The following is a 57,671-nucleotide window of genomic DNA, read 5'->3' as shown; positions in this document are numbered from 1 at the left end:
AACGCCGCAAAAGAGCGCGGTTATCAACGGCGAATTCGCCCTGCGCCCAGCCCTGTATATGGTGTGACTTAACCACATCAATACCCGACAACAGTTCAACCGAGTGTGAAGACAAAGCTTGTAACTCTTCCATGCGAAGCTTCATCAATTCGCGCATCCGGCCAATAGCTCGATGAGAAATCATCAGGGTAATCACCACCGGCACCATGCAATACAGTGTCAGGCTCGGAGAAAGCTGCCACATTTTGTAGGGTGTGAGTGACAGAGCAAAACTGATATTAAAAACCTGCAATAACACCACCCCGGCAAGTGCGCGGATACCGTTGATGTCATTATTGACAATAGAGATTAGCTTGCCAGTCGGGTAACGTTCAAAAAAACCGCGCTGCAGGAACGTCAGCTTGGCAAACGCTTCATTCTTGAGATCGCGCTCAATGGCTCTCCCGGGGTTAAAAAACAACATACGGGAAATGGTGCGCGCGCCCATCATTAACAACGCCAGCAACGCTATCAGCAGGATATTGGTGTTGAGCGCGTCAAGGTTCAGCGCCAGCGATTCGTTCAGCAAATCAATAGAGGCGCCAATATAACCGGGAATATTAACCGCCAGCCAGTTCGTGATAAACAGCATCAACACACCAACCCCGTACGACCATTTATGCCGGGACAGGTAACGAAACAGAAAGCGGCTGTTGGATTCCTTTACAGGTTGGTTTAACAATTTAGTTCCAAAATTTATTTAGGCTCGCCCCTTCAAAACACAGCGGTTTTAGGCATACCGGGCTAAGGCGCAGCGACTGGATAGTACACTATGAATCTTCAAAAATTGATCGACAAGCAAGAACCCTATGATACCGCTCCTGTGCCGGACTTTAAAAGCCGCTTAAACGCCACTTTTCAAATGACTCTTTTCCAGATCAAGTCCCGCAAAATGTTTGCAGCACCACCTGATCTGGTCGTGGCGGGATAGCGAACTGTGATTTTTCTGGATTAAAGTCGTACGGATTAACCAATAAATCGACCATCGTGTGAAAAGGCGTTAAATCACCCGACTGCGTTGCAGCCACAATCACCTGCTCAATCAAATGATTTCTGGGTATAAACACCGGATTACTGGCATACATCAAAGCCTGCCCTGCCTTGTCTGCTTTAGGGTGTGTCTTCATCTCTGCATTCAGCAATGCCAGCCAACGCTCTACCCAATCGCTCATTTCAGCAGGTAACTGATACAAGTCAGCAACCGACTGCGGGTTTCCCGCGCCTGCTTGACCGGCGTAAGCAACATAGGCTGTATCTGCCAAAGCGCGAAAACCCAGTGTGAAATCCACCTTATGCTCAGTCATTAATGCCAGCAATTGCGGAATCAGCGCCTTAGTGTCGCCACTTATTTCCGCAAATCCAAGTTTGTTATGCACCACTTCATCGTAGGCAGCCTGATAAATAGCCACAAAACTGTCCACCGCCTGCTGCGCCAAATTCACCGAGTCTGTTTCATTGTCGGCCAATAACGGTAACAGCGATTGCGCCAATTGAGCGAGGTTCCACTGCGCGATATACGGCTGGTTTTTGTAGGCATAGCGGCCACCGTGATCAATAGAGCTGTATACGGTTTCAGCGCGATAGGTATCCATAAAGGCGCAGGGGCCATAATCAACCGTTTCGCCACAAACCAGCATGTTGTCGGTGTTCATCACGCCGTGAATAAAACCAACAGACATCCACTTGGCAATCAGCTTCGCCTGGCGCTCTATTACTCCGTTCAGCAATTCAGCGTAGGGGTTGTCGGCAGTTTTAGCCGCTGGGTAATGCCGGTCGATAACATGGTCGGCAAGCGCCGTTAATAATGCAATATCACCCTTCATGGCAAAGTATTGAAATGTCCCAACACGAATATGGCTACTCGCAACACGAGTGAGAATGGCACCGGGCAACATACCCTGCCGAAAAACCCCTTCGCCCGTTGTAACAGCCGCCAAACTTCGCGTTGTCGGCACCCCCATCGCCGCCATCGCTTCGCTCACAATATACTCCCGCAGCACAGGGCCTATCGGCGAGCGGCCGTCACCCATGCGCGAATAGGGGGTTGGGCCGGCACCTTTCAGTTGAATATCGTAACGGTGGTTATCTTTACCTATTACCTCGCCCAGTAAAATAGCCCGGCCATCACCCAACTGCGGGTTCCAGCCACCAAACTGATGCCCCGCGTAGGCAGTGGCGATAGGTTCTGCTCCCGAAGGAATCTGGTTGCCCGCCAACACCGCAACACCCTCCTCAGACATTAACTCCGAAGGGTTAATTAACAACGCCTCAGCCAATGGTTGATTCACCCGAATTAAACCGGGCTCTTTAACCGGCGTGGGTAATTGCGGCGAAAAAAGCGCATCCGCCACATGAAGATAACTGTTAGAAAAGGGAATATTAACCATAGTGTTTTTAGAAGAAGAGCTCATAGAATAATTGCAGTGCTGTTAGCGATGACAAAAACCACTTTAGCACTATGCGAAGAATAGCCCCAGATAATTCAACGGCAAACACCGCGGTATTTTGATAGTTGATTCAAACAAAGACAAAACCCAAGCAGTAGTGCAAACTGTTATCAACACGTTAACTCGCCAACACCCACAAATAACAAACCATGACAAATAACGACTGCCTTCGCAAAATACGCTACATATTTGATTATAGCGACAAGCAAATGATCGACATTTTTAGCCAAGCCGATCTGGCAGTAACACGCCAACAAATTAGCAGCTGGTTAAAAAGAGACGACGACCCGGATTACCATTCGTGCAGCGACACCACCCTTGCAACCTTTTTAAACGGTTTAATCAACCTCAAGCGTGGCAGACGAGATGGCGAGCAACCCAAGCCTGAAAAACACATTAACAACAACATTGTTTTTATGAAGCTAAAAATTGCCCTTAACCTTAAGGCCGAAGACATATTAGCCCTGCTAGAGCTCGCAGGCCTATCCATTAGCAAACACGAACTAAGTGCCTTTTTTCGCAAAGCCGGCCACAAACACTACCGCCAATGTAAAGACCAAATATTGCGCAATTTTCTATACGGCCTGCAACTTCAGAACCGAGGAGACAGTGAGGCTTTTGAAGATGAGAATGAGGCCGCAGACAAGAGGCAAACTTCAATTAACCCGTCAATATGGAAGCAAAGCTAATCCCTATATTTCGAGTAGTTACTCATAACGCAATGTGAATAGTTGGTGGTACATTAAAAGCCTAAAGGTAATATCTTCATGGAATCTGAAATATATGGAAATAAATCCTCTTTTACCTAGCCAAAGAAAACCCCGCATGTCGTTGGCTCTTTGTTTTGCAAGGGAAAAGGTATTCCATTGAGAATAATAAAAAGTGATATACAGGCCTCGGGGTTCGGTTTATCACACTGTTAGCATCACAAGGAAAGTTTGAACCATGAGCAGAGCACCTGTAATACTTGAAGAGTATGATTCTTCGTGGCCTACGAAATTCGAGAAAGAAAAAGAACACCTGATGGCTATTGCTGGCAAATGGTTTTATGGGAGCATTGAGCATGTAGGTAGTACAGCTATTCCTGGTATGGTCGCAAAACCAGTCATAGATGTTATGTTTGGTGTTAAATCGTTAAATGAATCCAAGCCTGCAATAAAAGCTCTTGTAGATGGCGGCTATGAATACTGGCCTTATAAAACCGAAGTAATGCATTGGTTTTGTAAACCATCCGATGCTTTCCGTACGCATCATCTTCACTTAATTCCGTATGAAAGTCCGCTATGGCAAGAACGCATTAAATTCCGTGAACTTTTGCGCTCAAATAACAAAGTGGCAAATGAATATGCAAATTTAAAACGGAAGCTGGCTTCGGAATACAAAGAAGATCGTGAAGCTTATACAGAACAAAAGTGGCCATTTATTCAACATGCTTTGCGAGGCACGCAATGCTAGCAAGGCCAAGCACAATCGCCCAATGCAAAATGCGGCGTTGAGGCTGTAGAAAAACCCTTCTTTAGGGATAAATTTTGTTAAAATTGGTTATCGCATAAGGAACCATGCACATGCCTAAGTTTATCCCTTACGATCACAACCAAACATCAATGGTGGTGATTAATTATCAGGATCAATTACAGCCGGGCACCTTCGAGCATGCGATTCATCACCTCATGATGAAGAAGTTGGATCTTTCGGTTTTTTACCCCCACTGCCAATATGATTTGGTTTAACAAAAATATAATTATATTTTCCTTTAGGGTCGGCCTCTATCGATGGAGAAGCAACTGATACGATGTTGGTGTAGTCAAATAGCCAATTAAGATGTGAGCGAAATTCCTTTTTATCGTTGCGAAATCGACTTTGATCGTACGTGGTAACCATCTCAACAATCTCAAGTGGATAACCATTCTGTTTGAGTGGTTTTGAAGCTTGTTTCCTATCTAGTTCTGAATTGTTACCACAGGCAGTAACGGTAGTTATTAATGGAAGAATAAGGAATAACTTTAAAAACCTTCTGTTCAGATTGCCTTGTTGTCTCTCACCATATTGTCCTTCAGAACTTCTTTCCCACTTCAAAAGTAGAAAAATTAATCCGAAAAGAAACAAATAAACAGTTGGCGCTACTGGTATTGGATTTGACCCGCCATCATCACCGCCATTACCACCTTCTTCAAAACCGAAGTCTGAACTCAAAAGAGAAGAGTCTTCTTGAAAACTAAGGATCTGATTGGAATCTGTATCGGTAATCCCCAATGTCAAGGCTCGTTTAATATAAAGGTCTTCTGGTACAGGTTCGTATCCCATAGAAAAACTTGCTGTCTCTCCAGCTGATAACTGGCCACCATCACGAATAGAACCTCTAAAATTGAGAGCCGTGGTAACTGCATAATTTAGGAGGCCGTCTAGGTTATCTGGGGCAGTCAAAGTAATATCAAAGCCATGATTTGTATCTGTAAACCACAATTCGAAGCTAAAATAATCACGTTCTTCATCAGGAAGGCTAAGGTCAACATACCGAATATCACCTACTACAGTGTATTCATTGGAAGGATCATAAACCCCAATGTACCCATTAGTCAGTTCGATAAGAGCTGAGTGTGCAGGTAAAGCAAAACAAAGCAACAACGAAAATACTGCAAATATCCGTTTCAAAGTACTAACCTCCTCTGGCTAATAGCCGTAGATTTTTAAAAATGCCCTGAAATAGAGCGAACTGATGTGAAGTGTCGAAAATAAAAGCTTTATGCAATAACTTGCGAACCAACTATCAATTCTATAAATACAACCATATCCCACCGCTAATAGAGTATGGTCAGTAGTTTCTTGTGTCCCCTTACTGAATTATTCTTCTTGGAGATCTTCATAGAGGGAAGCCTGATAGCTGAAAATGTGATTAACTGGATCAATAAATTAATGATTTTGAATCAAGCTTAAATGAAGCTACATTTGAACAATCTATTTCACCACCCAGAACACTTATAGATATCTCCGTAAAGTGTCAGTCGAGTTTGGTCGTAACCGCCGCGTCCTTTATCTAGTAAGCGATCAGCTATACGAAACCCATTAGCATTCTGTTTCAAAGCTTCAATTTTTAAATTTCTCATCGCTGTCTTTTCAGTTGCTTCCATGCCACCAAAAAAAGAAAGCTCGGCCATTGCGCTAACTTGATTGATGTATTTACACTTCTTTGTCTGCTCTGGTGAGATAGCTCTTACCGTATCGGCTTTAGCTGCTAAGCGTTCCTGCTCTTCCTTTTCCTGAGTATGTTTAGCGTTATATGCTTCAAGTTGCTCCATCGATATGCAGCCGGTTAGCAGGGTTAGTGTTAATAAGCTGGTGATGGTTAATGTAATACGCATTGCTGATCCCTTTCAGTTTTTGAAATTATTTTCGCTTAGTACACTATGGGCTGATGGAGTAGCCGAAAGAACTAACTGCGAACATAGAGCCACTTATTACCGAGCAGGCGTATTAACCTTTTGGTGTACTGGCGATGTAGTAGGTGTTGCTTCCATCTGATTGAATGTTTCAAAATATTTATCAGGGTAGAGAGCAGTAGCATCGGTTCATCCTTAACGACGTAGAACTATGGGGCGGTGTTTTTGGGGATAATGAATTATCCCCTCATGGCTTATCTTCCCAGCCACAGTTCATAACAGTACGACCAGTAACTACACCAACCTTGGCAACAGAGGTAGCTGACTTGAGCAAACCAAGCGAGTTTGTAATTTCTTTTTGTTTCTTCTGGTCGCGAAAAAACATTGCTACAAACAAGTCGTATTGATCATCCTCTAGTGAATCACTAGCTATGTCATAGACACAAACGGCTATATCTTCTTTTTCGTTGGGGTAAGCCTCTTTAAACTGAGCAATAAACTCAGCTTTTTTACCACTACAACCCGATAACAAGGCAAGAACGACAAAAGAAAACACTAAGTATTTCCATCTTGAGTGTTTCATTGTTAGTTACCTTGAGTTGTTGGTTGTGTTGTTAGGTCGGAAAGCTCTTTTGCGCCAAAGAAGGCTAAGGCCGCAGCAATTAGTACTGGCCCACCAAAAAAGGCACTGGCTCCGTTTAACCCCAAGGTTGCAAAAACCATGATCGCTGCAAAAAGAAATAAAGCAGCGGCAATAACAGGTTTTCGCATAGCTAGACCAGCTCCGACAAAAACGAGTATTGGTGTCAATACACTGCCAAGCATAGATAAGCTCTTATCACCCATACCGACCGCAGATGTGAGCTCTCCAGCGAAAAACACGTAAAGTGCATAGAACATTAAAAACAATCCCCAAATAATCCCTAAAACCATTGCTGTTACTCTCATGTACCGCTCCCTTTTATTGTTTAATGGTTATGCCATTCCTCTATATATAGATACTTAAAGACATCAAAGAAGATATTTATAACCCGTGGACTTAAAAACGTCAACAATGTTCTATAAATATGTAGTCATTACGTACGATTTTTTTGATGAAAGACCCTCTGAAAGAATTTGGAAAACGCCTGCGAGAGCTACGGAAATATCATCGCTATTCACAAGAATCCTTTGCTCTTGCTTGTGGGTTGGATAGAACTTATATCGGTGGCGTTGAGAGAGGGGAGCGGAATATTTCTCTCATTAATTTAACTAAAATAGCGATGGCTCTTAATACAAGCACATCAGAGTTACTTGACTACAATCGTCCTTTATCAAAGACAGGGCTTACCTACCGTGAGGAGGTAGAGAGAGCTGACCTAAAAGAAGCTCTTCAGAAAGAGCGTGAATTATTGGAATCTATCAAGGATCGTGACCCCTCTCTGCTAGAAAAGTTAAAAACAGCTCTTTGGGAAAAAAAGGAATATAAATGGGTTGGTTCGTCTGATTCAAAAGAGGAAAAACTACTTCTTGATGCCACTCTCGGCGTTCTTGATGATATTCATCTAGGAGATTCTGATGATGTGAACGTAGAAGTTCTCGATGAAGGAGAGAATTATAAGATCATAAAGCTAACCGGTAGTTAGTATCGTGTTAGAAATATTCCATCGATTAATCAATCCGTAACAATCAAACACCCTTACCAAACCCCAAAACCCTCGGTACACTAAATCGTCCAATAAGCTTATAAAAGGATTTAGCATGGACACGCCAACAAAACGAGTTGGTATCTGGATTAGAGTTTCCACTGAAGATCAAGCTAAGGGTGAGCTAAAAAGGGGAGCTAAAAAGGGGACGCATTTATTTCCCCCAAGTATCAGCTTCTAGCCAATGACAGATATACATTAAAACCCCCATTACAGATAAACTTTCAACCAACACGTTGCTATCGGAGAATGACCACCCATGACGCTTGAGAACTTGCTTAAAAAAATTAATGACGACGCTGCTGCCATTGAGTTTGATGAAACCATAGCGGCTATTGATGGAGCGTATAACTTTACCCCTTCGCAATTCGCTAATGGTTCGTTGGTAAACAAGGCGGGCGAAAATTCCGGCTCGTGCAAGATTTTTGCGTTTGCCAAGCAACATGGTTTGACTGAAGAGCAAACACTGCATTGTTTTGGCCGTTATTATCGAGAGGAAGTTTTAGAAAACCCTCAAGGTGATAACCACCAAAATATTCGCAACTTTCTGCAATCGGGTTGGGCTGGTATTACTTTTGAAGCCGAGCCGCTGTCGTTACGTTAGAACCGTAGATAAAGTCACCAAATTAACCCGCGCCCTAAACACCTAGCCGCCCCCAAACCACTAAAGGTTGTTATTTGGGGGCGTTTACGATAACCGCTGCTCACCGCTTTATTGAGCGATTCCCAACTTTGCGACCTGCTGTCTAGTAAAAATAGAATCTTTGTACTAGCCTGTAATTTCCCTAAAAATGGATCACCTGCTTACCCAAGCAGTTGGAGGCATAGATGCTTTACACCAACTTTCAACACCTCAAGTTTTTAGCTCTTTCACTATTCATAATTTTTTCTTATTCATTTTCTTTCCCTGCATCGTCCAGCGAGCTGTTTCAGGTTCTTGAGTTTCAGCCGGAAGCAAAACTAGCCGTTGGCTGGAATAGCATTGAAAATGATATCAGTACCGGGCGAGCTACCTGCCTGGACCCAAAAAGTTTTAGCTACAAAAAAAATCCGAGCGGACATAAAGACGGGCAATATGAGGGCAGCTTTCGCCTGGTTCATTCAAAAACTGATATTGAAGATGGTTTTGGTCTGAATGCCTCGGCGACTTACCGAGGGCTTCTCTACAAGGTGGAAGGCTCTGCAAAATATGCGCAAAGCAAAGAGGTCAGTGCTGAAAACACGAATGTAGCCGGTTATGTCGCCGTAGAGACTCGCGCCGACTCTATCTATGGAGCAACAAGTAAAAGCCTTGACGCGCAATTTATCCCTTCGGTCAAAATGATTTCCGCCAGTGAAATAGCCGCGCGCTTTACCGATATCAGGGTATTACCCGAATATATCGATTTACTGGCGAGCAATCCCAAAGAGTTTTTTCGTCGGTGTGGCGATGGTTTCGTGGCTGACATCTATTACGGTGGCCGCTTGAATGTTTTGGCGGCATTAGCCACCACATCGGAAGACAGTAAAAAGAAGCTGGAAGCTTCACTAAAAGGCTCCAGTTCGGCAGTTGATGTCAGCGTAGATGGATTTATCAGCAGTGTTAAGAAAAGTAGCGGCACCCAATTTACGGCGAGTTACAGGGCGGTAGGCGGTGATGGTAAAGAATTATCGGTGTCGAGCATTGATAACCTTAAACAGACTGTCGACAAGTTTTCTCACGAGGTTTTTAAAAATGACGCAGGTATAAGGATGCGTGTTGTCTCGTATGCATCCTTAATTCCTAATACAGATAGCTACCGTTTTGGCGTAGTGCAGGACGCTATTGATGCAGCAAGACGTTACCGAGACCTTAATTCGGTATGGGACGCATTGGGTCAAATGCGCGACGGCCCTTTGACCACAAAGTTAAAATGGAACAGAGCTGTCTCAAAGCAATGCCTTGCTGATAAACAGGATGAGATTCTGGATTATAACAAAACCATTTTTAGTTCTTTGGAAACATGCTCTAAACAAATGAACTCTAGTATGAGCAATCCTCCAAATTGCAGTAGCAAGGCTTTGTTGGCTGGCGCACGACTAAAAACCGGAAGTGCAACCTGCCCGGCAACCACAACGATTGTTGATGGTAAGTTGAGTCAATTTGACTACCGCCTGTTTTATCCGTTAGTCAGCGATTCAAAAATACTGGATATTTGCCAAAAACCTTCAGATTCTGTCTATCGCGCGATGATTAATAAGCTATGGCTAAAACCAACCATTGACGCGCAGTGTTCAGCCGACCCCAACCAACCACAGTGTTACAACCGGGTACGGGAGCAACTAACCAATAACATCCACATTTTGGACAACGGATTTACTCCCATAATGCCCACTGGTGGTTATACAAGAAGCTGCAAAAACTGTGAAACAGCGTGGCGCGGAGATGGCGGCAGCCATGTCCGGTGTGACTGCAAAAAAAATGGGAAATATGTGCCTACTAAATGGCGGAATATGGACCCTCAATGCCCACAAAAAACGGCGCTGCAAAATTGCTCCGCAACCTTGAAGTATGGCAACTGCTAACGCGGGAAAGCGCCAATTAGCAACCAAAAAGCCGACATCCCGAAAGAGACGTCGGCTTTTTAACACGGCAATTAAAATAATCGTAAAGACCTACCAATAGTTTTGGCGCTAAATATGTTGAACTGGAAACCAATCACCAAAACAAAGTGAAGCTGGAGTCATATTCAGCTTCTTTTCTCTTTCAAACAAGCTGGATAACAATGCACGGATACTATACCCTTCTAGAATCAGTGATTGCCCACACATGGAAGAAATATCGCAGGAAAAGGAAGTACTCTCATGCAAAAGCCCGCCCTTAATTTTGTCCTCGGCAGTCTATTTGGCAGCCTCATTGTCTTCACCCTTTACAACACCCTCCTGATTGAACATACAACCGTCACCTACCTGCCTGATGGTGGCAAATACACAGGCGAAAAGATGGGAGAGTTATTACACGGCACCGGGTATATAGAGTGGCCGGAAGGTTCATCTTACAAAGGCACCTTCCGAAACGGCACCATGGAGGGTAAGGGTGTGCTTCATACGTCAGATGGCTCTGTTTACGAAGGCGAATTCAAAGGCGGTATACCCAATGGCCACGGCACCTATAAATTCAACGGTTATACCTATACTGGCGAGTTTCAGCGCAATTTGTTTCATGGCCAGGGGGAGTACACCCTGGCCAATGATGATCGCTATGAGGGTGAGTTTAAAAATGGCGTTTACCATGGCAAAGGTGATTACCTTACCAAGGAAGAAGGAAGGTATACAGGCGAATTTGTAGACGGTGAATTTACTGGTCAAGGGATCTATGAATACCCTGACGGCTCGCTCTTTGAAGGCACTTTTAAAGATTGGGCTATAGCCGGTGATGGCGTGATGACACACAAAAACGGAGATAAGTACATTGGCAACTTTAGCGATGGTGTTTTAAACGGTGACGGTGAATACATCTCTGCCGAAGGCAAACACTACAAAGGTGGTTTTCAGTATGGCCTTTTTCATGGTAAGGGAGAATATACAGACGAGAATGGTAGCCATTACACAGGAAATTTTGAGCATGGTTACTACCATGGCGAAGGTACGCTGATATTCGACAATGGTGATCGCTACGTAGGTCAATTTGAGTATGGCAGATACCACGGTATGGGCACTTTAACCTATGGTGAACCTTTAGATGGCATGGCAACTGTTACCGGAAAGTGGAAGCATGGAAAGCTGTATAGCTGTGAAGGTGAATGCCATATAACGCCAGAAGACCAAATTGCCGAAGCAGTGCTCTACAACCAGAATGAATTGCTCAACACCCAACTTGGTGCACTGCGCCATAGCAACAGCAATAAAATCGATATGTACTTTCTGGGGGTGGCTGGATACGGTTCTCAAGCAGTGTTTCGACGTGAAGTGCTATTCGCAAAAAACTACTTCGACTCCAATCTGAACACCAAAGGAACCTCAGCTGTACTGATTAATGACCGCTCCACCATTCAAGAATACCCCCTGGCCACTGCAACCAGTGTGCAGCAGACCTTGCAGCGAATGGCTGAGAAAATGGACGCCAATGAAGATATTTTGTTTGTCTTTCTGTCCAGTCATGGCTCTAAAACCCATCAACTCAACATTGAGCAACCAGGCCTGGAACTCAGAGATATAAGTGCAGAGCAGCTCGCTGATATGGTGAAGAGCCTGCCTGTTAAATGGAAGGTTATCATTGTTTCTTCGTGCTATTCCGGAGGCTATATTCCGTACCTTCAAGACGACCATACCCTTGTGATTACCGCCGCTGCCCGCGACAAAAAATCCTTTGGCTGTAATGACAGCAACCAGTTCACCCACTTTGGAGAAGCTTTTTTTAAAGATGCGTTACCTCAATCAAACAGCTTCGTTGAAGCATTTGAGAAAGCCAAAGTGATCATTGCTGAGCGGGAAACAGAAAATGATTACACGCAATCAGAACCGCAGATTAATCAGCCAGAAAAAATATTGAAGCAGTTAAAAAGCTGGAGAACTGGCTTGGCAAAGGAGTAAGGTATTCCAACTGATCACCTGCAATAGCTATTATGGCTGTCAGGGGCAAACCTATTAGGCAATCGTGAACTGACTTTCGAACCTTATCCCAACTCACCCCGGCCATAATGGGTTTGAAGCACAGGCTTTGCCCAGCAGCTTGATGTGATAATGAATTTCTTCATTGCTGTAGGCTGCGTAACCCAGTATCAAGCCTGGTTTTTGTAAAACCTTACAAGAGTCCTTTGCGGGAGCGCTGTGCAAAAAATCGGAGCTGAACACGGATACGGGAGCAATCTCCAGACCGATACGGCTGGCTGCATCCAGTACATGACTTTCCTGCACCCCCTGCTCCAGCCAGCCAATCAGATGCAAGCCACTGTCCAGTGGCGGAACTGACATAATGCCATCCAGAAATGTCCCGGCGGCGTCTATCAATGCCTGCTGACGTTCTGCATACAGGGTTCTCATGCGCCGCAGGTGACGGGCAAAATAACCCTGATCAATAAAATCTGCCAGCACTGCCTGTTCCAGTGGCGGAGAGTGGCGATCTATCAGCCAGCGCATGGCGGCCAAAGGTCTTGTCTGTGCTTTGGGAACCACCAGATAGCCCAGCCGCAGAGAGGGAAACAACAACTTGCTGAAACTGCCTATATAAATCACCTGCCCGGGTGCCGCCATCGCATAGAGTGTTGGCAAAGGACGCCCCCGATATTGATACTCACCGTTATAGTCATCTTCCAGCACAACAGCACCGGCTTTAGCTGCCCATTGCAGCAGGGCTTTGCGCCGTGATTGGGAAAGGGTAACCCCCAAAGGGAAATGGTGCGATGGCGTGACATAAATAAATTTCGCTTTGGGCACGCTTTTATTTAGCACATCGACATTGATGCCCTCTTCATCAACGGGGATAGAAACAATATCTGCTCCCGCCATTTTAAAAGCAATGGCCGCAGGGGTATAACCCGGCTCTTCAAAGCAGACGGTGTCACCGGGATTAATGAATGCTTTTGCCAGCAGTTCGATGCCCTGCTGGGCACCTGCCGTGACGATGATCTGGTCAGTCTGAGCCTTCAACCCCCGCGACGCCCCCAGGTAACCGGAAATAGCCTCACGCAGGGGGCCATAACCCAGAGGTGAACTTTTCTCCAACCACTGTTGCGGTTGCTGGCGAAGTCGTCTGGCCATCAATTGCGCCCACTGCGCGTGCGGAAACTCTTTAAACGCGGGAAGGTGAGCCCTGAAAGGACGCGCTGACGGACCCTCTTCCAGTGGAACCATATCACCGACCATTGAGGCATATTGGTAACGTGAGGACAGCGTTAAGGGCATGGTTTCCCGTTCATAAGCCCCTTCTCTGCTGGACTCGGGCGGTCTTCTCGACGGCAAGTCTCGCATCACTCGCGTGCCGGAACCTGGCACAGCTTCAATAAAGCCTTCTACGATCAATTGCTCATAGGCATTGATCACAGTGTTGCGCGCCACCGACAGCTCTTTAGCCAGACGGCGAGTTGCAGGCAGTTTTTCGCCCGGAGCCAGCAACCCCTCCCATATTGCCTCGCGCAACTGGCTTTCCAGTTGACGGAAAATGGCTGTTGCACTGGTGTGATCGATCACTAGCATATCAAACGGAAATCGCTGCGGATGTGCTGGTGATTGCTTGATCAAAAGCGGTTCCTACAAAAATAAAAAAGTGGACCTTTTTAAGGGTCCGTATTTCAGTATGATTTATCCACACCTCCGTTTTCACTTCAAGGATAAATTGAACCTATGGAAGCCAGAATACAAATCAAACAAGTGGAACCCGATGCCTACACAGCCATGTTCGGTCTCGAAAAATACATTAACTCAGCAGCGCTTAACCCACGCCTGAAAGAACTTATAAAGATACGTGCCTCGCAGATCAACGGCTGCGCATACTGCATCCAGATGCATACCGAACAGGCCAGACAATCCGGCGAGACTGAGCAAAGAATCTACGCATTATCAGCCTGGAGGGAGTCCCCATTGTTTAATGAAACAGAAAGCGCAGTTCTGGCAGTGACAGAAGACATTACGCGGATTGCCGACAAGGGTTTGTCCAAGGCTGTTTACGACGAGGCTTTAGCACTTCTCGGCGAACAAGGTATAGCCCAGTGCATCATGCAGGTGGTCACCATTAATGCCTGGAATCGCATTGCTGCTGCAACAAAGATGAAGCACGCGCAATAAGCATGCTTCTGCCTGGGAAAACAACACTCAATTGCAAAAAAGGATTTCAAATTATGGTTAGAAATTTAATGGCTGCTATGCAGAAATCACAGTGGTACTTCATGGCTTGCCTGCTGTTAGTGGCAACCAGCCATGTCAATGCGGCTTCGTCAAAAATCGGCATTCTGGTTTTTGACGGCTTCCTCACCAGCGACGTCACCGCACCCATAGAAGTTTTTGGTGCGGCAAGCAAAAAGTCCTGGTTCTCGTCTTACGAGGTGATCGTTATATCGGCAACCGACAACAAAACAGTCACCTCAGAAGAGGGCCTTGTGATCGTGGCAGATAATACTATTTACGATGACCTGAAACTGGATGTATTGCTGGTACCCAGCGCTTATGAAATGGATGATTTTATCAGTGACGAGAATTTGATCAGCTTCATCAAACAACAAAGCCAATCAGCCTCATGGATGGCCAGTAACTGTTCCGGCGCTTTTCTGCTGGGCGAAGCTGGTGTTTTGAATGGCAAAAAAGCTACGACATGGGCTGGCGGAGAGAAAGGCCTTGCAAAAGCCTACCCGGAAATACAGGTACAGTATGACCAGAATGTCGTGATTGACGACAAGGTAATGACATCCAATGGCGGGCCGGTCAGTTATCAGGCGGCTTTTGAGCTGTTATCGAAGCTCAGTTCAGAAACGTTCTCGCAGGAGATCGCCGAATCTATTCAATTTAACCGACTGAATCGCGCCTTTGAATAGCAGGCCATCGGGTGCTGGCTGGAAATCATACTCCAGCCATTTAGCAGTTGGCATTCTTGATCACAAGCACGCCTTAATAGCCTGAACCTCTTTCAACAATTGTTCTAAACGTCAAGTTAACCCGCGGCTCGTGAACTGTTTTTGTGGGGGGCAAGCGATGTAACCAATTGGCCTGAGTGGTGCCTTTCATAACTAACAAACTGCCGTGCTGCAATGTTACAGAGACAACCTCTTTGGTGCGTTTATGCTTAAAACTGAATTTACGTTCAGCGCCAAAACTTAGGGACGCGATGGCTCCGTTTTTCTTTAAATCGGTTTCGCCATCGCTGTGCCAGGCCATACCTTCCGACCCGTCGTGATAGAGATTAAGCAGACAGGAATTAAACGTTTCGCCGGTTTTGAATTCGACTTGCTGCTTCAGGCTCAATAATTGTGGTGTCCACGGCAGCGCCGATTTGGTGGTCTTGGAGTAGGTATAGCTGTAAGGCTTGTCGCCATACCAGGCCACTTTGCGTTTAGTAATAATGCGTTTACCAAAAATAACGGCCTCATCGTTTTGCCAGTCTATGTCCTCGAGCAACTGTGTCAGGTGAATGTCCGCCTCTTGCCAGGGTATTAACGTACCGTAATAGCAGACATCACCATCCCGTGTGAGCAGGTTAATGGGTGTTTCTAGCGGTTCGTCGAACAGATCCACTGTCGGTACTCCGCTTTCATGCAGTGGCCGCAGGGGCGGTAGCCCACCTCGACGGCCTGTTGTTTTGACAGAAAAAACACCCGGTTTTCTCGCTTCATGCGCTTACCCGATGAACAGTCCAGTCGGCCGTAGATGCGTAACCGGCGGTTGCCGCCAAGACAGACTTTATTCTGCTCAATCAGCGATCTGAGTTCCCGGTCGCTCAGATCACGATGGTGCAAAATGCCTTTAGCTGATCGCATCATGGAAAATGACACCCAATGTATGTCGCTGACCGCTGCGCACTTCGCTGACACCGTGCTTTATGGTCGCCCGGTAATACCCCCTGGCGCCCTTCTCCGGTTTTAAACGGGTGGTGAAAATCAGCATGTCCCCCCGCTGCAGGTTGACCACAGTCGCTTTCGATTGCGCCCTGGGCACCTGTTGCGTCAACACAAACTCGCCGCCGCTGAAATCTGTGGTCGGATCGTTCAATAAAAAGGCGGCTTGCAGGGGAAAGTACACATCACCGTACAAATCCTGGTGCAGTGTATTAAAGCCGCCCCGCCCATATTTAAGAATTAACGGCGTTGGTTTCCGTTGCTGGCTGGCTTTGCACTCGGCCAGCAAGCCCTGAAGGGTCTCGGGGAACTGTTTATCGATAGTTAGCTGCTTCATCCACCGGTTGGCTGTCGGGACCAGCTTCGGGTACACAGCTTCCCGTATCCACTGGATCACGTCGGGTAGCGGATAGTCAAAGTATTTGTATTCCCCCCGCCCATAACGGTATCGCTCCATAACCACTGTTTTGCGATAACCCGCTGGATTGTCATATTGGTTGATAAAATGCTGGCATTGGGATCTGGAAAGCACCTCCGGCACTACTGCATAGCCTTGATGGTCGAGCGCTTCGCCAATCTTTTGCCAGCAAATGGACTCCAGTTTATTTTGCACTTCGCACATGGACTATTCGCCTGACATGGCTGTTTCCAGCCGGGCTGCCTCCCAGCCGATCAAGGCTGATTTGCGCGTGGTACCCCAACGGTAGCCGCCCAGCTGCCCGCTGGCCTGGATAACCCGATGACAGGGAATAAAAAACGCAACGGGATTACTGCCAATAGCGGTGCCAACGGCTCTGGACGCTTTTGGTTTGTTGATTTTTTCGGCCAGACTGCCGTAGGTGGTTAAGCCTCCTTCGGGAATAGTTAACAAACTTTCCCACACCTTTAACTGAAACGGCGTGCCATTAAGATGTAGTTTTATTTGCTTGAGCTGCTGCCAGTCTTTTTGAAAAATAAACAGCGCATTCTGCTGAAGCTGGTCGGCAATTTGATGATATGTCGCGCTGGGGAACCTCGCCTTCAGTTCTGCAAGGGCGCGTTTTTCATCTTCCTCAAACACCAGGTGGCAGATGCCCTTTGCCGTTGACGCCACAATCAACTTGCCGAAGGGGCTGTCGGCAAAGGAATAGTTGATATTCAACTGCTCGCCGCCGTTTTTAAATTCTCCCGGCGTCATTCCCTCAATCGACACAAACAGGTCGTGCAGGCGACCAGTACCAGATAAGCCGGTTGCGTAGGCGGTATCCAGCATTGTTGTACGATCATTACTGATCAACTGCTTGGCATACGTCAGGCTTAAATATTGGATGAATTTTTTAGGGCTGATGCCGGCCCAATCGGTAAACAACCGCTGAAAATGGAAGGGGCTCATATTCACTTCGGCGGCCACCTGATCTAACGACGGCTGCTCTTTAAAGTGCAGCTGGATATAGTCTATGGCTTTAGCTACCCGGTTATAGGCTGTGCTTTCTTGACGATCCATTCTTTCTCAGCTCCCATTGGGCCAAATAATATAGCGTTGCTCTCTCCACGTGTCGTCACGAATCATTATGAGCCGTCGCAAACAACATATGAGCATGAATAATAGAGCGCCACACCCTGCTTCTCGACCCAGTTCTTGCTGTTTTTAATTAATTTCAACGCCTACTTCAACGCTCGGTTTCAATACCAGCTTTTAATGCCTGCTTTCCGTACCTACGGCACCCGCAATTCAATTTATACTTGCTCTGACCAACTAATTTCGTTACAACTTGTAACATAACCCAGTCAATTGAGGACGACCGCCTTGGCCACCAATATCACACCATACAGTATCAATACTCCCGACTCAGAATTACAAGATTTAAAACAAAGACTAGCGTTAACCCGTTGGCCGGAAAAAGAATGTGTCGACGACTGGACTCAGGGCGCGCCTTTAAGCGCGGTAAAGGCTCTGTGCGATTATTGGCAAAACACCTATGACTGGCGGCGCTGTGAACGCCACCTGAATCAATACCCACAGTTCACCACCGAGATCGATGGACTGGATATTCATTTCTTCCATATCCGCTCCACCCATGAAAATGCCAAACCGCTGATTATGACCCACGGTTGGCCCGGATCGGTGATTGAGTTCATGGATGTGGTTGAGCCATTAACCCAGCCGGAAAAGTTTGGCGGAGACCCGGCTGACGCTTTCCATCTCGTGCTGCCCTCCCTGCCCGGTTTTGGCTTTTCAGGCAAACCTGCCGTTACCGGCTGGGGTATAGAAAAAACGGCTGCTGCCTGGAATACACTGATGGAAAGACTTGGTTATAACGCCTATCTCGCCCAAGGTGGCGATTGGGGCTCTGCCGTTACTACACAGATTGGGACGCAAAATCCACCGGGGTGCAAGGGCATTCATGTCAATCTGGTATTAATCCAGCCGGAAATCGGCCCCGATGACGAGCTGACACCCGAAGAGCAATCAGCATTGCAGGCGCTGCAATTTTATGCCGACTGGGACAGCGGCTACAGCAAAGAGCAATCTACCCGACCACAAACGATAGGTTACTCGCTGGTAGATTCTCCAGTGGGACTAGCCGCCTGGATCTACGAAAAATTCTATTTCTGGACAGATAACGAAGGCAGCCCTGAATCTGTTGCATCGTTAGACCATATTCTCGATAACATTATGATCTACTGGCTCAATCACGCGGGTGCTTCCGCTGCCAGAATTTATTGGGAAAGTTTTAACACCCTGAAACTTGATGAGATACCCGTACCTACCGGCATCAGCGTGTTTCCCAAAGAAATTTTCCGTGCCTCGCAGCGCTGGGCCGAAAAACACTACAAAAATATCGTTTACTGGAACGAAACACCAAAAGGTGGTCATTTCGCGGCCTTTGAACAGCCCGAAATTTTCGTCAACGAGTTACGTGACTGTTTCAGAAAAATGTCTCTCAAATAACTCGCCTTTCGCCTCACTATACCTTTTTGTTCTGTCTCTATTACCAAGCGGTGGTAGAGGCAGACTGTCCAAACGGTTAATATTACGCTCTTAACTTTTTGGCTTTTATCTACTGATTCTAACGAAGGGAAAATTTTTGCATGACCACAAGGGCTATTCATCTGGAAGGCGGCTTTAATGTACGAGACCTGGGCGGTTACCAAAGCCGTGACGGGCGCACGGTTAAATGGGGTAAACTTTTCAGATCAGGCCATCTGGCCCACTTGACTCCTGGTGATATCGATACGCTGGCGCAAAAGCAGATTAGTCAGATTCATGACTTTCGCGGCAAAAAAGAACAGTCAAAAATGCCCAGCAAACCGGTTCCGGCCCAACACTTTGATCAGTATCATATTTTGTCTGGCAGTATGCCCCTCTACCGCAAACTCATTGAGAGAGGCGAGTTGAACACCGATACCGCGCACCAGACTTTTGTGAATATTTACAAAAAATTCGCTCATGAAGTCGCAACCCCCTTCTGCAAGATGTTTCCTTTACTGATTAAAAATAGTGGTCAGGCCAGTCTGTTTCACTGCTCTGCGGGTAAAGATCGCACAGGCATTGCCGCAGCGCTGATACTCTCAGCACTGGATGTGCCCAGAGACACGATAATTGAAGATTACCTGCTAACAGCACAATATATGGATACTGAAAGTGCTCTGGATATGATTGAAGACTTCCTTGGCGTAAACAGTGAGAATACCGAGCAAGTCGAACGCGATTGGCTGGTGCCAATTGTGTCGGTACACGAAGATTTCATCGGCAGTTTTTTTACTTCTCTCGAAAATGATTACGGGAGTGTCGATAGCTACCTGAACAAAGCGCTTGCACTATCACCAGCTGACATCCAAACCATGCGGGACTTATTCCTGGAAAACTAAACTGTCATTCCTTTGGTATAATTAGCCCTGTTTTTAAACTAGAACTTCTTTATCAGGATTAACTTAATGAGCTCAAATGAAAAACAAGCTGTAGGCATAGCCTACGATGATGCATGGTTAGTCGATGGCTGCCGGACCGGTTTTGGTGCATTTAGCGGCACTTTGGCTGACATTTCAGCCACTGACCTGGGAATCGCTGTGACCAAAGCACTGTTTAATAAAGGTGCTGTGAGCAGCGTGGACATCGACAACGTATTTACCGCCAGCCTGGCACCTTCCGATTTCGATGCTTTTTACCTACCCAGGCACATTAGCCTGTACTCAGGTGTCGGCCAGCACGTACCGGTCATGCAACTGCAGCGGCTCTGCGGTTCCGGCTTTGAGCTTGTTACCCAGGCCTCAGACTTCTTGCAGTTGGGAAAAGCCCGCTGCGTTCTCGCCGTTGGGGCAGAGTCCATGTCTCGCAACCCGGTTGCCAATTTTACCAGCCGTGGCGGATTCAAACTGGGACAGGTGGATTTCCGCGACTACCTGATTGAATCACTGTATGACACAGGTGCCGGTATTCCTATGGGCATTACTGCTGAAAATCTGGCTGAACAGTACGGTATTAGCCGCGAAGATGTCGATGCCTTCGCTGCCATGAGTTTTGCACGCGCGCAGGAAGCCAAAAAGTCGGGCTACCTCTCAGATGAAATTGCTCCCTTAAGCAATGAGATATTTGAGCTTGAAGGCATGAAAGCCCGCCAGTTAAAACTGCCTCGCGGTGTTGAAAGCTTTTCCGATGATGAGCATGCTCGCGACACCAGCCTGGAAACATTATCCAAATTGCGAGCCACTTTTAAAAAGGATGGTGTACAAACGGCAGGAAACAGCTCCGGTATCGTTGACGGCGCAGCGGCCCTGGTTATTGCCAACAGCGATTATGTGGCAGCAAAACAGTCTAAGCCTCTGGCACGTGTTCTGGCGGCCTCTGCTGCTGGCGTCGATCCTCACTATATGGGTATCGGCCCGGTGCCCGCTATTCGCCACGTACTCGAATTAGCTGGTCTGAATATTGCCGATATCGACCGCTTTGAAATCAATGAAGCATTTGGCGCACAACTACTGGCGGTTGGCCGTGAGCTGAAGCTGGATCTCGATAAGGTCAACGTTAATGGCGGCGCTATCGCTTATGGTCACCCCCTGGCGGCTACAGGGGTTCGCTGCACACTGACACTGGCTCGTGAATTGAAGCGTTCGGGCCTGCGTTATGGTATTGCATCGGCATGTGTTGGCGGTGGTCAGGGCTCGGCAATCCTGATTGAGAACACCGAGATTTAACTAATCACCAACTAACAGCTTGCACCAACTCTGGTCAAAAACTTTTCTCGTGACCAGAGTTGGTGAGTTCTAACTGTCACATCACCAGCTCTGCACCAAACCACCGGAGCAACCGCCACAGAATTGTTTATCTGCCGCCCCTGTTTTTTCTTTTTAAACGCTTGCCATAATTTTTGGTGCACGCCACGCCACAAAAGACCCTTTATGGTGCATCAACCAGTAAACCACAATGGGGTATTTATTGACCGATCTTTTTCATAGACCTCTCTGACAGCCTGTTTCACTGTTCTTCAAGGCAGTTTCGATACAAGCAGCCGCATTGGTACAGTTATTGCTTTTAAGCGCGTCACAAGCATTAACTTTTAGGAGAACACCCGTGTCGTCGAGTATCAAGCTGTACGATTTGAAGGATCCCAAAATCCGCACGCTGCATCTAACGTGGTTTGCATTTTTTCTCAGTTTCGTCGTGTGGTTCAGCCACGCCCCCTTAAAACCATTGATCATGGAAACTTTTGATCTGACCATTGCCCAATGGAAAGCGCTGCTGACGTTGAACGTTGCACTGACGATACCGGCGCGCATCGTTATTGGCATACTGGTAGACCGGTTTGGCCCTCGCGTAATCTATTCCAGCTTGCTCATGATTTCGGGCGTACTCTGTGTCGGCTTTGCCTGCGCACAAACCTATGAACAGCTGGCGCTTATGCGTTTTCTGCTGGGTTTTGTGGGTGCCGGTTTTGTGATTGGTATTCGCATGGTGGGTGAATGGTTCCCGGCCAAATCTGTAGGTCTGGCACAAGGTATCTACGGCGGCTGGGGTAACTTTGGTTCATCCGCAGCGGCATTCACACTGCCCACCATCGCCGTCGCCGTTTTTGGCGGTGAAGATGGCTGGCGCTATGCCATCGCCTTGACCGGCGTGTTCGCTTTTTTCTACGGCATTGTCTACGCGCTGCGTGCTCGCAACACACCGCAGGGATCAACCTATTTCAAACCCAAGAGAACAGGCGGGCTTGAGGTAACCAGCGTAAAAGATTTCTGGTTATATGTGGCGATGAACATCCCTATGTACGCTATCTTGTCAGTACTGGTCTGGAAGCTTTCACCAAGCGGCACTGCGCTACTAACCGAAGGCACAGCTAACCTGCTTTATATAATGTTTGTGGTATTGTTTGTATTTCAGTTTTCCCAAATTTACAAAGTGAACCGGGAGATGCTTAAACACGGTGCACCAGAATCGGACAAATATGAATTTAAACAGGTGGCTGTACTGGATTGGGCTTACTTCGTGACATTCGGCTCTGAATTAGCCGTTGTATCCATGCTGCCCGGTTTTTTCCTCGACACGTTTGAAGGCCTTTCTCTCGCAGCCGCAGGAGCACTAGGCGCTGCGTTTGCATTTATGAACCTGGTGGCTCGCCCAAGTGGTGGATGGTTCAGTGACAAGTTTGGTCGCCGCAAGTCTCTTTCCTTATTAATAATTGGTCTGGCCGTTGGCTATCTTATCCTGTCACAAATTAATGGTAGCTGGCCAATTGCACTGGCAGTCATCGCCGTTATGTTTTGCTCCTTTTTCGTGCAGGCAGGTGAAGGTGCCGTATTTGCTATTGTACCTCTGATCAAGCGCCGCATGACCGGACAAATAGCAGGAATGGCTGGCGCCTTTGGTAATGTCGGAGCCGTTACCTACCTGACCATTTACACGTTTGTGGATGCATCAACTTTCTTTATGATTATTGCCGCATCATCCGTGCTGGTATTCGGCCTCTGTCAAATGCTGACTGAGCCCAAAGGCCATATCACCGAAACACTTCCGGATGGCAGTGTTGAGTTAATTGAAGTCGGCTAACGGATAACCATCGGCTATGCACCTTGATCATCTGAGCACCGGGTTGGACTTGCAGGTTGGCCAGTACTCCACAGCTGGCGTAAAGCCCTGTAATGAGGATGCCATTGGCATCCGCATTCCAGAAGACAGCTCGCTGGTGACCAAAGGAGCCGTGGCCGTGATCGCGGATGGCGTCAGTGCAGCAGAAGGCGGGAAAGAGGCCAGCGAAACAGCTGTCACCTCTTTTCTGTCCGATTATTATTCCACCCACCGCTCCTGGTCGGTACAGACTTCCGGACTAAAAATACTGATAGCCCTCAACCGTTGGCTCTACAGCCAGGGTCAAAAATACACCAGCGCCGAAAAAGGCTTTATCACCACGTTCAGCGCACTCATCCTCAAATCCGCCAGCGCCTATATTTTCCACGTTGGCGATAGCCGTATTTATCGCTTGCGGAGCGGGCAGTTGGAGCAACTGACCCGCGATCACGCCAGCCCTGCAGGAAATGGTCAGCGTTATCTGGGACGGGCTCTGGGTATAGATACTCGCCTGGATGTGGATTTTCAGCAGCTTCAGGTTGAAGCCGGTGATCGTTATCTGCTCACCACCGATGGCGTACATGACTGGCTCAACAGGCAGGAACTGGAAAAGCTGTTAGAGAGCGATCAAGGCTGTGAAACCGTTTGCAAGGCCATTACAGAGCAAGCTCTCGCTAGGGGCAGCAATGACAACCTCAGCGCCCAGCTGATTGTTGTCAACAGTCTCGGCCAGGAAGAGCGGCAGGATGTGCTCGGCAAACTAACGGAGCTTCCATTCCCTCCGCCACTCAGCACAAATCAGATAATTGATAACTGGCGCGTTATTCGGGAAATTCAGGCCACCAGCCGAAGTGAAATATACCTGGTTGAAAATCTGGAAGACAACACCAGAGCAATCATGAAAACACCGTCGACGAACTATGAAGATGATCCGGCTTATATCGAGCGGTTCATGCTGGAGGAGTGGATAGGCAGTCGTATCCATAGCGCGAATGTAGTGAAGGTAATCAACAGCACTTCTCAGCGGCGTTATCTGTATTATTTAACCGAGTATATTCCGGGCCCGACGTTGACCCAACTGGTTAAGGAAAGAACCCGATTACCGGTTACGGATGTGCGCAATATTATCACTCAAATCGCTTCCGGCCTGCGGGCTTTTCACCGCAAGGATACGCTTCACCAGGACATCAAGCCTGACAACATTATCTATACCGATGAAGCGGTAAAAATCATTGATTTCGGCTCTACTTTTATTGCTGGCATCAGCGAAATAGATACCTCCATTGAGCGGCAGGATATTCTCGGCACGCTGAATTATTGCGCCCCTGAATACAAGCTCCATGCACCCGTTTCTCAACGCAGTGACCAGTTTTCACTGGCTCTGCTGATGTATGAACTGCTCACCGGTAAACATCCTTTTGGCAATGCTTATCAGCGAGCCTCAACTGAACAGGACTTTTCACGACTTCAATATACCCCGAGCTATCAACACAACCCGCTGGTGCCTGTCTGGATGGACTGCGCCATCAGGAAAGCTCTCAGCTTTGACCCTCGACACCGCTACGATGCTCTCTCCGAATTCGTTCAGGATATCAAACAGCCAAACCCCGTTTACGCACATTCACAGGCGTTGCCCCTCGCGTACAGAAACCCTTTAAAATTCTGGAAGATACTGAGCGGCATACTGTTGATCGGAAACCTGATACTGGCTTATTTGTTATTCAGCAAATAACAAACCGCACAAATACAGCGCATTCTCACACTCCCGGCCAAATCAACGCACCAAATTGGCGCAAGCAAGGCGCTCGATGTCCGTTTCTCTCTGGTTTTATTGCTCACCCTGATTTTCAAAATCTTCATCTTCCCCTTAATAAAAAAGGAGTTTCCCAACCACTCGCTATCATTGGCATAGAACTTGCAAAATCCTTATCAGATAAGGTCAGGATGACGCAGAATTCATAGGGATACCAGGTAAGAAATGAGGTTTTAATTTTTATGTCGTTAACAAATATTGTTGTAGTCGGAAATGGAATGGTTGGTCACCACTATGTGGACCGCCTGTTACAAGCGTCACTTGACGTCAAAATCACTGTGATCGGCGAGGAACCTCGCCCTGCCTATGACCGGGTACACCTTTCAGAATATTTTGCCGGTAAAAAGCCTGAAGAGCTGGCGCTGACCAGCCGTGAGTTTTACAAGGAAAATGGTGTAGACGCCCACTTCGGCGATGCGGCAGTAAAAATAGACCGTGAGAAAAAAATAGTCCTCACCGACTCTGGCCGTTCCTTCTCCTACGACAAGCTGGTGCTTGCCACAGGATCTTACCCCTTTGTTCCACCGATCCCTGGTGCCAAAGATGAAGGCTGCCTGACATATCGCACTATTGATGACCTCGGCGAAATCAATGCTGCTGCAAAATCTTCCAAGGTTGGCGTTGTGGTTGGCGGCGGCTTGCTGGGACTGGAGTGTGCCAATGCGTTGCAAAATCTTGGCCTTGAGACCCACGTTGTCGAGTTTGCTCCGGGACTGATGGGTGTGCAGCTCGATGAAGGCGGCAGCAAAATGTTGCGCCGCAAGATTGATGGTATCGGCGTTCACGTACACACCAGTAAAGCTACTCAAACTATTAGCAAAGGTGAATCGTGCCGTTTCCGCATGAACTTTGCCGATGGCGAACACCTCGAAACTGACATGATCGTTTTTTCTGCCGGTATTCGCCCTTCAGATCAGCTTGCAAGGGAGGCAGGGCTGGAGATTGGCGAGCGCGGCGGTATCGTTATCGATTATCACTGTAAAACCAGTGACTCCGATATTTTCGCCATTGGCGAGTGCGCCTTACTGGGCAATCGTATTTTTGGCTTGGTAGCCCCCGGTTACCGGATGGCTGAAGCGGCCGTAACACAGCTCACCGAAGAGAAAGAGTCTTTCCGCGGTGCAGATATGAGCACCAAGCTGAAACTGCTGGGTATGGATGTGGGTTCTATCGGTGATTCCCATGGCAACACCGAGGGTTCCGTTGCCTACACGTTCAGCGATGAGAGCAAAGAAATTTACAAACGTATTATTGTCGATACCACCGGCCAGAAACTGCTCGGCGCCGTTCTTGTGGGCGACTGCTCGGAATATGACACCTTGCTGCAGTATTACCTGAACGCGATTGACCTGCCCGAACACCCGGAGTCAATGATCCTGCCTGATTCAGCCGGTGGAGTACCGGCTCTGGGCGCAGCGGCATTACCAATGACCGCTACTATCTGCTCATGCCTGAATGTCAGCAAAGGCGATATCGTTGAAGCCATTGAAGGCGGTTGTTGCTCTGTTGGTGATGTAAAGGGGGCAACTCAGGCCAGCACTGGCTGTGGCGGCTGTGCAGCCCTTTTGAAAAACGTGGTTGATGACGAAATGGCCGCCCGGGGAATGGAGGTGAACACCTCTATTTGCGAGCACTTTAACCACACCCGTCAGGAACTGTTCCATATCTGTAAAGTGGAAAAAATTCATACCTTTGGCGAGCTGATCAAAGGCCACGGTCAGGGCCGCGGCTGCGACATTTGCAAACCGGCAGTTGGTTCGATTCTGGCCTCACTATGGAACGACTACGTACTGGAAAAACCACATGTTGGCCTGCAGGATACCAATGATACGTTCCTTGCCAATATGCAAAAAGATGGCACTTACTCGGTAGTCCCGAGGATTCCGGGTGGCGAAATTACGCCAGACAAATTGATTGTCCTGGGCGAAGTCGCCAAAAAATACAATCTCTACACCAAGATTACCGGCGGACAACGCGTTGACCTCTTCGGCGCACGCATGAATGAATTGCCTGATATCTGGGCTGAACTGATTGCTGCTGGATTCGAAACAGGCCACGCCTACGGCAAGGCTTTAAGGACTGTGAAATCCTGTGTTGGCAGCACCTGGTGTCGCTACGGTGTGCAGGATAGTGTCAGTATGGCCCTACTGGTAGAAAACCGCTACAAGGGGTTGCGCTCACCTCACAAACTGAAGTCAGCCGTTTCCGGCTGTACCCGTGAGTGTGCAGAAGCACAATCAAAAGATTTTGGCGTCATTGCCACAGAAAATGGCTGGAACCTCTACGTGTGTGGCAATGGCGGCATGCGTCCACGCCACGCGGATCTGTTTGCAACTGACCTGGATGACGAAACCCTCATCAAGTACATCGACCGCTTCCTGATGTTCTATGTCAATACGGCTGACCGTCTGCAGCGCACCTCCGTCTGGCTGGACAATCTGGAAGGTGGTCTGGAATACCTGAAACAGGTGGTCATCGAGGACAGTCTTGGCATCGCAGCCGAGCTGGAAGCACAGATGGCCGCTGTTGTGGACACGTACCAATGCGAATGGAAAACCACCATTTCAGACGAAGAGAAACTCAAGCGCTTCCGCCAGTTTGTTAACGCGCCGGATGCCAAGGACGAGAATGTGATTTTTGTTGAAGAACGCGGCCAACCCCGCCCGGCCAACGAAGAAGATCGTCTTGAACTGATAGCAAAATCTGCGTGATTGCTTTCACCTGCCGACGAGCTGAGGCAGGGGAAAGCAGCAAAGGAGTAAAACATGTCCAATTTTGAAAAAGCCACCTGGCTACCGCTGTGTGGAAAGAATGATCTGGTTGAGGGCTCCGGTGTCTGCGCCCTTTTTGATGACACTCAAATTGCCATTTTCTATCTGCCGGAGGAAACCCCGCAGGTATACGGGCTGAGTAACTGGGATCCCATAGGGAAAGCCAATGTGTTGTCCCGAGGGATTGTCGGAGATGTCGATGGCAACCTGGTCGTTGCATCACCACTGTACAAGCAACACTTTAACCTGGTCACAGGTGAATGCCTGGAAGATGCAGAACACCCTGCAACGGTGTTCCAACTGCGTATTGAAAATGACCAGGTTCTGATTGCTGCTTAATCGGCTTTCTTCGGAAAGCTACCTTTTGTATAAAACGACGAGAATTTTATGCTGTTTGGTCGTACAAAGCGCAAGCCCATCGTCATCCCAGCCAAGCCGGTAAAGGAATGGAAATACACTACCTGTAACTATTGCTCTACCGGTTGTTCAATAGAGATTGGCCTGGACCGGGAAGGGAAAGTCATCACTAGCCGCGGCCATGCCGGAGCCGACGTAAACCGCGGCAAGCTCTGTATCAAGGGCATTCTCGAGCACGAGCTCTTTCAATCCGACGGGCGTGGCGATCAGCCGCTGATGCGTAAGCGCTATCATGATCCATTTCAGCCCACGGACTGGGACAGTGCGCTGGATTTTGCTGCGGACAATATCAAAAGCATTCAACAAAAATACGGTCGCGATTCGTTCGCTGTGGTTTCTACCGGGCAATTACTAACCGAAGAGTTCTATACACTTGGCAAACTGGTACGTGGCTGTATTGGTACCAATAATTACGACGGCAATACCACGCTTTGCATGGCTTCAGCCGTATCCGGCTACAAACGTTCGTTTGGCTCGGACGGTCCGCCCGGCTGTTATGACGATTTTGAACACACTGAGTGTTTAATGGCCTTTGGCTCAAATTTGCCTGAACAGCATCCGATCATTTACTGGCGCCTCAAGGAAGCACGTGAAAAACGACACTTCCCACTGATTGTGATTGATCCCCGTGTCACCATGCTGGCACAGTTTGCCGATATTCATTTGCCCATAACACCGGGCACAGATTGCGTCCTGATCAATGCCATGCTGTACGTTATTATCTCGGAAGGCCTTCAGGATCAAGCCTATATCGACGCGTACACCAACGGTTTTGAAGCATTGAAAGAAGCTGTTGCCGACTATGACCCGATCAAAGCACAGCATATTTGCGGTATCGATGAGGATATGATCCGCCATGTCGCCAGACTTTATGCCAAAGCACCTGCGGCAATGTCAATCTGGACCATGGGTATCAATCAGAGCACCCACGGATCAGATGGCGTAGTCGACATCAACAACCTCAACCTGATTACAGGCAATATCGGCAAGCCCGGCGGCACCAGCCTTTCCATCACCGGCCAGTGCAACGCCATGGGCACCCGCGAGTGGTCATCCTGCTCAGGTCTGCCCGGTTACCGTTTGCTGGAAAAACCCGAACACAGAGAGGAAATCGGTAAATTCTGGGGCATCGACCCCGAATTTTTCCCGAAACAACGGGGACTGGCGCAAACCGATATCTTTCCGGCAATTGAGTCAGGGCAAATCAAGGGGCTCTGGCTGGTCGCCACCAACCCCCTTACCTCAATGCCCAATCAGCCACGCATCCGCAAAATGTTTGAAAAACTGGACTTTCTGATTGTTCAGGACTCCTACAGCGATGTGGAAACCAATGATTACGCTCACGTATTCTTTCCTGCCGCTGTCTGGGCAGAAAAAGAAGGTTGCCACACGAATACCGAACGTCGGGTAAACCTTATTCGCAACGTTATCAAGCCTTATAAGAATTCGAAAACTGATTTCTGGATTTTCAATCAGATGAGCAAGCGCTTCGATAATGGCGATATTATTCATTTTCCCAATACGCCTGAAGAGGCGTTTGATGAAATGAAGTACCTCTCCCGCGGCGACTCGAGAACCCTCGATATATCGGGCATGAGTTACGAAAAAATAGAAAAGGCTCGGGGAATTCAGTGGCCCTATCGTGAAAATTCAGAGGGGTTAAAGGGTGATCCCAGACTTTATACCGATGGCAAATTCCAAACCGCGGATGGCAAGGCCAACCTGATTCCTATTATCTTCCGCGACAATAACGAGAAACCGGATAACGATTACCCTTTCTGGTGCAATAGCGGTCGTGTGGTTGAGCACTTCCACACGCGAACCCGCACCGGAAAAATTGGCAACTGCAACAAATTCAGTCCAACACCCTATATGGAAATCAACCCGGACGCAGCTGAAGAACTTGGTATTGGCCATCAAACCTATGTGCGGCTCGTTTCCAGACGCGGGGATGCCGTGGTGCTGGCTCAACTGACACATCGCGTACCGCGCAATATGGTGTTTATCCCTTTTCACTTCCACGATTGTGTCAACCGTCTGACCCTCGGGTTGCTTGACCCACACTCCCGTCAACCCGCCTTTAAACAGTGCGCTGTGCGTATCGAGCAGGTTGACCAGGCTGAAGCTGCCCAACTGAATCTGGAGCGGAGGACTTTTTAAATGAATAACGAAACTGTCTTCAAACATATCGATAACGCCGCCAGGAATACCGGCGTCAAACACTGGGAAATCCGCACGGAAGAACAGCCCTATGCATTCCTGAACGATCCGGTTGTCGCGGATACAAACCGTTATGGCCAAAAAATTGACCTGATTGAGCTGACTGAGCACACAGCCCCTGAAAACCGCTCGATGTACATTAATGAAAATCCGGAAGTCGGCTGTAATCCAAACCGCAACAAGCAGCATGCATTCTTCTTTACCGCAGACAACTGCATCGGCTGTCACGCCTGTGAATCTGCCTGTGCGGAGAAAAATGAGACCCCGGCACATCTGTCATTCAGGTCCGTGGGTTACGTAGAAGGCGGTAGTTATCCTGATTATCAGCGCATGAACATTTCCATGGCCTGTAACCACTGTGACGATCCAGTCTGCCTGAAAGGCTGCCCTACCCGTGCCTACACCAAACATGCGGAATACGGTGCCGTTCTACAGGACCCGGACACCTGCTTTGGTTGCGGCTACTGCACCTGGGTATGCCCCTACAACGCACCGCAACTGGACCCGATCATGGGTCAGGTATCAAAGTGCAATATGTGCGTAGACCGCCTCGAAGTAGGCCTCAAGCCCGCCTGTGTTTCTGCCTGCGTAGGCAATGCTCTCGACTTTGGCGTAGTAGAAAATATTCCTGAAAACCGGGAAGAAGCAAAAATATCTATCCCTGGGTTTCCAGACCCCTCTATCACGCATCCCAACATCCGCTTCCAGCAAACCAGAGAATTGCCTGAGGAAATGAAGCGTACCGACTCCATGCCGGTAAAATATCACCGGGAACAGGATGGCATTTACAAGCCTCGGGTCGATCAGAAGAATGGCAAAGTCCGGCACTGGAACCTGCTGAAGCTGAGTTCCCGCGAAAATCCGCTGGTGCTTTTTACATTGTTATCGCAGGCAGCGATTGGTGCTTTTAGCTTTATTTTCCTGGGGCAGCAATTCCAGTTGGATGGTATTACCCAGTTTGCTCAAAGCAGTCTTTATGTTCCCTTCGTTCTACTTTGTCTGGCAATGACCGGCTTTGGACTGTTTATGTCCACCCTTCACCTGGGCAAACCGCTGCGTTTTTACCGGGGTTTCAATAACCTGCGCCATTCCCCCGTTTGCCGTGAAGGTTTGGGAATTGCCGGGTTTATGGGATTCCTATGCTTGCACGCACTGCTCAGTCTGCCCGGTAACAATCTGTTCCAGAGCTTAACGGGTGGTGCACTTAGCCCCACAATTTTTGGTACGCCCTCCGCCATCTGCGGCTATATTGCCATCCTCTCTGCTACAGCAGGTCTCTACTATATGAACCGCTGCTACCGCATACCTGCACGTCCATTCTGGAATCACTGGCAAGTGGCTAGCAGCTTCTTTGGCAGCAGCCTTTCTCTGGGATCTGCGGTCAGTATGCTGATTACGGTTCCCACCATGATAGCTCTGGACACTGATTATAGTGTCGCCCTGAAAGCACTTGGCACCCTGCTTGCCGCGGGCATCGCTCTGGAGCTGTTGGGTCTGACTTTCCACGCCAAAGACATGCGCGCAGCCGAACACGAAGGTGCTGCTTCACACTATGTACAGACAACAACTTTCGGTAAAAGCTACCTGTTAAGAAATATCTTGCTGGGGCTGACTCTGGTAACAGCACTGATGCTATTAACCGCTGTACCGGCGAGCTGGTCACTGTCGCCATGGATACTGGTTACATGGGCGGCTGCCTGTCTGACCCTGACCTTTTGCAGCCTTGTCGGTCGTGCACTGTTTTATGTACTGGTGATTCCCACAACAATGCCCGGAGCCTTTTTCTGGCGTAACAAGGGCTTTGAGCAACACGCCAGAGATATTGGTTTGGCGGAGATGCCACAGGTGGGCGTTGTACCAAACGCCCACTGACATCGTGGCTGGACAGCTAATTTCATGTGGGCTGTCCAGCGTCCGGTCCGAAACAAGTTACCGATCCGGTTTTCACCACATCTGTTGAAGAAATGATGCCCTTTTTCGGCCAACTACGTTATCCTAACGGGATAATTATTTTTGGCCCAGATCTCACCTCGTGTAGATTAATATTCAAATAAAACAGCAACCTTGTGGCCGATTGAGAGGAGATAACCATGTCTGGAGATATGACTGAGAATCATTGTGTAATTATTGGAGGCAGCCATGCCGCCGCCCAGCTCGCACCAAGCCTGCGCCAAGGAGGTTGGAACGGGAAAATCACTATTATCAGTGCCGACCCCTTCCCACCTTACCATCGCCCGCCCCTGTCAAAGGCGTATCTGGATGGCAGCTCTACCCTTGAACAACTGCAGATAAGACCACCCCAGTTTTACGAAAAGAATAATATCGATCTGTTACTCGGCTCTTCTGTGACCGAAATTGACCGAAAAAACAGACAGGTTATCCTGCATGATGGCGGTAAAATTCCTTACACAAAACTGGCGCTGACAACAGGCGCCAAAGTCAGAAAAATAGACATTCCTGGCAGCAATCTGGATGGCGTTCATTATCTTCGCGATATGGGCGATGTTAGTCAGATCAAGCATTTTGTGGGAACAGGCAAGTCGGCCGTCATTATTGGTGGTGGTTACATTGGCCTCGAAACAGCTGCGTCACTGCGGAAAATGGGTATGGAAGTCACTGTTTTAGAAGCCATGCCACGAGTATTGCAACGGGTCACCACCGAAGAAATCTCTGCGTTCTACACCCGCGTTCATACGGAAGAAGGCGTAAGGATCATAACGGAAGCTGCGGTTCAATCCATTAACGGTGAGCATCATGCAGAAAGTGTCAGCCTGGGAAGCGGTGAAGACCTGAAAGCCGATTTAGTGATCATTGGTGTTGGCGTAATACCGGAAACAGAGCTTGCAGAGGCCGCCGGGCTCGAAATTAACAATGGAATTGTCGTCAATGAGTTCGCACAGACCAGCGATCCCGACATCGTCTCCGCAGGTGACTGTACCTTCCACTACAATCCGATATATGACCGTCACCTGCGCCTGGAATCTGTACAGAATGCGACTGATCAGGCCAAGGTAGCAGCCAATACGCTTTGCGGTAAACTTGAACCCTACCGGGCATTACCGTGGTTTTGGTCAGATCAGTTTGACCTTAAACTACAGATTGCAGGTCTCTCACAAGGTTATGATCAGGTAGTCATTCGGGGAGACACCAGCACCGGACGCAGTTTTGCCGCTTTTTACCTGCTCGATGGAAAACTGCTCGCCGTAGATGCTATCAACAGGCCCCAAGAGTTTATGTTGTGCCGCAGACAACTGACGGAAATCAAGACAGTTGATCCGGCACGCCTTGCTGATGAATCCATCAGTATTAAAGAAGTATTTAACAACTAAATTAGCATATTAAGGGTAAATAAATGCCACTCGTAAATTTTTATGACCACGAAGGTAATCACTTCGAAGTGAATGTAGAAACAGGCACAAGCGTTATGCAGGCCGCCATCGATAATGGTATCGACGGTATTCTTGCAGAATGCGGTGGCGCCTGCAGTTGCGCTACCTGCCATTGCTACATCGACAGTGCGTGGACAGAAAAGGCCGGAGCGCCTTCTGAGATAGAGCAGCAAATGCTTGAGTGTGCTGTTGACCCTCAGGAGAACAGCAGACTGGCCTGCCAGGTAACAGTAACCGAAGAAATGGATGGTGTTGTTATCAACCTGCCGGAATCCCAGTACTAGGTAGGTGTAGACGAACCGGCAGTTAAGCAGCCCGTTCCGGGCCGTTTAACTGCCGATCAGACTCCCGCGCTGATTTTACTCCGCAACTTTCTTCAGAATACTCCGCACCGCAATCACGTAATTCTCCGGACAATCTTCCTGGGTGTAGTGATTGGCGTCCGGAATTTTTTGCACATTTGCATCGGGAAAATGTGACAACCACTTGTCAATATCAGCAGGCTTGCTCATCAGATCTTTAAGCCCAAAAACAAATTCCACTGGCTTATCCTTCAGTTTGTGCAGGCGGCTTTCCAGCTCTTCCAGCCAAGGAGCTGCGGCGGTAATCTGCTTTGGAAATTCAGCTGTCCCCATCCGGGAATCAGGGGTTGGGAAAGGAGCCGTGTATGCCTGCCTAATCGCTGAATTATTGCTGCCCTCGCCCAGCAACTTCGGCACCAGCGTCTTGGCAAAAAAATTCTTCTTCAGGATCAACTGCCTGGCCAACGGGTTGCCCATCAGTTTGGAAAATACATAGCCCGTGCCGCTCGCCTTCCAGGCCCAGGTACTACTGATCACCACACCCAGCACACGATCCGGGTATTTCGTCGCAACAGTTAAACCTGTGGGGCCACCCCAGTCTTGCACGACCAGAATAAACTTCTCCAGCTTCAAGTGACCAATCAAGAAATCCTCAAGCCACTCCGCATGCTCTTGCGGTGTATAACCATATCCAGGGGGATGCTCAGAGAACCCAAAACCGGGAAGGTCATGCGCAATACAACGACATTCCCCCGAAAGCTCCTTGATGATATTTCGATAAAGAAATGACCAGGTAGGATTACCGTGGCAAAAAACTACCGGCACGCCCTCTCCTTCATCAAGGTAATGCATTGGGGTTCCGTTGCGCTCAAACCAGTGACTGGTAAAGGGGTATTCCTCATTATCTATTTCAAATTTTCTCTCTGGCATGTTGAATCCTTTTAACGTTATAAGTAACTCATTCGACCCGGTTTTTACCACCACAATATTAGAGTTTCTCCTGCAAACCCTATTTTTGAATGATCGGTACAAATAATACTACACGGTTCCAGTAATGAACACAGGAATAAGTAACACACCATATGGTCAATCTTGCGATTCGGGTTTACACTGTTGCTGGGTTTAACAGAATATAAAATCTATTCTGTAACAAATAATTAAAATAAAGGAGGTTCCTGTGACTTGCACAAAAGCCTATCGAGTATGTCCGATTTGCGAAGCAAACTGCGGCCTGGAAGTAACTGTCGAAGACAATAACGTTGTGGCCATTCGCGGCAATGATGAAGATTTAATATCTCTTGGACATATCTGCCCTAAAGGTGTTGCTTTAATGGAACTGCGTGACGACCCGGACCGGGTCACAACACCAATGGTTCGCAAGAATGGTGAACTGGTTCCCGCAAGCTGGGAAGAAGCGTTTAGTGTCATTAAAGAAAAGTTTGCTGCCATCAAAGCACAATACGGCAGCGAAGCCCTGTCTCTTTTTATTGGCAATGCCACTATTGGAACCACGCCTTTTATGGTCGGTTATCAGATGCTGCTGCAATGTATGGGCACACAGAACCTCTATACGGCAGGATCCATGGACCACCTACCTAAGCTATTGACTTGTAAGGAAATGTACGGCTGGGAATACACCAATCCTGTACCTGATATCGATAATAGTGATTACATTTTGATGATCGGTGCCAACCCAATGGTATCTAACGGCAGCCTATGGCTGGCGACAGGCTTCAGAAAACGTCTGAAAGCCATGCAGAGTAGAGGTGGTCAACTGGAAGTCATTGACCCTCGCTTTACCGAGACAGCAAAAGTGGCAGATCAGCATCACTTCATTCGTCCCGGCCAGGATCCCTATTTCCTGCTGGGGCTGTTGCACGTGATCTTTCGGGACGACCTTGCTAATCCGGGTGTCGCAAACCCCCACCTGAATGGCCTCGAGCAAATTGAGCAGCTGGCAGCATCCGTTGATCTGCAGCAAATAGCTGACAACTGCGGCATCGACGTCGCCACCATTGAAAGTATCGCTCACAAGCTGGCGAAAACCGAGCGCGCTGGTATCTATGGTCGGGTAGGCTCGACTACGCAGATACACGGCACCCTGACCAGCTGGCTAACAGAAGTCATTAACATCATCACCGGTAAACTGGATATTCCCGGTGGTATGATGTTCCCGAAATCAGCGGCTTTCTGCGTCAATGCGCAAGGCCAACCGGGCATAGGATTACCCAACACGACCCCACCCCACCGCACTCGGGTAAGAAACATGCCCGCCGTGTGCGGTGAGCTGCCGGTCGCCTGTCTTGCCGAGGAAATTACCACGCCCGGAAAAGGGCAAATCAAAGGCCTGGTAACTATCTGCGGTAATCCGGCATCCAGCACTCCCGGCGCAGAGCAGCTCGACCATGCATTGTCCGAGCTTGATTTCCTGCTCTGCTTTGATATCTACATTAACGAAACCACTCGCCATGCCGACGTGATTCTGCCCGGCGCTCATACCTTTGAAAAATCGTTTTACGGTGCTTACTCGGTCAACTACGCTGTGCGCAATGTCGTACGCTATTCACCAGCGCTATTTGATTTGAACGATGGCTACCTGTCGGACTGGGATGCCTTCCTGCAAGTCTGCTCGCTGGCCGCTGGCGGTGAGGTACTGAATGAAGAGGGTTTGCTGGCCATGGAAAACCAGATGATTTCTGCGGTTCTTGATCAGGCTGCCCAGGATGAATATTCGATAGCCCACGGAATCAACGTGAATGAAGCCATCGGCAAGCTCACCAGTGCCCGCGGTATTGACCGGGTCATGGAAGCCGGCTTCAGATCCGGCCCTTACGGTGATGGTTTCGGTAAAAACCCGGATGGCATTACGCTGGAGAAAATCATCGCCCAACCCAACGGCCTTGACCTGGGACCTTTACAGCCTCGCCTTCCAGAGGTGCTTCGCACACCAAGCGGTAAACTTGAGCTGGCGCCCCCCGCATTTATGGAAGAGGCTAAGGTGTTATTCGCAACACAACCGGAAACTAGCGAATTTACATTAATAGGAAGACGCCAACCCAGAGGTCAAAACAGCTGGGGACACAACGTGAATATTCTGATCAAAGGAAAGTTCCGCTGTACTCTGCAAATGCACTCAGAAGACGCCAATCGCTTACAGTTACAAGAAGGTGACAACGTCAAACTGGATACCGAAACTGGTCAAATCGTTGCTCAATTGGAAATTAGCGACGATATGATGCCTGGGGTTATCAGCCTGCCACACGGCTTTGGGCATGATAAAGAAGGCATGAAATTAACACGAGCCATGCAACAGCCCGGCGTTAATATCAACAACATCCTGAGTAATCAGTGTCTGGACGCCCTGACTGGAAACGTTGTCACCAACGGGGTACCGGTAAACGTTACTCAAATCCATTAATCCTCACAGCCCTCAGTAGGTGATGGACCACCTGCTGAGGTTATCTGTTATTAGCTACAAATAAAATCCGAAAAAATACTGAACGCCACGGTTTTATGTTTTAACTTCGGATAACAAAGCCTAAATTTAGGCAAACGTACCTTCCAACCAGGAAGCACGCTCATCAACAAACCACGATCAATGTGTCCCGTTACATAGGTTTCGGGGACCAAGCCAACGCCTGCACCTTGAACGGCCGCAGCAACAGCCAGCTCATGATCATTGACGATTAAAGTTTTGATCAAGTTCACTGAAGCATGCTGATCATCATTTGCTAGCTCCCAGGTTTTTGGATGTCCGTGGCCAAACCGGCGAACATTAATACACCGGTGCTGTTCCAAATCCGCAACCGTTCTGGGCAAACCGTATTGTTTTACATAATCGGGAGAAGCGACCAAGCCTAGCCCGCATATTTCAGGTAACTTTAAGGCAATAAAATCCATATCAATCATCCCCTCTTCCCTAATGGCGGCATCAAAACCATGCGTAATTAAATCCGGGGCCTCATCGTTGGTTGAAATTTCCAATGTAATGTCAGGATACTTCTGGGTGAATTCACCAATAATCCGTTCAACGTAAAGGTGCGCACCCAACCGACAAGTCACAATTTTTACATTACCTGCAGGTGTATCACGGAACTTTTCCAGGTTATCGACCGCTGACACCAGCTCAATCATTGCCGGACTCAACTTCATCAACAGTTCATAACCAGCGTCGGTTAAGGCAACACTTCTGGTCGTGCGATTTAGTAACCGCACTCCCAGCCTTTGTTCAAGGCTCTGAATTGTCTGACTAATAGCTGACCGTGAAATACCAATATCTTCGGCTGCTTTTGAAAAACTCATTCGACGCGCAACCAGCTCAAAAGCCCTTAACTCCATAAAATCCGAGCCACGCATAGCTAAACTACCCAATATTAGTTGTTATTAAGGAGATGATTCTTTCGCGTGAGCCTGCACAAATCAATAGTTGATTGTAAAGCCTGACTTTACAGAGTATCCCGCACAGCTATCTTAATCTAGCCATTTGCAGGTGGTAGCCTGACCTCCGAATTATAAAAAAAGCATTTAACTATTATAAATGGGGATAAAATCATGAACACTAGCACTCGTTATACCCGTACCGCTCTCGCATTGGTTGCGTCCAGCCTGACTGCAATACATTCATTCGCTGCTGAAGAAAATCCACAAACCTACAAACGTCTGGACGAAATTATCGTAACGGCCAAAAAGCGCAGCCAATCAATTAACGACGTAGGCATGAGTATCAGCGCGCTCAGTGGCGATTCACTTCAAAGGGATCATATTGTTAACCTTGAAGATCTGTCGCTCGCCGTGCCGGGACTCAGTTATGCCAATAGTGCCAACAACTCCCCTATTTACTCGTTGCGCGGCGTGGGCTTGCAGGATGCTACATTAGGCGTTTACCCCTCTGTCAGCCTCTATATGGATGAAGTTCCACTGCCATTCCCAATTATGACCTCCAACACCGGGTTTGATCTTGAGCGGGTAGAAGTTCTGAAAGGCCCGCAGGGTATTCTTTTTGGACAAAACTCCACGGGCGGAGCAATTAACTTTATCGCAAAAAAACCCACCGACGAGTTCGAAATGGGCACAAACCTCACTTATGGTCGATTCAATACGTTTCTGGGTGATGCCTATGTGAGTGGACCTCTAACAGAAACACTCAGAGCTCGGGCTGCCATTCGCCTACAGGATGGCGACAACTGGCAAGAAAGCAGCTCTCACGGAGATAAAACCGGTGGGCCTGACACTTTTGCAGGCAGGGTACTATTAGACTGGCAACCATCCGATGATTTGTCAGTGCTGCTTAACCTGAACGCATGGAGTGACAAATCCACGCCGCAGGAACTACAGTTTGTCGCTTGGCGCCCGCAAAACCCGTTCCCCAGCCCGGCTGAGAATTCACCAACAGCCGATAAAGATAATCTGGACACCGATTTTTCCCGGGAGACTAACCACTTTCGCGACAACAGCTTCGAGCAAGCCGCACTGAGGGTGGACTATACGTTTGGTAATGATATTACGCTTACTTCTATAACTTCTTACATCGATTTCGAGCGCCGCGAAGCATTCGATCTTGACGGCCTTGCATATCGTGCTCTTGATGTCACCTTGACCAAAGGAGATGTCACCAGCTTTTCTCAGGAGTTACGCATTGCCAATAATAGTGACCAGGCCTTCAGGTGGTTACTGGGTGCTAATTACAGTAGTGACAAAGCAGATGAAGACACTGCCATTATCTATCCTGATGCCACTATAGCTGTCGGCACCGGCGGCCTGCTCGACCGGGGAGGTTCACTGTCGAATCAGGATATGGAGAACTACGCAATTTTTACCAGTCTGGAGCTGGATATCGCCGACGATCTGACCATCAAAGGAGGTATTCGTTATACCGAAGCAGACAGGGAAGTTGAAGCATGCACCTACGATATTGAGAATCATGTTGCGGGATTCTTTGGCTTTTTACTGGGTGTTCCAATTCCTGAGGGAGCCTGTGCTACGTTTAACGAGAGCCTAATACCTGTGCTACATCAGGATGAAATTAACGAAGAGAATACATCCTGGCAAATCGGACTAGACTGGAAGCCAAATGCCGATTCACTCTACTACATTAATATCGCCAAAGGTTACAAGGCTGGTAGCTTCCCGGCGCTAGCGGCTGCGACGACTGCACAATATGTTCCCGCCACTCAGGAGTCATTACTGGACTACGAGGCTGGCGCAAAACTGAATTTATTAGACGGTATGCTCGCCGCTAACTTCGCTGTCTTTTATTACGATTACAAAGACAAGCAACTAAGAACCACCCTTGATGATTTTGTTTTTGGTTTTCTGGATGTGCTGGGCAACATTCCTGAATCCAGCGTAAGAGGATTTGAAACCGATATTACCTTCTATCCGCTAGATGGCTTAACGATCAGAGGCGAATTCACTTATCTGGACGCAGAAATTGACGAATACGAAGGCCTTAACAGCAACGGCTCTTTGCTTGACTACTCAGGAACTACCATGCCTTTGACACCAAAGCAGCAGGCATCGTTAAGTGGTAACTATCAATTTGATATCAGTGACAATCTAAATGCCGATGTGGCAATATCCGTGAGCTATCGCAGTGAAACCAATGCGACGCTGGGTAATGAAGCTGACTACGTGCTGCCGGAATACACTGTTGTCAACGCCAGTGCCAGCATCGGTGCCAGTAATGACAAATGGCGACTGCAGCTCTGGGGGAAAAATATTTTTGACGAATATTACCGTACCAATGTTTTCGCATTTCAGGATGTTGTCACGGCTTCCGCAGGACAAGCCCCAACCTACGGCATAACACTCACGTTAAGGTATTAAGCACATGGCAGAAATCAGTAATAACAGCCCGTCGCTACATCTCGTAGATCCGGAGCTGGTAGATTTCATCAAACTGTTTCCGTTAAACAGCCTTAATCGCGACAACCTCTCTGTTATCCGAGAAATGTGGGGGGAGTTTTTCGCACTGGCTGATTGCCCCGAAGGTGGCCCGGTAACTCGTGAAGAAAGGTTCATCACCTCTACCGGGCCGGACGGCAACAGCATCCGAATACTGGTTTATACACCCAGAATCGTCACTAGCGATAAACTGCCGATTTATGTTCACATTCCTGGGGGAGGCTACATCTTGCCTGGCCTGGAAGCCATTGATGAACGCAACCTCCGTTTTGCTGAAAAGCATCAATGTATTGTGGTTTCCATGAGCTATCGGCTGGCGCCAGAGAACCCCTTTCCTTGCGGCATTGAAGATTGTTACGCGGTGCTGAAATGGGCATATGACAATGCAAGTGAATTATCCGTCGATAAAGACAGAATAGTTATCGGCGGAGAAAGTGCAGGCGGTGGACTGACTGCAGCACTGGCGCTTCTGACCCGTGACCGAGGCGAGATCCCACTGGCAGGGCAAATTCTTATCTATCCAATGATCGACGACAGAACCGGCAGCACTGTACCCGCCAGCCCATTAACAGGGGAATTTATCTGGACCCGGGAATCGAATCGCCTCGGCTGGGAGAGCCTGCTGGACACAGCCTCTCCCGGCGACCCGGATGTTTCACCCTATGCGGCAGCAACCCGAGCAGATGATTTATCCAACCTTCCCCCTTGCACCCTGATTGTTGGCACACTGGATCTGTTTCTGGAAGAAAATATAGCCTACGCGCAACGTCTTATGCTTGCGGGTATACCGACAGATTTGCGAGTGTTTTCAGGCGCTTATCACGGCTTCGAGTTATCCGGCAATCACTCAACACTGAGCAAGAAGTTTTACGACATTTACGACTCGGCGCTTGAACAATACTTTACGGAAAAACCCTGATCCCTCTATCGGCGACTTTTCTCTACAGATCGTCTTCAGATACGGCGAACAATCATCTCTAAAGCCGTTGGCGCTTACGCGAAGAGCCAACGGCTTTAGTTGACAAATGATCAACTCAATCCAGCTTTCGACCAAGGATTTGATCACCTACCAAGTTTACATTCTGGTCAAATTTCAGCGAAATACGTTATACTCGGCGTCTGACAATGGCTTGTGAAAGTCACCCTTTTGACAGTATTGCTATCACAAGAACTAAAATACTCTTTATTTAATAAACACTTGCATAGTTTTTATGCTTATGCAACAACAAAGAGATGCAGGAGAACCCCGGTAATGGTCGGCGTTTATGAAAACATAAATGATTTCAGAGTAAACAATGGCTGTGTCACCTCTGCGGACGGCACCACCATCGGCTATATTCAGGCAGGTAACGGACCGTCATTGGTGATTGTCCATGGCAGTCTGCAGTGTTCAGCCGACTGGACACGCGCGCTACCGCATCTTGCAAAACATTTCACCTGCTACGTGATGGATCGTCGGGGGCGTGGAAACAGTGGTGACTCGGAAGAATACAGCCTGAACAAAGAGTATGAAGATCTCAAAGCTGTTCTGGAAATTGCCGGTTCTGATGCATTTGTGTTCGGACACTCCTACGGTGGTATTTGTGCACTTGAAACAGCACGAACTCTGCCAATATCAAAACTAGCTATCTACGAACCACCGTTACCCGCCTATAAATCTGTGACAGCACATGCACTGGAGGCTTACAAAAAAGCAGTTGCTACCGCTCAAAACGAACAGGTATTGATTACCGGTTTAACTCATTTTTTGAGAATGAGCGAGGACTCTCTAAGTATATTCAGAAACTCCAAAGGCTGGCAAAAAAGCATTGATTTAACACCGACCTGGACAAGAGAAATACATGTAATAGACGAGCTTGAGATGGGTGTTAAACGCTTTTCTTCCATTAAGAGTCCAACACTATTACTGTCAAGTTCAAACTCATTAAAGCACCACGTGGAGCCCGTTGAAGCGCTACATGGAACGCTTCCCAACGCCACCCGTGTAACAATCCCTGATCAAGGACACAATGCTCACCTGACAGCCCCGGCGCTACTCTCGGAAATTATCAGTGATTTTCTATTAACCTAACCAACACCCCCAGTTTGGCGATACAGTATATATTCTGTTGTAGAAACAGATAACTTCAAACGGCACCAAGAACATGAGCAGTAAACCGAGCGAACTGGAACCATTCGAATTCACCTATACCATTGATATTGCCCCTGATCCGAATGAAGAATTGCATATTAACAATGTGCAGTATTTTCATTTCTTCGCAGAAGCACGTAACGCCTACATGAGTAGAGTCGGTTGTCCGGGATACGACAAAAATACCGGAATGGGCTACGTGGCAGCGTCAAATCACTGTGATTATAAAACGGCACTACACTCGCCGGATAAGATTCATATTGGCGTGAAAACCGAAAATATAGGTAACACCTCTCTCAAAGTGATAATGAAGATCTTTAGCCATGCACAAAACGTTGTAGCCGCTGAGGGCTATACAGTCGTTGTACCATACGACTTCAACACCAATACGAAAATGGGTATTAGCGACACAATGAAGCGATTGATTTCCAGAACCGATAACGTCGCACTATAGAAGCTGGCAAGCAATTCAAAACCAACGCCACACAAGCAGCATCAGTTTTAACTTTTATTACGCAGCCTGTTTACATCTCATCTTTCGCAGTATTCGCACTTGCGACCAAATCATGAACAAAGGGTGGCCACTCTTTGTAACTCTCCACACCGTCTATAAGAGGCACCCACGGGTGCCTATGTTGTTCATGAATATCGATGTCCGGTTTGGGGAATGTTTTGTCCGCGAAACAACCAACGGCAACAGCATAAACGTCAGGAAAAATAGACAGCGGCCAATGCACCGTAGAGCCACAACGCGTACAAAAGGAGTAATCCACCCCTGCATTGTTCTCCGATTCATTAAAAACCTTTCCATCCGTTTTACAAACCACCTGCTCTCTCTTAAACCAGGCTGAAACCTGAAAAACGCTTCCTGTTCGACGCTGGCAATATTTGCAGTGGCACCTAAATACCCGCAACGGTTCACCTTCAAAGGTGATTGCCATTTCGCCACAACAACAACTTGCTGTATATTGCTTTTCTTTCATGCCATATCCCTATTTAAATAGCTCAGTATTAGTCAGCTAACCACGCCGCCATATCCCAGTTCTCATAAAGCGTCCAGATATAATTATCTGTCGATAACTCTCGTAATCTTTTAATATCATTGTCTTCCTGCCATCGGAGCATTGCTTCAAAATCTTGAACGGAATGGAATTTTGCAATAATAAAGTTGCTCCTTGCTTGGCCACAGATTTCCCTGAAAGGATTAGTCCCGGCAGCAATGGCACCAGCTTTTATCGATGACAAAAAGCTCGTAGACCTTTTTACATATTCCTTGTACATATCCTCATCAACGATATCATACAAGTTCATTGCATAAATCATATATTCACCTTTGAGTATTAGCCCTACATCATAAACTATCAGCGCTCAGCCTAGTCATTTGAAGCAGCCACAGTAATACCAGATGCTTGATTCAAGCAAGTATGTTATTTAGAATAACTTCCTCAAATATTCCCCCTGATAGAAAGAGTAAAAACACCTTAAATCATTAACAAAAATGGACACTTACATTTTATGATCAAAATGCAGTTTGACAAGCGAGCTCATGCGCAAGCCATGAGAGCTCAGGGGTTTTGGAGGGATATTACCGTTGAAAACATTCTCACTCGGGCAGTAGAGAAACACCCCAATAAAACTGCTCTGGTGTCTTACCGATCAGAAACCGGAAGCGCCTCCCCCAACAAAAGTCTAACCTATGTAGAGCTCGAAGAAATGGTTGCACGGGCAGCTGGCGCACTTCGCGGGCTCGGAATAAAAAATGGTGATATTGTCGCCTTAATGCTCCCAAACTGGTGGGAATTTGTTGTTGCAACTTACGCCCTGTCCCGGCTGGGGGCTGTCACCAATCCTCTCATGCCCATCTTCCGTGAGCGCGAATTGCGGTTCATGCTTAAATTTTCAGACACGAAAGCTATCATCATTCCGAATGAGTTTCGCGGTTTTTTGTACCCACCCATGTTAGAGGCTTTAAAACCTGAACTGCCTAATTTGGAACACGTTGTTGTGGTCGATGGTGATGAAAATAACGGGTTTGAGCAAACGATTATTAATAGCAGCTATCCACCTGTCACGTCAGAACAATCTGTAAGTGCTGCCGCGGACGAAATATCTGTACTGATGTATACCTCTGGCACAACAGGGCAACCAAAAGGGGTAATGCATAGCTGGAACACCATGTTAACCTGCGCGTCTTCGCTAGCCTCGAGGTTAAGCCTCACATCTAAAGATGTCCATATGATCAGCGCCCCATTTGGTCATACCACTGGCTACACTGCCGGCATTCTCCAATCCTTATTACTTGGAGGAAAAGCAGTACTTCAGGATATATGGAAACCTGATGAGGGCGTCAACATCATGGTCACCGAGGGCGTCACGCACATGGCGGCCTCCACCCCCTTTCTGTCAGACATATGCAGAGTTGTCAGCACCAGTAACACAAAACCGTCGTTAAAAACTTTCTTATGCGGTGGTGCTCCTATTCCACCGGTCATTATTGAAGACGCACTACGTTTACTTAATGCCAAAGTCTGTTCCTTATGGGGAATGACAGAAGCATTGGCAGGAAGCCTAACAGCGCCTGAAAAATCCAGGGATAAATCTTCGACCACTGATGGTCGCCCATTGCAAGGTATAGAACTGTTAATTGCTGATGAAAATCACAACCCTTTAGGGCCAGGACAAACCGGCAGATTATTCGTCAGAGGGGCCAGCCTGTTTTTGGGTTATTACAAACAACCGGAGTTGGAGAATATCCACCTGGATGGATGGTTTGATACTGGCGATATGGCCTACATGGATGAAGAAGGGTACATTCGAATTAATGGTCGCACCAAGGACATTATTATTCGAGGTGCAGAAAACATTCCCGTTGCCGAAATTGAAAACCTGTTGTACCGACACCCGGATATTGTAGATGCAACACTGGTCGGATATGCCGATGCAAGATTGGGAGAACGTGCCTGTGCCTTTGTCACCTTGGAACGGGGGAAAAAATTCGACTTAAGCGATCTTAGACTCTGGATGGAAAAAAGCGGCACCGCTAAACAATACTGGCCTGAGCAAGTAGAAGTTATTGATACTATGCCCCGCAATCCAAACGGAAAGGTTCAGAAATTTATACTCAAAAAACTGGCGGAGAAATACACTCGCCCTAAATAGAGAAAACCCAGGCTCTTCCGGGCCTGGGTAACTCTAACTTAACTGTAGTTATTTAATACCACGGCGTCGGATAGCACTGGTTTGGAAGTCTGCGTATCGCCCCTTCTGGCTAAACACAAGCGCAGGCTGCTTACGTTCATTATCAAGCTGACTAGCGATAAATGTGCCACTAACAAGGTCATGTACCAACATAGCCCTATGAAACATGACATCTGAATCGTAAATTTGCATTAGGGGATCAGAATAAACTCGCCATAGGTTATCGCGACTGTCATAGGCATCAGCCAAAACAACCATCCAACTATCTTCATCGATATAGAAGTTCCGCGTTTTATATATATGCGACATACCATCTTTCAGGGTCGCTTGAACTTCCCAAACACGGTGTAATTCGTAGCGCATCAAATCCGACTTCAGATGTCCTTTATCCAGCATATCGTCATACTTCAGGTTAGTATCACTCAACTTATAGGCGTTGTAGGGGATATACATCTCTTTCTTGCCAACCAGCTTCCAGTCATACCGATCCAATGCACCAAAAAATCCCCACCAGTCATCAGTAATACGCATGCCCTCGGTGCCATCATCAATATTGTCATAAGCTAGATCCGGTGCTCGGCGTACCCGGCGCTGCCCAGCATTGTAGATCCAGGCTCGACGTAATCCCTTGTTCCTGTCAATAGTGTCATGTACAAGGTAAATGGTTCCCACCAATGTTGCTGGGGCGTCATATTGTCCAAAGTAATAGAAGAGGTCATTATTATCTTTGATTTTATCCATATTCGGCGTCTGGATTACATTTTGACAATAGCCGACCCTGTAATAACCTCCACTCGGTTGAACAGGCAACCAGTCTGCGCATTGATCAAAACCGCCATACCAATGCAACATATTGTTGTACATGACTTCTATGCCTGTTTTGGGTATCGGGAAGGGAATACCAGGCTGGCTATAGCCTTCCAGGGATTCTCCATCGATGCTCGTTTTTGTTGCTAACTCTTTAGTGTGGGCATACACCGCTTGCGGATTAGCAAAAGTACGATGACTCTTGTAAACCGGCAACCTGAAAGTATCCGGGTATTGTTTCATCATCGCGATCATGCCGGCATTGAGCTTATCCTGATATTTTTCATAATTGTTTGCATCAATCACAAACAGGGGGGTCTCATCAGCAAAGGGGTCCACATAGCCCTGATCCGGCGTCCATCCTGTTGGAGCTTCGCGCAACCCACCGTTCCAGGCAGGGATGGTGCCGTTCGCATTACCCATTTTTTCAGCACCCATAGGCGTCAGTTCAGCACCTAGCTTGTCCGCTTCTGTCGAAGAAACCGCCGCGAATACTCCCGATGCTAAGCTCACGGTACTAAACACAACCCCAATAAGGGAAAGTTTTTTAATGATTTTCATTATTGAATTACCTCTCTCATTCCATTTTTAAATAAGTCTCGCGAATACAGACAAAACCCTGCCAAGCGATAAAGCGAGAACAACTCACGACCGAGATTGTTTAACTAAAACCTGAGCAAACTTCTCGATAACTTGTTGTAATTCAGACTTATTACTGCCCCTGAGAAGCAACTGAAACATTGCTGAAACAGTACTATTCATAAGGTAACAATACGGTAACTTACCAACTGGTGAGAAGACTTGATGTCAATCAAGTAGTATATTAATAAAGCGTTTTTACAGGTGTTCCCACCAACCCTAGGCAAATGTCTGTTTTATCCATTCTGAATTAATACTCCTTTTACAAAACCAACCTAACTCTTCGAATGTGGCTAATCTCCCACTGAATCAATCTGTTCAAAGAAGTACTTTCAGATTAAACTCCTACTACTAGATACATTTCTATTTCATTAGTTTTACCAAATCTGAGACAATTAGTGATGCCTACGGCTCGTAAACGTCGCCCACGCGCAAAATCTACACCGGTACTTAGCGTGGAAGATCGCCTGTTAATTGCCATGGAGCAACTACTCGAAAAAGAACAACGATTTGCAACAGTGACTGTAGAGCAACTCGCAAAAGAAGCGGGTATCGCCAGGGCGACTTTTTATCTGCATTTTGCCGATAAAGCAGAGCTGGTATCCAGTTTGATGAAGCGCCTAACAGACGAGGTTGTCGAGAGCGCTGGCTCCTGGTTTGAATCCGGAGCTGGTGCTACCGAACCCGAAAGTTTGAAGCCTGCGTTGAAAGGTATTATCGGCACATTCAAAAAGCACCATGCCGTTCTTGAAGCGGCAGCATCAACAACCAGCCATGACGAAACTGTAGCCGAGCTATACGAACAAATGATGCAGGCTCTTTGCGAGCAAAGCCGCAAAGCAGTACAGGCTTCAGATCATGAAGAACTAACCGCACAAGGTGTTTCACCGGATATGCTCGCCGATGTATTAACCTGGGTTATTGAGTTGTTCTGCGCACGGTTTATCGGTCGTTATGATGATAATCAGGTCGATGAGTTAATTAATACTTTTGCCTATATTTGCCATCAATCCATTTTCGCAAAAAAACTCTAAGCCTATTCAAAATAGTTTGTAAAACATACCGCCCATAAAAAAAGCTCGAGTCCTAAACTACTGACTCGAGCTTGCTGAAAAACCTGATGATAGTTTAATTAATGTTTGGTAGCTAATGGCGCATTAATCAATTCACCGAACCCTACGTGCACTTTACTGATAAATAGCATTTCATCGAACAGCGCATTCGTTGGCGTTTTGTAACGTAAAATACGCGAATGGATGTAAGGCTGGCCGGGAGGCTCAATATGATTTAGCAACTGATCAAACAGTTTCTTGTCACCCATCTCCTTAGCTAACAACAAGGTAAAGGACGAAGCCATACCGACACCTCCATCTGAGTCCATCGTACCCATGGTTTCTCTCACTCGAGCCTTGTGGCCGTTATCATAAACCTCAACAAAGTGTTTTTTGAAATCCGGGTAATATTGTTTGGAGAACTCAGGATCCAGGCCATGAATCATGGTTAACGTCCAGGCTGTGGTGTAAGCCGAAACCCAGGGTTTTACGGAATGAGAGGTGGGGTGATAGGCAACATGGAATGCGCCGGTTTCCGGGTCTATCAATTCTTTTTTGAGAAACTCCAGCCAGGGTTTGGTGTACTTTTTGTAGTCCGTGTTATGCAGTCGGTCATAAACCCACAAGCTGAGATAAGCCACCGAGTTACACTGTGGGAAATAGTTGTCAGGCTCACAGACAATACCGGCATAAGGGCTGGCCTTAATTTCTTCAACCAGAATATTGGTCAACTTCTTGTGATCTTTTTCGTACTGATCGTTTCCAGTTAACATCTGGTAAAGGCCATACATCAGATTGAGATGCCCCTTGTACATGATGTTGTATTTTGCAATGGGATCGCTGCCAAATTCATCGTGCTCCCAATCCACCCAGGTATATTTGCAACGCATTTTAGCAATGGCGGTATCCATGTTGTGCCCCACAAATTCACTCAATTCAGGGTCAATCAGGGCAACACTGGCCAAACCATAGGTGTAAAACCCGAGCGAGTATTTAACAATACGCTGGGGCACCTTTTTCATATCCCAGGCGGTAAAATCACAGCCCCTGCTGTAAAACGGGGAAATAAAATCCGTGTAAGACATGTATGCCAGCTGGGCATCCATATCAGGCGTTAACTGCCCCCTTTCCCTCTGGGCGAAATAAGCGTCGGTTGAAGCCAGCCGCCCATCCATAAGTTCACCGGCATAACCTGATACCGATACACATGCGGTTGTAAGCACCGCCATAATCAATAGCCATTTTTTCATAAAAAATCCCCGCTTAAAAAATGCGCGCTCCACTCTGTTCTTTTATTCCGCTCACCTGTTGAATCGAGTTGCCTGAACCGATCCAGGCAACCCTTTCCAGCAGTACAGATCAATTAATCTGTTATGAAGTAATTTTTGACTGTTGGTCAGACCACAACTTTCCGCGCTGGGCGTTGAGCTCCTGAATAGCGTGGTTCTCCTGAGAAACACCGTATCCAACCTTGCCATCAGGCATAGTCCAACGCATATTGCAGACATAAACCATGGTGCTGATATAACAAACCCACGGGGAGCCGGATTCAACGCTACCGTGCATACGCCATACTTTGCCACGAACGTCCGTTAGCTCCACATCATGCCCTATGGTGACAACACCGGATCTCACGGTGCTTATTTTCATATCTGTCAGCCCATAAACCTTGCCATTTTCAAGCACGTAACCATGAGCAAGCTGCTGTTGCTGTCCTACTGGCTTTTGGTAGTCGCAAAGTAAAATCCAGTGAAATGCCAGGTCTTCACTGTAATGGGCATGCATCCAGCCAATCGGCACCATGTGGGTTTCCGGACGAGGCCCCCAACTGTGGTCCATGGTCTCAACACAATCAATTTTGTACTCTTTACCTTTAAGCTTAAGTCTGCCCGTCAGCTTGCCCGTTAGGTCGAAATGACCACCATAACCAGTACCAAAGCCAGATCCCTCTGCGGCCTTCGTCGAATCGTCAATCACAGCTTTGGGGCTATGGTTTGGATCATGAATATCAAACGGTTCCATCAACCCTTTAAAGTCAATTTCCAATTCGGTGTCGTCAAATCCTTGATAATCAATTCGGTAGTTGCGAGGGCTAGATGCCTGAACCCTGAGACCTATCGGCGTTTCGATATCCGACATACTTTTCGGCGCAGGTAAATGCTGATGGTTATTCACGTGCAGGCATTCTGCCCGGTTATCCGTTACAGCGCTCCAGATAGAGACATCCGCAGACATTACGCCTAACCCTTTACGGATCACCACATACACAGAACCCATGATTTTTTCTTCTGGAATTGAGAAGCCGAAATAATTAGTCTCGGCCCAAAGATAATCGGCATTTTCCGGTGTATGAAACTCAATATCACTGTCTTTAATCATAATAAATATCCCCTTTTTCGTTAATTTCTTACCCTTGAATTACACATAGCAATTGATTGGCTATAGTGTTTCTTCGCTCTGGGTTTTCAAAACCTCGGCAATCGAAGGCACTTGCCCGGCATCACCCACAAATCCTGACAATCTGAACCAGGCTGTTTCCCGCGCCAACTGACGATCTATATAGCGTCGCAGTTGCTTACCCGTTGCGTCATCCAGGCTCAATGAGCCTTTCTCTATCAACTGATTCAGTTCAGCTTTTAGCGCAAGTAAAGATTCTTGCATTTCTGCAAACATCATCTGCGTTACTTCATCTGAAGACATACTTCGGAAACGGTAATAAATCGGGCATTCTTGTTCTGTAATATTTTTACCGCTTTGCCAGTAGCCCAACAGTTTTAAGGTGTCTTCTATTTCCACTCTGAGGTACTGATGCTGGTGTTCAGCCACATCAGTAATTTGCTTCAACTGAGCGACAATCATCGCCGCTTGTTCACTGGCGAAGGCACTACCGTTCAATTCGGGGACTACCACTTCTTCTAAAGCCTTACAAACACTAGCAATGCTTTGCTTTACACTAGGGTACATTAGCAAGCCTCCTGCTGAGTCATTAATTGATAAAGCCCGCCAACTGACGAACAGCCCAATCCCGCACTCAGATTCATCATGACATCAAGATGAGTCTGTCGGTCTGATGCCGCCCGAACATTACTCGCATAGCCTAGTACAGCCAGCTTATAGAGGTTCATAATGGTGTAGTAATGCAGGCGCTGCTGATCTATTTTGTTGCCACTCAATTGCTCATAACGCTCAATAAAACTTTCACGACTCAACAAGCCGCACACCATTGGTTTACCGCTTTCATCCGGTGAAGAAAACCCGGGAAACAGGACCCACGCCAGGTCTTCGTGAATATCTCCCAGTCGAGCCAACTCCCAGTCGAGAATCGCAGTAATTTCGCCGCTACGCTCATCAAACATAAAGTTTCCGTTTCGGTAATCGTTATGAATAACTCTTATTTCTTCCGTCACCGGCATGTTTTCCTTAAGCCAGTTACGAGCCAGCGCCATTACCGGGTGAGGTTCAAAACTGTCTTCCTCCCAAACTCGGCTCCAGTGATCAAGACACCATTCGGAAACCTCCAAAGTGTGTGCCCGGGGTACGTCCAACGAAGACAGGTCCGCATTTCTCCAATCAAATTGATGAATAGCAACCAGATGCTCAACAAAAGGACCTGACAATTTTTCTCTCAATGGCTGAGGGAACCCGGAGCCTATGCCACTCACAGCGCCCCCGCCCCCTGTTGGCTCTGAAGGCTTGGCTACGCCCTCAACAAAGCCGCAGATCATTGCTCCACTGCCTAGTTCCGAACCATCTACATCTACCCAGAAAACATCGGGCACAGGGACAACCCCTTTCATAGCAGCAATCACCTGAAATTCACGCAAACGGTGTGTTTCAACAATCGACTCACCAGGGTTCATTCGTAAAATCAGGCCACGGGTTTGCTCGCCCTGCTTAAGTTTGAACTTAAACATTTCTTTGGAACCACCACCGGGTACCCGGGACAGATCAAAAACCTCAAACTCACCATCCAGCCGTGAAGCAAGGAAACCTTGTAACCGGGTAAACAACTCTTCTTCTGTAGCCAGTATGTAGTCATCCCCGCGACGACGCTGCAATTTCCAGGTCAGCGCTTCATCAACGGTTCGCTCTACCCGATAACGGCTCCTGATATCTGCTATCTGCTCATCATTGAAGTAACGCTTATCCTGTATTGGCATAGAAGTACCCTCTTATTCTGTGACAGCCGCCCCATCAAGCTGGCAGAGATTACACAAGAATAGACTTTCAGTCAAAATATATAGACGTAATGTCTAAAACAAGAGAGTGTCGAATTACAGACATAAAAAAAACCGCACACCTCAAAGGTATGCGGTTCTCTTGAATCAGCCCGATTTACTCAGTAACTCGTTGAGCCGAAAAGATTTTCAGAAAAGATGGAGCCATCGGACGGTGATTCGACCCTCTTCTTTAAGACCGTTGCGAACGGAGGTATCTCCCCGCAAAGAAATCAACAATTGATCTGTAGGCGTAATCAGTGTGGCAGCATTTAATGAAACAATGCCCCAAACAAAACCTCAAAAGATATGAAGCCAACGCAAGATTAAACGCCCTTCCTCGCGCAACCCGTTACGAACGGAGATGTCACGGCTTAAAGAGACCAGTAACTGGTCTTTTGGAGTGATATTGGTAGCACCGTTAATGATAAAACGAGTACTTGAAAACGCATTGTCCTGGTCAATACCATCAATGGTTGTTTCACCACCGCGGACATGGTTGGCACCCAATGCAAACCGCAGAGTTGGGGAAGCGTAGTAATTGAGATATAGCTGCTGCTTGTAACGCGGCTTCTGTTCAAGGGTGACGCTGGCAGGGGAGTAATCCGTATTGTCCTCAAAAAACTCAACACCCGTTACAAACTCCAAATTCCACTTTTTGGCAATCGCCGTTGTACCACCAATCTGAAGTTCAAATTTCCAACGGTTTTCCCCGAGATTTAGGGAACGATCATTGTCGTAAGAGCCAATAGGGACTTGCAAAATGGGATTCACTACCAACGTGCGGCGCTTTTCAGGGTCATTAACGATAAACACCGGGACGGGGACCAATAAATCACCCACACCCCGTGTGTCACCCAACTGCGCCATGTTCTTACTGCCTTCGTACTTGCCATACGGCAGAATAAACTGCGGGGCAGCCACCAGATAGTCGCCCACCATCTGATAACGTACATAACGCAAAACTGTAGCATCTACCCGCACCCTGGCGCCGTCCAGAACTTTGTCCCCATGCATACAATGAGTCCGTCTGAGACCCCTTGTAATAAACTAAAAAGGCCTCAGTGCCAGCGGGCAACGCTTCATACTCCCCCATATCCACATCGGTTGCATTCGCAACAAAAGGGCAGCAAACCAAAAGAGACAACAGCCAAGACTGCAAACAAAAACTACTACGAGCCTTTAACCCGTGAGCTAACAAATATTTTAAGAACAAAGTCATACTTCCAGATAATAATTAACCACAACGAACAGCCATGCTTTCGGGAGACACATATTATCATGAGCTAATGTATTAAATGACCATTCTTTGGAATGGTATAACCCAGTTTTTCCTTCCCTTGATGAACATCAATATCTGCTGGAAGCCATAAAAGGGTTATTTATATTCAGGCTTGAAAGGTTTATGGCCAATCGTCTTGCCCTCAATACCGGGCTTGAGTTTCCAGTCTTGACCAAACTCCTCTGTGGGATGCACGTACTTCACCGGAATTTCATCCAGCTTTCGCAAGCAGGCTGCATACTCATCCAGGTATTCCTTCCGAGCATCATCCTCAGAATAACGAGTTGACCAGGCGACAAAAGGCTCCAACACATCAAACCCTACATACGCCAGTGTCCCGTATTGTAAGTGCCACAGCATGGCATCCAGATGCCCCATCACGCCCCCCTCTTCAACCATCCCGGGAAAACATCCGGTGGTCATGGATACCATCGCCTTTTTACCCTTCATGCCGCCCTTGTCAAACCGACCTAACTGTCCATACATCAAACCGTTAACAAAGACCCGGTCGAACCAGCCTTTCATAATGGCCGGAGCGCCATACCACCAGAGTGGAAACTGCAAAATCAACAGATCACACCACAGCACTTTTTCTATCTCAGCAGCAATGTCATCGCTAAAGGTACCCTGCTGTAAAGAGTGTTTTTGCTCGCGATCGTATTGCATATGCCCTTCAAATCGCCGCTCTTTAAAATCAGCCTCGGAAGCCACCGGGTTAAATTTCATGGCGTAAAGGTCGGAAACCTGTACCGCATGCCCTTCTTCGCCGAGCGTTTGTACCGCGGTATCCAATAATGCTGCATTAAAAGATGACGGTTGAGAGTGGGCATAAACAATCAAAACATTCATAAGTAAAGCTGTTCTCCAAACAGTAACGGACTATAGATACACAAGTTACAACGTGGCAACAAACGATAATACTATTTGCTTATTCGAGCAGGTAGCCCATGCCGGGTTCTGTACGCCATAGAAGAGTTTTCCATGGCCATGCCGTGCCCAACACAGCCTCCCAATGTCCAGCGCACCAGGGCAAGCCCCACATCCACGCTGGGATAAACCGGCCAAGGGCCGCCAGCAATAGTCGCACCGTACAATGTGTAATTGCGACCATCTTCATCTTCAACACTGAATACATAAGCGATTGGCTGATACCCCAGCCGCGTCACTTCCAATTGCCCTTTTACCAAACCACGCACTTCACCATTAACGGTCACGTAACCATGAGCTAAGGGGGATAATACTGCTTTATTGGCAGGATCTGCCGGAAAGAAAGCATGAACGGCAATCTCTTCACCATCATCTTCAAAGTGCCCGCCGAGCCACATCATCGCCGCCAAATCAACTTCTGTGCGCGGACCCCAGCTGTGGTCCATCACCTGCACACAGTTAATGGGAATAGTTTCCCCTCGCACAGTCACCTCACCCGTTAAACGTGCACTCATATCAAAATGGCCGTTGTAAGCCGCATCAAAGGTCCAGCTCTTTCCCTGCGCCGCCCGGGTTACCGGGTCCATATCAGGATCAGATGTATCGTAAGGCTCCATAATGCCTCGCACATCGAAATGGATACTGGAGTCCTCAACACCTATATAGTCCACCCGATAATCACGCGGGCTCAAAGCCTTCACACTAAGACCATTTTTCAAAGTGTACTCGCGCAGGTTGCGCGGCTCCGGCATCGGCAAGTGAAAGTGGTTGGCCACATACCAGGTGTCCGCGGTGTCATCCACCAACCCTTTCCAAACACGCACATCACTCATCACCACCCCCAGATTAGGGCGAAACAGTGCCTGCAAGTGCCCACAGACAGCATGTTCTGCATTGAAAAATGCAAAATAATTGGTTTCGGCCCAGTCATGGGCATCCGGATCGGTGGGATGAAAATCCAGGTCTTTATCGGTAATCACAGCTGTAACCCCTCACAATTCGATTAATATTATTTGTTGTTTCTGCAGCGCTATTAAGCAGACGAAGCTGTTAACTTCGATGAAAAATCATACGAAACTGAACCATTCAATTCCCGACTTTTTGCGAACACTTATTGACTTTTTACGAACGAATCAAGCCGCCTGAATATGATGAAGACGCAAAGCTAGCATTGCTTTTGACGCCACGCTCTCGGTGAGCAACCCGTCCAGGCTTTAAAGTATCGGCAGAATATGGAAACATCGGCGTACCCAAGATTCAGTGCCAGCTCGGTAATGGATAGAGATCCGTTCTTGAGATACTGCTCTGCTACCGTCAGGCGCGTTTCCTTCAACAACTCCCGATAGCTCACACCTTCCCTTTTCAACTTTTTCTGCAACACTCTGGCACTTAAACTCAGAGTTTCCGCCACGGTTTCAATACTGCACTCTCCGGAGGGCAATAACTGACCAATAATATCCTTAACCTGATTTTGTAAATCACCCGCATAGTGCTTTTGTAAATACTGCAGATAACCACTGAAATGGCTTTGCAGTGCAACCTCGTCGAACCGGGGCTTCTGCTCAAAGAACGATTTTTTAAGCAAAATACCATTGAAACCGCTGCTGTAAGTGATACAGGAGCGAAATCCGGATTTCGGAGAGCCGGTTGGGTCAGGGTCTCGCTGACGTAAATGAATATCAAAATCGTAACGATCAAAACCGACCATCTTTGAAAGAAAATTGGCCATCTGTCCAACACTCAGTTGTGACAACTGATTAAACCCGTAAGCGCTTGATACGAGGAACTCAATACCAAACTGTATATCCTTTCCAGCGGGATTCAGATTCAGTGATACGCCAGTTGCATGAAGATAGAGGTAACGGTTGAACTTACTGATAGCGGCCGCAACCGTTGGCTCTTGAGAAATACTCAACGCCAGTCCACCAAAAACATTGGCATCTTGTCGCTGCGCCAACAACAAACCAAACTGTTTATGCCCACAACCTTCAGAAGCTGACTCAAGTAGCTGAATCATTTTCCCGTATGAGATGTAGGTGTTTGGATCTCGAAACTGAGCGGGTTTAAGTCCGACCTGATGGATCAACTCAACAGGATTCCCGCCCAGTTCATACACAAATGTTTCAAACCCGGTAATTGCGCCGGTGCGGACCAAGTACATAATCGTGCAAACCTGAATTCATTAATAAGGCAATTCTTGAAACCTGCAGAAGAGTGCACGTTAAAAACAACTATTTCAAACAAATAAACTTATTCAAATTGGTCTGCTTTTATCAAAAAAGCTATTATTCAAAATTGATCCCCCATACGTTTATATTTGACCGTTATGAATAAAAGGCTAACCCAGGCAGAACGAACCGCTATTTCAGACAAAAAACTTTTGGAAGCTGCTTCGGAATTAATCAATGAGCGTGGAACCCAGAAAGCGACACTTGCGGAAATCGGCAAAAGAGCCGGGTACAGTAGCGGCCTCGCCAGCTCCCGATTTGGTTCCAAAGATGGGTTGTATCAA

At 47.5% G+C, this 57,671-nt stretch carries 51 protein-coding genes (2 of these 51 cut by a window edge); 27 read left to right on the top strand and 24 right to left on the bottom strand.

Annotated elements, in window-relative coordinates; all coding sequences use genetic code 11:
- Together H7A02_02945 and H7A02_02940 are read right to left on the bottom strand one after the other, a co-directional pair.
- Positions 1-631, bottom strand: partial view of an ABC transporter ATP-binding protein gene (locus H7A02_02945; protein MCP5171217.1) — the 5' portion only. 1,097 nt of this gene lie to the left of the window's left edge; only the first 631 of its 1,728 coding nucleotides appear in the window; its start codon is at positions 629-631; the stop codon falls past the left edge of the window.
- Between the two features lie 286 nt (positions 632-917).
- The gene (locus tag H7A02_02940; protein MCP5171216.1) at positions 918-2,426 is read right to left on the bottom strand and encodes a YdiU family protein; all 1,509 of its coding nucleotides are present in this window, start codon (positions 2,424-2,426) and stop codon (positions 918-920) included.
- Between the two features lie 209 nt (positions 2,427-2,635).
- Between H7A02_02940 and H7A02_02935 the strand changes: the two genes are divergently transcribed.
- Both H7A02_02935 and H7A02_02930 read left to right on the top strand, forming a co-directional pair.
- On the top strand, positions 2,636-3,175 hold the full coding sequence (locus H7A02_02935; protein ID MCP5171215.1) for a DUF1456 family protein: 540 nt from the start codon (positions 2,636-2,638) through the stop codon (positions 3,173-3,175).
- 256 nt (positions 3,176-3,431) lie between these two features.
- Entirely contained in the window at positions 3,432-3,941 is a 510-nt protein-coding gene (locus tag H7A02_02930; protein ID MCP5171214.1) for a GrpB family protein, read from the top strand.
- Positions 3,942-4,154: 213 nt separating this feature from the next.
- Here the strand turns inward: H7A02_02930 and H7A02_02925 are convergent, their stop codons facing one another.
- The 4 genes from H7A02_02925 to H7A02_02910 form a co-directional block, all read right to left on the bottom strand.
- Positions 4,155-5,138 (bottom strand): hypothetical protein, encoded by a 984-nt coding sequence (locus H7A02_02925; GenBank protein ID MCP5171213.1) that lies wholly within the window; start codon positions 5,136-5,138, stop codon positions 4,155-4,157.
- Positions 5,139-5,446: 308 nt separating this feature from the next.
- A complete protein-coding gene (locus H7A02_02920; GenBank protein ID MCP5171212.1) occupies positions 5,447-5,845 on the bottom strand; it encodes a hypothetical protein in 399 nt (132 codons plus the stop codon).
- Between the two features lie 265 nt (positions 5,846-6,110).
- The gene (locus H7A02_02915; protein ID MCP5171211.1) at positions 6,111-6,446 is read right to left on the bottom strand and encodes a hypothetical protein; all 336 of its coding nucleotides are present in this window, start codon (positions 6,444-6,446) and stop codon (positions 6,111-6,113) included.
- A gap of 2 nt (positions 6,447-6,448) precedes the next feature.
- Complete coding sequence (locus H7A02_02910) at positions 6,449-6,811, bottom strand: hypothetical protein (protein ID MCP5171210.1); 363 nt, start codon at positions 6,809-6,811, stop codon at positions 6,449-6,451.
- Between the two features lie 146 nt (positions 6,812-6,957).
- Between H7A02_02910 and H7A02_02905 the strand changes: the two genes are divergently transcribed.
- The 4 genes from H7A02_02905 to H7A02_02890 all read left to right on the top strand — a co-directional run bounded on the left by H7A02_02905 (position 6,958) and on the right by H7A02_02890 (position 12,099).
- On the top strand, positions 6,958-7,488 hold the full coding sequence (locus tag H7A02_02905; protein MCP5171209.1) for a helix-turn-helix transcriptional regulator: 531 nt from the start codon (positions 6,958-6,960) through the stop codon (positions 7,486-7,488).
- A 319-nt stretch (positions 7,489-7,807) separates the two neighbouring features.
- Entirely contained in the window at positions 7,808-8,152 is a 345-nt protein-coding gene (locus tag H7A02_02900; GenBank protein ID MCP5171208.1) for a HopJ type III effector protein, read from the top strand.
- Between the two features lie 224 nt (positions 8,153-8,376).
- Complete coding sequence (locus H7A02_02895) at positions 8,377-10,092, top strand: hypothetical protein (protein MCP5171207.1); 1,716 nt, start codon at positions 8,377-8,379, stop codon at positions 10,090-10,092.
- A 279-nt stretch (positions 10,093-10,371) separates the two neighbouring features.
- A complete protein-coding gene (locus H7A02_02890; protein MCP5171206.1) occupies positions 10,372-12,099 on the top strand; it encodes a caspase family protein in 1,728 nt (575 codons plus the stop codon).
- A gap of 93 nt (positions 12,100-12,192) precedes the next feature.
- Here the strand turns inward: H7A02_02890 and H7A02_02885 are convergent, their stop codons facing one another.
- Positions 12,193-13,746 (bottom strand): PLP-dependent aminotransferase family protein, encoded by a 1,554-nt coding sequence (locus H7A02_02885; GenBank protein MCP5171205.1) that lies wholly within the window; start codon positions 13,744-13,746, stop codon positions 12,193-12,195.
- Positions 13,747-13,848: 102 nt separating this feature from the next.
- Here H7A02_02885 and H7A02_02880 point away from each other — a divergent pair, with 102 nt between their 5' ends.
- Together H7A02_02880 and H7A02_02875 are read left to right on the top strand one after the other, a co-directional pair.
- Complete coding sequence (locus H7A02_02880; GenBank protein MCP5171204.1) at positions 13,849-14,289, top strand: carboxymuconolactone decarboxylase family protein; 441 nt, start codon at positions 13,849-13,851, stop codon at positions 14,287-14,289.
- Between the two features lie 53 nt (positions 14,290-14,342).
- Positions 14,343-15,032 carry a DJ-1/PfpI family protein gene (locus H7A02_02875; GenBank protein MCP5171203.1) on the top strand — a complete coding sequence of 230 codons (690 nt, stop codon included), beginning with the start codon at positions 14,343-14,345 and terminating at the stop codon, positions 15,030-15,032.
- A 73-nt stretch (positions 15,033-15,105) separates the two neighbouring features.
- On the opposite strand, the gene H7A02_02870 is transcribed toward H7A02_02875, so the two are convergent.
- The 4 genes from H7A02_02870 to H7A02_02855 are packed head-to-tail and all read right to left on the bottom strand — an operon-like array spanning position 15,106 to position 17,532.
- Positions 15,106-15,729: an alpha-ketoglutarate-dependent dioxygenase AlkB gene (locus H7A02_02870; GenBank protein ID MCP5171202.1), complete on the bottom strand. Its 624-nt coding sequence runs from the start codon at positions 15,727-15,729 to the stop codon at positions 15,106-15,108.
- Entirely contained in the window at positions 15,705-15,953 is a 249-nt protein-coding gene (locus tag H7A02_02865; protein MCP5171201.1) for a metal-binding protein, read from the bottom strand. Before H7A02_02865 ends, H7A02_02870 begins: the two co-directional genes overlap by 25 nt.
- A gap of 4 nt (positions 15,954-15,957) precedes the next feature.
- Positions 15,958-16,671 carry a 2OG-Fe(II) oxygenase gene (locus H7A02_02860; GenBank protein MCP5171200.1) on the bottom strand — a complete coding sequence of 238 codons (714 nt, stop codon included), beginning with the start codon at positions 16,669-16,671 and terminating at the stop codon, positions 15,958-15,960.
- 3 nt (positions 16,672-16,674) lie between these two features.
- The gene (locus H7A02_02855; protein ID MCP5171199.1) at positions 16,675-17,532 is read right to left on the bottom strand and encodes a methylated-DNA--[protein]-cysteine S-methyltransferase; all 858 of its coding nucleotides are present in this window, start codon (positions 17,530-17,532) and stop codon (positions 16,675-16,677) included.
- Between the two features lie 303 nt (positions 17,533-17,835).
- Between H7A02_02855 and H7A02_02850 the strand changes: the two genes are divergently transcribed.
- From H7A02_02850 to H7A02_02800, 11 genes are all read left to right on the top strand, one after another.
- Positions 17,836-18,981, top strand: coding sequence for an epoxide hydrolase (locus H7A02_02850; protein ID MCP5171198.1), 1,146 nt, complete (start codon positions 17,836-17,838; stop codon positions 18,979-18,981).
- 140 nt (positions 18,982-19,121) lie between these two features.
- The gene (locus H7A02_02845) at positions 19,122-19,901 is read left to right on the top strand and encodes a tyrosine-protein phosphatase (protein ID MCP5171197.1); all 780 of its coding nucleotides are present in this window, start codon (positions 19,122-19,124) and stop codon (positions 19,899-19,901) included.
- A 66-nt stretch (positions 19,902-19,967) separates the two neighbouring features.
- Positions 19,968-21,224, top strand: coding sequence for a thiolase family protein (locus H7A02_02840; GenBank protein ID MCP5171196.1), 1,257 nt, complete (start codon positions 19,968-19,970; stop codon positions 21,222-21,224).
- A gap of 376 nt (positions 21,225-21,600) precedes the next feature.
- Positions 21,601-23,073, top strand: a complete 1,473-nt coding sequence (locus H7A02_02835) for a NarK family nitrate/nitrite MFS transporter (GenBank protein ID MCP5171195.1) — start codon at positions 21,601-21,603, stop codon at positions 23,071-23,073.
- Between the two features lie 16 nt (positions 23,074-23,089).
- Positions 23,090-24,823, top strand: a complete 1,734-nt coding sequence (locus H7A02_02830; GenBank protein ID MCP5171194.1) for a bifunctional protein-serine/threonine kinase/phosphatase — start codon at positions 23,090-23,092, stop codon at positions 24,821-24,823.
- A 263-nt stretch (positions 24,824-25,086) separates the two neighbouring features.
- Entirely contained in the window at positions 25,087-27,615 is a 2,529-nt protein-coding gene (gene nirB / locus H7A02_02825) for a nitrite reductase large subunit (protein MCP5171193.1), read from the top strand.
- Positions 27,616-27,669: 54 nt separating this feature from the next.
- Positions 27,670-28,014 carry a nitrite reductase small subunit NirD gene (gene nirD / locus H7A02_02820; protein MCP5171192.1) on the top strand — a complete coding sequence of 115 codons (345 nt, stop codon included), beginning with the start codon at positions 27,670-27,672 and terminating at the stop codon, positions 28,012-28,014.
- A gap of 48 nt (positions 28,015-28,062) precedes the next feature.
- Positions 28,063-30,252: a nitrate reductase gene (locus tag H7A02_02815; GenBank protein MCP5171191.1), complete on the top strand. Its 2,190-nt coding sequence runs from the start codon at positions 28,063-28,065 to the stop codon at positions 30,250-30,252.
- Entirely contained in the window at positions 30,253-32,184 is a 1,932-nt protein-coding gene (locus H7A02_02810; protein ID MCP5171190.1) for a dimethyl sulfoxide reductase anchor subunit, read from the top strand.
- A 230-nt stretch (positions 32,185-32,414) separates the two neighbouring features.
- The gene (locus H7A02_02805; GenBank protein ID MCP5171189.1) at positions 32,415-33,641 is read left to right on the top strand and encodes an NAD(P)/FAD-dependent oxidoreductase; all 1,227 of its coding nucleotides are present in this window, start codon (positions 32,415-32,417) and stop codon (positions 33,639-33,641) included.
- Positions 33,642-33,664: 23 nt separating this feature from the next.
- Positions 33,665-33,985: a 2Fe-2S iron-sulfur cluster binding domain-containing protein gene (locus H7A02_02800; protein MCP5171188.1), complete on the top strand. Its 321-nt coding sequence runs from the start codon at positions 33,665-33,667 to the stop codon at positions 33,983-33,985.
- A 75-nt stretch (positions 33,986-34,060) separates the two neighbouring features.
- Here the strand turns inward: H7A02_02800 and H7A02_02795 are convergent, their stop codons facing one another.
- Complete coding sequence (locus H7A02_02795) at positions 34,061-34,933, bottom strand: alpha/beta fold hydrolase (GenBank protein MCP5171187.1); 873 nt, start codon at positions 34,931-34,933, stop codon at positions 34,061-34,063.
- A gap of 247 nt (positions 34,934-35,180) precedes the next feature.
- On the opposite strand from H7A02_02795, the gene H7A02_02790 reads away from it, so the two are divergent.
- The gene (locus H7A02_02790; GenBank protein MCP5171186.1) at positions 35,181-37,421 is read left to right on the top strand and encodes a molybdopterin-dependent oxidoreductase; all 2,241 of its coding nucleotides are present in this window, start codon (positions 35,181-35,183) and stop codon (positions 37,419-37,421) included.
- A gap of 50 nt (positions 37,422-37,471) precedes the next feature.
- Here the strand turns inward: H7A02_02790 and H7A02_02785 are convergent, their stop codons facing one another.
- Positions 37,472-38,359: a LysR family transcriptional regulator gene (locus H7A02_02785; protein MCP5171185.1), complete on the bottom strand. Its 888-nt coding sequence runs from the start codon at positions 38,357-38,359 to the stop codon at positions 37,472-37,474.
- A 195-nt stretch (positions 38,360-38,554) separates the two neighbouring features.
- Here H7A02_02785 and H7A02_02780 point away from each other — a divergent pair, with 195 nt between their 5' ends.
- From H7A02_02780 to H7A02_02765, 4 genes are all read left to right on the top strand, one after another.
- The gene (locus tag H7A02_02780; protein ID MCP5171184.1) at positions 38,555-40,828 is read left to right on the top strand and encodes a TonB-dependent receptor; all 2,274 of its coding nucleotides are present in this window, start codon (positions 38,555-38,557) and stop codon (positions 40,826-40,828) included.
- Positions 40,829-40,832: 4 nt separating this feature from the next.
- Positions 40,833-41,825 carry an alpha/beta hydrolase gene (locus H7A02_02775; protein ID MCP5171183.1) on the top strand — a complete coding sequence of 331 codons (993 nt, stop codon included), beginning with the start codon at positions 40,833-40,835 and terminating at the stop codon, positions 41,823-41,825.
- 333 nt (positions 41,826-42,158) lie between these two features.
- On the top strand, positions 42,159-42,977 hold the full coding sequence (locus H7A02_02770) for an alpha/beta hydrolase (GenBank protein ID MCP5171182.1): 819 nt from the start codon (positions 42,159-42,161) through the stop codon (positions 42,975-42,977).
- Positions 42,978-43,050: 73 nt separating this feature from the next.
- Positions 43,051-43,491 (top strand): acyl-CoA thioesterase, encoded by a 441-nt coding sequence (locus tag H7A02_02765; GenBank protein ID MCP5171181.1) that lies wholly within the window; start codon positions 43,051-43,053, stop codon positions 43,489-43,491.
- Between the two features lie 70 nt (positions 43,492-43,561).
- Here H7A02_02765 and H7A02_02760 read toward each other — a convergent pair whose 3' ends face one another.
- Together H7A02_02760 and H7A02_02755 are read right to left on the bottom strand one after the other, a co-directional pair.
- Positions 43,562-44,020 carry a GFA family protein gene (locus H7A02_02760; GenBank protein MCP5171180.1) on the bottom strand — a complete coding sequence of 153 codons (459 nt, stop codon included), beginning with the start codon at positions 44,018-44,020 and terminating at the stop codon, positions 43,562-43,564.
- Positions 44,021-44,048: 28 nt separating this feature from the next.
- Positions 44,049-44,360: a DUF1330 domain-containing protein gene (locus H7A02_02755; protein MCP5171179.1), complete on the bottom strand. Its 312-nt coding sequence runs from the start codon at positions 44,358-44,360 to the stop codon at positions 44,049-44,051.
- A 192-nt stretch (positions 44,361-44,552) separates the two neighbouring features.
- Here H7A02_02755 and H7A02_02750 point away from each other — a divergent pair, with 192 nt between their 5' ends.
- Positions 44,553-46,196: an AMP-binding protein gene (locus tag H7A02_02750; GenBank protein MCP5171178.1), complete on the top strand. Its 1,644-nt coding sequence runs from the start codon at positions 44,553-44,555 to the stop codon at positions 46,194-46,196.
- A 48-nt stretch (positions 46,197-46,244) separates the two neighbouring features.
- Here the strand turns inward: H7A02_02750 and H7A02_02745 are convergent, their stop codons facing one another.
- Positions 46,245-47,603, bottom strand: coding sequence for a DUF1329 domain-containing protein (locus H7A02_02745; GenBank protein ID MCP5171177.1), 1,359 nt, complete (start codon positions 47,601-47,603; stop codon positions 46,245-46,247).
- Positions 47,604-48,082: 479 nt separating this feature from the next.
- Here H7A02_02745 and H7A02_02740 point away from each other — a divergent pair, with 479 nt between their 5' ends.
- On the top strand, positions 48,083-48,715 hold the full coding sequence (locus tag H7A02_02740; GenBank protein MCP5171176.1) for a TetR/AcrR family transcriptional regulator: 633 nt from the start codon (positions 48,083-48,085) through the stop codon (positions 48,713-48,715).
- 98 nt (positions 48,716-48,813) lie between these two features.
- Here the strand turns inward: H7A02_02740 and H7A02_02735 are convergent, their stop codons facing one another.
- The 8 genes from H7A02_02735 to H7A02_02700 all read right to left on the bottom strand — a co-directional run bounded on the left by H7A02_02735 (position 48,814) and on the right by H7A02_02700 (position 57,320).
- Entirely contained in the window at positions 48,814-49,983 is a 1,170-nt protein-coding gene (locus H7A02_02735) for a hypothetical protein (protein MCP5171175.1), read from the bottom strand.
- 121 nt (positions 49,984-50,104) lie between these two features.
- Positions 50,105-51,112 carry a hypothetical protein gene (locus H7A02_02730; protein MCP5171174.1) on the bottom strand — a complete coding sequence of 336 codons (1,008 nt, stop codon included), beginning with the start codon at positions 51,110-51,112 and terminating at the stop codon, positions 50,105-50,107.
- Positions 51,113-51,172: 60 nt separating this feature from the next.
- Positions 51,173-51,697 (bottom strand): hypothetical protein, encoded by a 525-nt coding sequence (locus H7A02_02725; protein ID MCP5171173.1) that lies wholly within the window; start codon positions 51,695-51,697, stop codon positions 51,173-51,175.
- Positions 51,697-52,893 (bottom strand): phosphotransferase family protein, encoded by a 1,197-nt coding sequence (locus H7A02_02720; GenBank protein MCP5171172.1) that lies wholly within the window; start codon positions 52,891-52,893, stop codon positions 51,697-51,699. The genes H7A02_02725 and H7A02_02720 overlap by 1 nt, the downstream gene beginning before the upstream one ends.
- Positions 52,894-53,250: 357 nt before the next feature.
- The gene (locus H7A02_02715; GenBank protein MCP5171171.1) at positions 53,251-53,967 is read right to left on the bottom strand and encodes a transporter; all 717 of its coding nucleotides are present in this window, start codon (positions 53,965-53,967) and stop codon (positions 53,251-53,253) included.
- Positions 53,968-54,328: 361 nt separating this feature from the next.
- Complete coding sequence (locus H7A02_02710) at positions 54,329-55,081, bottom strand: NAD(P)H-dependent oxidoreductase (GenBank protein ID MCP5171170.1); 753 nt, start codon at positions 55,079-55,081, stop codon at positions 54,329-54,331.
- Between the two features lie 71 nt (positions 55,082-55,152).
- Positions 55,153-56,139, bottom strand: a complete 987-nt coding sequence (locus H7A02_02705) for a hypothetical protein (GenBank protein MCP5171169.1) — start codon at positions 56,137-56,139, stop codon at positions 55,153-55,155.
- A 185-nt stretch (positions 56,140-56,324) separates the two neighbouring features.
- Positions 56,325-57,320 (bottom strand): AraC family transcriptional regulator ligand-binding domain-containing protein, encoded by a 996-nt coding sequence (locus H7A02_02700; GenBank protein MCP5171168.1) that lies wholly within the window; start codon positions 57,318-57,320, stop codon positions 56,325-56,327.
- A 165-nt stretch (positions 57,321-57,485) separates the two neighbouring features.
- Here H7A02_02700 and H7A02_02695 point away from each other — a divergent pair, with 165 nt between their 5' ends.
- Positions 57,486-57,671 carry the 5' end (the start) of a TetR family transcriptional regulator gene (locus tag H7A02_02695; protein MCP5171167.1) on the top strand. Its footprint extends 429 nt past the window's final position, so only the first 186 of its 615 coding nucleotides appear in the window; its start codon is at positions 57,486-57,488; the stop codon falls past the right edge of the window.

The sequence above is a fragment of the Pseudomonadales bacterium genome (assembly GCA_024234435.1).
Taxonomy (GTDB): domain Bacteria; phylum Pseudomonadota; class Gammaproteobacteria; order Pseudomonadales; family Porticoccaceae; genus JACKOF01.
This window is presented reverse-complemented; position numbering and strand designations above follow the sequence as displayed.

Bases quoted from the DNA above. Each gene is read 5' to 3' on its own strand.
- H7A02_02940 (MCP5171216.1), bottom strand. From the start codon at position 2,426: ATGGTTAATATTCCCTTTTCTAACAGTTATCTTCATGTGGCGGATGCG.
- H7A02_02935 (MCP5171215.1), top strand. From the start codon at position 2,636: ATGACAAATAACGACTGCCTTCGCAAAATACGCTACATATTTGATTAT.
- H7A02_02930 (MCP5171214.1), top strand. From the start codon at position 3,432: ATGAGCAGAGCACCTGTAATACTTGAAGAGTATGATTCTTCGTGGCCT.
- H7A02_02920 (MCP5171212.1), bottom strand. From the start codon at position 5,845: ATGCGTATTACATTAACCATCACCAGCTTATTAACACTAACCCTGCTA.
- H7A02_02915 (MCP5171211.1), bottom strand. From the start codon at position 6,446: ATGAAACACTCAAGATGGAAATACTTAGTGTTTTCTTTTGTCGTTCTT.
- H7A02_02910 (MCP5171210.1), bottom strand. From the start codon at position 6,811: ATGAGAGTAACAGCAATGGTTTTAGGGATTATTTGGGGATTGTTTTTA.
- H7A02_02905 (MCP5171209.1), top strand. From the start codon at position 6,958: ATGAAAGACCCTCTGAAAGAATTTGGAAAACGCCTGCGAGAGCTACGG.
- H7A02_02900 (MCP5171208.1), top strand. From the start codon at position 7,808: ATGACGCTTGAGAACTTGCTTAAAAAAATTAATGACGACGCTGCTGCC.
- H7A02_02895 (MCP5171207.1), top strand. From the start codon at position 8,377: ATGCTTTACACCAACTTTCAACACCTCAAGTTTTTAGCTCTTTCACTA.
- H7A02_02890 (MCP5171206.1), top strand. From the start codon at position 10,372: ATGCAAAAGCCCGCCCTTAATTTTGTCCTCGGCAGTCTATTTGGCAGC.
- H7A02_02880 (MCP5171204.1), top strand. From the start codon at position 13,849: ATGGAAGCCAGAATACAAATCAAACAAGTGGAACCCGATGCCTACACA.
- H7A02_02875 (MCP5171203.1), top strand. From the start codon at position 14,343: ATGGTTAGAAATTTAATGGCTGCTATGCAGAAATCACAGTGGTACTTC.
- H7A02_02860 (MCP5171200.1), bottom strand. From the start codon at position 16,671: ATGTGCGAAGTGCAAAATAAACTGGAGTCCATTTGCTGGCAAAAGATT.
- H7A02_02855 (MCP5171199.1), bottom strand. From the start codon at position 17,532: ATGGATCGTCAAGAAAGCACAGCCTATAACCGGGTAGCTAAAGCCATA.
- H7A02_02845 (MCP5171197.1), top strand. From the start codon at position 19,122: ATGACCACAAGGGCTATTCATCTGGAAGGCGGCTTTAATGTACGAGAC.
- H7A02_02840 (MCP5171196.1), top strand. From the start codon at position 19,968: ATGAGCTCAAATGAAAAACAAGCTGTAGGCATAGCCTACGATGATGCA.
- H7A02_02830 (MCP5171194.1), top strand. From the start codon at position 23,090: ATGCACCTTGATCATCTGAGCACCGGGTTGGACTTGCAGGTTGGCCAG.
- nirB (MCP5171193.1), top strand. From the start codon at position 25,087: ATGTCGTTAACAAATATTGTTGTAGTCGGAAATGGAATGGTTGGTCAC.
- nirD (MCP5171192.1), top strand. From the start codon at position 27,670: ATGTCCAATTTTGAAAAAGCCACCTGGCTACCGCTGTGTGGAAAGAAT.
- H7A02_02815 (MCP5171191.1), top strand. From the start codon at position 28,063: ATGCTGTTTGGTCGTACAAAGCGCAAGCCCATCGTCATCCCAGCCAAG.
- H7A02_02810 (MCP5171190.1), top strand. From the start codon at position 30,253: ATGAATAACGAAACTGTCTTCAAACATATCGATAACGCCGCCAGGAAT.
- H7A02_02805 (MCP5171189.1), top strand. From the start codon at position 32,415: ATGACTGAGAATCATTGTGTAATTATTGGAGGCAGCCATGCCGCCGCC.
- H7A02_02800 (MCP5171188.1), top strand. From the start codon at position 33,665: ATGCCACTCGTAAATTTTTATGACCACGAAGGTAATCACTTCGAAGTG.
- H7A02_02795 (MCP5171187.1), bottom strand. From the start codon at position 34,933: ATGCCAGAGAGAAAATTTGAAATAGATAATGAGGAATACCCCTTTACC.
- H7A02_02785 (MCP5171185.1), bottom strand. From the start codon at position 38,359: ATGCGTGGCTCGGATTTTATGGAGTTAAGGGCTTTTGAGCTGGTTGCG.
- H7A02_02780 (MCP5171184.1), top strand. From the start codon at position 38,555: ATGAACACTAGCACTCGTTATACCCGTACCGCTCTCGCATTGGTTGCG.
- H7A02_02775 (MCP5171183.1), top strand. From the start codon at position 40,833: ATGGCAGAAATCAGTAATAACAGCCCGTCGCTACATCTCGTAGATCCG.
- H7A02_02770 (MCP5171182.1), top strand. From the start codon at position 42,159: ATGGTCGGCGTTTATGAAAACATAAATGATTTCAGAGTAAACAATGGC.
- H7A02_02765 (MCP5171181.1), top strand. From the start codon at position 43,051: ATGAGCAGTAAACCGAGCGAACTGGAACCATTCGAATTCACCTATACC.
- H7A02_02760 (MCP5171180.1), bottom strand. From the start codon at position 44,020: ATGAAAGAAAAGCAATATACAGCAAGTTGTTGTTGTGGCGAAATGGCA.
- H7A02_02755 (MCP5171179.1), bottom strand. From the start codon at position 44,360: ATGATTTATGCAATGAACTTGTATGATATCGTTGATGAGGATATGTAC.
- H7A02_02750 (MCP5171178.1), top strand. From the start codon at position 44,553: ATGATCAAAATGCAGTTTGACAAGCGAGCTCATGCGCAAGCCATGAGA.
- H7A02_02745 (MCP5171177.1), bottom strand. From the start codon at position 47,603: ATGAAAATCATTAAAAAACTTTCCCTTATTGGGGTTGTGTTTAGTACC.
- H7A02_02740 (MCP5171176.1), top strand. From the start codon at position 48,083: ATGCCTACGGCTCGTAAACGTCGCCCACGCGCAAAATCTACACCGGTA.
- H7A02_02735 (MCP5171175.1), bottom strand. From the start codon at position 49,983: ATGAAAAAATGGCTATTGATTATGGCGGTGCTTACAACCGCATGTGTA.
- H7A02_02730 (MCP5171174.1), bottom strand. From the start codon at position 51,112: ATGATTAAAGACAGTGATATTGAGTTTCATACACCGGAAAATGCCGAT.
- H7A02_02725 (MCP5171173.1), bottom strand. From the start codon at position 51,697: ATGTACCCTAGTGTAAAGCAAAGCATTGCTAGTGTTTGTAAGGCTTTA.
- H7A02_02720 (MCP5171172.1), bottom strand. From the start codon at position 52,893: ATGCCAATACAGGATAAGCGTTACTTCAATGATGAGCAGATAGCAGAT.
- H7A02_02715 (MCP5171171.1), bottom strand. From the start codon at position 53,967: ATGCATGGGGACAAAGTTCTGGACGGCGCCAGGGTGCGGGTAGATGCT.
- H7A02_02710 (MCP5171170.1), bottom strand. From the start codon at position 55,081: ATGAATGTTTTGATTGTTTATGCCCACTCTCAACCGTCATCTTTTAAT.
- H7A02_02700 (MCP5171168.1), bottom strand. From the start codon at position 57,320: ATGTACTTGGTCCGCACCGGCGCAATTACCGGGTTTGAAACATTTGTG.